Consider the following 57,671-nt stretch of genomic DNA (forward strand, 5'->3'; position numbering starts at 1 on the left):
GAACAACTGGAACTGAAACAGCCTGAAAATGCTGACAAAATACTCGTCTTGTTGCAACAAGGCGACGAAATTTTGGATTATCGTCAAGCACAACGCTATTATAGTGCTGCAACACCATCCTCATTGATTTTGACGGATGCTCATGGCAATCATGCCATGGAAGATTTTGAAGAAAAATTACCCTTAGTGATCGAATTCTTTGCGCACACCATCAAATAAGGAAAACGTACAACGTGACACAATATACGGCTCAATCGCTTGAAGTTCTTTCCGGTTTAGACCCTGTTCGTCGTCGTCCGGGGATGTATACCGATACGACTCGACCTAACCATTTAGCCCAAGAAGTTATTGATAATGCTGTTGATGAAGCATTAGCTGGTCATGCCGACAAAATCTGTGTCACGGTTTATAAAGATGGTTCATTGTCTGTTGAAGATAACGGCCGTGGTATGCCAGTCGATATACATCCTGAATATGGACAAAGTGGTATCGAAATTATTCTAACCAAGCTCCATGCTGGTGGTAAATTCAGCACCGATAACTATCAGTTTTCGGGTGGTTTACATGGTGTGGGCATTTCCGTTGTAAACGCTTTATCAACACGGGTTGAGGTCGAAGTTCAACGTCAGGGTAACCTATACCAAATGGCCTTTGAGCAGGGTGAACCAGTAGCACCTTTAGCTGTTCTTGAGGGTAAAGCACCAAAACGTGCGACAGGTACAACTGTACATTTTTGGCCAGAAGCTAAATATTTTGATAGTCCAAAATTTGCGTTAAAAGCACTGAAACACAATTTAAAAGCCAAAGCTGTTTTAGCGGCTGGCTTAAAAATTATTTATATCGATCAAATTAATGATGAAAAAATCGAGTGGCAATTTGAAAATGGCCTCGTCGATTATTTGATGGATGAATTACAAGACCGCGAAATCTTGCCAAATCCTGCATTTGTGAGCAGTGGTCAGGCAGACCGTGCGGCTTGTGAATTTGCGATTTGTTGGAATGTGGAAGGCGGTGAACAGGTTCAAGAAAGTTATGTCAACTTAATTCCGACCGCACAAGGCGGTACTCATGTGAACGGTTTACGCTCTGGGGTTACTGAGGCGTTACGTGAATTCTGTGAGTTACGTAACTTGTTACCGCGTAATCTTAAACTCTCGGCAGAAGATGTTTGGGATGGCGTGAACTATATCTTGTCGCTCAAGTTCCAAGAGCCGCAGTTTTCAGGTCAAACCAAAGAGCGTCTTTCGAGTCGTGAAGCATCAAATATTGTTTTAAATATTGCTAAAGATGCTTTTTCACTCTGGCTAAACCAACATGCTGAAATCGCGATGCAACTGGCTGAAATGGCGATTTCTAAAGCAGGTCGTCGTTTAAAAGCAGCAAAGAAAGTCGAACGTAAAAAAATTGTTTCCGGCCCTGCATTGCCGGGTAAGTTGGCAGACTGTGTTGGCCAAACACGTGAGGACAGTGAATTATTTATTGTCGAGGGTGACTCAGCAGGTGGTAGTGCCAAGCAAGCGCGCGATAAAAACTTTCAGGCGATCATGCCAATTCGTGGAAAAATCTTAAACACATGGGAAGTTTCTTCTGATGAAGTACTCGCTTCTCAAGAGGTTCACGACATTGCGATTGCCATCGGGGTAGACCCGGGCAGTGATGATTTATCTGAACTACGTTACGGCAAAATTTGTATTTTAGCCGATGCCGATTCTGACGGTTTACACATTGCGACCTTATTATGCGCCTTATTCGTTAAACACTTTCCAGCATTGGTTGAAGAAGGGCATTTGTATGTGGCGATGCCACCATTGTTCCGTATCGATATTGGTAAAGATGTCTATTACGCGCTTGATGATGATGAGCTTGAAGCTATTTTGAAAAATGTTAAAGGCAATCGAAATCCGCAAATTACCCGATTCAAAGGGTTGGGTGAGATGAACGCGATTCAATTACGTGAAACGACTATGGATCCGAACACGCGTCGTTTAGTTCAGCTTGACCTAGATGATGTTCACTTAACGGCAGGTTTACTCGACAAGTTGCTTGCGAAAAAGCGTTCGGCAGATCGTAAGCAGTGGCTTGAACAGAAGGGTAACTTAGCTGATATTACTGTTTAGAAAAATGAAAAAATCCCCGTTCAATTGACGGGGATTTTTTATATAAACCTAAGATTGTTAGAAATCACCACAACGATTCCTGCTATTAAGGTTTAGATCATTAAATTAGATAGATCTGTATATTTTAATTTAGGTCGTAATTTTTATAGCCTGTGGGAATTGAAAAATATCGCAATTCGCTCCACCTCCAATTCGATCTACTACTGCAAAATCACTTGGTGCTTCAAAGGTCAGCAAAGGATGATGCCATGTGCCTGCCCGATAATTTATGCTTTGTTTTCCATTTGAAACAAATGCACATAATTTTGAAATATCGGGAGTATTTTCATCCAAAGTAGGTGCCACAATAATTAAGAACTTTTGCTGTTGTAATGGAATAAATGCCTGAGAGCCTTTCGGATGGCGCTCTAGCATCGAAATTTCTAAAGGCAAAACACTGGCCTTAATATTACGAAAAATACTAATTCCTGCTTTTGCTTCACCTTCAATTTCTGTTTCAACGAGCGCGTGGTAGCGCTCGGTGTGTGCATCATTAATATGAAAAAAGTCATGCCCGTCACAACAAATAACTTCTCCGAAGGGCTGAAAGTTCTCAATGGTTAAGGGCTGAATATGGACATTATTCATGACTTGGCAATTTTTCCCCATAAACGAACACGGCTAATACCACCATCTGGAATCATGTTAATACGAATATGCGAGATTTTTTCATGTTGTAAAATCTCATTCACATATTCATGAATATGATCCATTTGCATAGGTTGGGCTTCTAGTAAGTAAGACCAAAACATACTTTGAGGAATTAACTGTGCATCGGTTGCATTTTCGAGGTAAACCGCCTGAATAGATACTTGAGCAGGAAAGTTCCCTTTAAAATGAGCTGTATCAATTTCAAGTTTTTCAATTTTTCCGCTTTTACCCAACGCAAGAATACACCAGTCATAACCCGGTGCACGGCGGCGTTTGGTTTCCCACCCATCGCCCATGTTGACGCCACGGCCTGGATTAATCAAATTACGCGGGTGTCCAAAATGAGCATCACTATAGGCAACTACGCGGCCACCATTTTCAAGAGCCAATAAATCGAGAGTTTGTTCGCTGTCAGTTACCTGAATATGAACATCACCATAGACACGTAAACGGGCAATACCGCCATCTGGGAAAATATTAAGGCGTATATGAGTGAAAAGTGCATCATTATTGACCATAAAAATATGATGCTGGCTTGGGCCTAGTTCAGTATTTCCTAAAACATTCTCCCATTTTGCCCCTGACAGGTCCCCATTTGGTGCATAACATGCTTCTAATGATGCAGATGCAGGATAATTTCCTGTAAAAAAGCTGGTATCAATATCAAGTGCAGTGATTTTTCCACTTACACCTAACTTCACGATACACCAATCATAGCCTGCGTGACGTTTACGGCGCGTTTCCCATCCGTCCATCCATTTGCCGTTGTCATCAAATTTATCTTCAACAAAAATAGGTGCATCAAATTGCAGCATACGCTTTGCTTCTGCAAAGAAATCATCTGAACACTCAATGACTTGTGCACCAATTCGGGCATCTGCCAAATTGGTTTTCGTATTCAAAATCTCAGGAAGTTCAAAAGCTGGAGCGTGCAATGTTGCCATAGTGGAGTATCCGTATTTCTTGTTAAAAACATGATTTTTCATTTAAAACTGCGCTAACACGGAGCGTGCCAAGTCGAGTTTTATACATAAATATATAAGCATGGTGCATGCCAGTTTTGTGGAAAAGCTAAATAAATTTTGAACGATGGCATGTTTTTAGCATAAGCACCCTATAGGTGAATATCTATAGGAGAGTGTTATGAATGTGGTGATTATTGGTGCAGGAATGGGAGGTCTAACCACAGGCATTGCATTAAAGAAATTTGGTCACCAAGTTCGCATTTTTGAGCAAACTGAAAAAATTCTTCCTGTCGGCGCGGCAATTTCGCTGTGGTCGAATGGTGTGAAATGTCTGAACTATCTGGGATTAACTGACAAAATCGCCAAACTTGGTGGACAAATGGATGATTTGGCCTATGTGGATGGTTTAACTGGAGATGTGATGACACAATTCAGTTTACTGCCATTAATTGAAGAAGTGGGCCAACGACCTTATCCGGTTGCACGTGCTGATTTACAAAATATGTTAATGGATGAATTTGGTCGTGATCAGATTTATTTAGGTAAAAAAATGGTCAGCCTTGAAGACAAAGCTGATTATGTCGAGGTTCATTTTGCAGATGGTAGCTCAACGCACGCTGATCTATTAATTGGGGCTGATGGGACTCACTCACTTACACGGACCTATGTGTTGGGGCAGCAAGTGCAGCGCCGTTACGCAGGTTATGTAAACTGGAATGGTTTGGTTGAGATCTCTGAAGATTTAGCTCCAGCCCAGCAATGGACGACTTATGTGGGGGAAGGCAAGCGAGCTTCTTTAATGCCAGTTGCAGATGGAAAGTTCTATTTCTTTTTAGATGTCCCTTTACCAGCAGGGTTGGATAATAATCGAGATGAATATAAAAAACTTTTAAAACAATATTTTGCTGATTGGTGTCAACCCGTACAGCAGCTTATTGAACGCTTAGACCCGCAAAAGACCAATCGAGTAGAAATACATGATATTGAACCGTTCACTCAATTTTATAAAGGTCGCGTGGTGATTTTGGGTGATGCTGCACATAGCACGACACCTGATATTGGGCAAGGCGGCTGCCAAGCTATGGAAGATGCGATTTATTTAGCGCGTTCTCTGCAAATTAATACTTTGGGGCAAGAAGATGCTTTGCGACGTTATCAAAACAAGCGCAATGAACGTGCCAATGAATTGGTGCTTCGCGCACGCAAACGTTGTGATGTGACACATATGAAAGATGAAGCGGTTACACAAGCATGGTATGAAGAATTACGTCGTGAACAAGGTGGGCATATTATGCAGGGGATTATTAGTAATATTGTGGGTAATCCACTTGATTAAAAACAAAAACAGCAAGGAACTTTCCTTGCTGTTTTATCTTCTAAATTTGGATTTTAGAAGTGGTATTTAACCAAGGCACTAACGTTATTTTCGTCGGCACCTTTAATACCAAATTTGTTATTCCACACTGAGTGCTCGATACCTAGGTATAGACGTGTATCGGGAGAAATGTGTTTACCTACATTCCATTTCCACTGAGTTGTCCAGTTTAACTCGCTCGCATGGTCGCCTTCAGCAGTTGACCAGTCAAGGAAACCATCTACCAAGAAATCTTCAGATCCTAATTTTAATGGAATACCATAAACGAATGTCATTTGATAATCGTCGTCAATGTTCTCATTATTTGCACGGTAGAAGTTTAAATTTGCATATTGGAAATATGGGATATCTAAATCAACTGCAAAACCATAAAGGAAGTTATCGAAGTTATTGCCGTCTTCACTATTGCCTTCCCAAGTAGTACTAATGAGTACATCTTTGATTGGGCCATACGACAGTTTTTTACCAGACACTTCGCCTAAACTTAAGCGTGGTGATAACTCGAAGTAAGTACTCTTGTGGTCATTTTCACCACGCATGCGGTCCATAAAGAAAAACACATCAGCGTATTTAACTTTTGCTGCATATTCCAAAGTAATCGTGGTTTCTTTGTCATCTACAACTTCATAGTTTTCGCCATAAAGTCCAGTCACACTAAAATCTTGCCAGATTGGTTTCGCCTGAACCATGGCAGTTACAGATAACAAGGCACAAGTCGCCGCAAGTTGCTTTAATTGCATTTAAATGATCTCCCCCCAAATAAAGCACGCTAAGGATACAGGGTCTTAAGCAAAAATGAAGCCAAATTTGATCAACGGTTAAAAAAAAGCCCACCGAAGTGGGGCGCTAAAAACTAAATCTTTAATGAGTATTTCTTGTGTTTATTGTTTGGCTTAAATGCGCAGTACGTGAGCTGCGAAATGAAGGTAAATGATTAAATAATAAATTCAATAAGATAGCAAAGATACAAGTTGAACTAATGCCTGAATGGAACAAAGTTTGTACCCAAACCGGGAAATGAGCATAAAACTCATGGTTAATAATTGGGATCATCCCTGCCGATAAAGCGGTTGCCACAATAATCAAATTTTTCTGATCGTTATAATCTATCTTTGCCAAAGTACGAATTCCACTGGCTGCAACCGACCCAAACAAGACCAAACCTGCACCACCAAGTACGGGCATTGGAATCGCTGCAATTAAACGACCCATAATAGGTAGTAGACCCAAAATAATCAGAATGACACCGCCTGCTGCTACGACAAATCGACTCTTGATACCTGTAATCGCAACCAGTCCAACATTTTGGGCAAAAGCGCTTTGCATGAATGAACCAAAGAGAGGGGCAAAAGCACTAGAAAACATATCCGCACGAACACCATTGGCGATACGTTTAGCATCTACCTCAGTTCCTACAATGTCTCCGACAGCAATAATATCGGCTGTGGTTTCAGTCATAATCACCAAAGTGACGATCAACATCGACAAGATAGCGCTGAGCTCGAAAGTCGGTAAACCAAATGCAAATAAGTGTGGAAATTGGAGCCATGCGCCTGAGCTCACCTGACTAAAATCACCAAAACCCATAAAGTAGGCGAGGATAGTACCGGTAACAATAGCCAACAAAATTGATATGCGTCGGATGCCTGCTTGCGGCAGCATATTTAGAACAATCACAATGCCTAAGGTCAGCAGTGCCAAAGAGATATTTTCTACGCTCCCCCAGTCGGGCGCTTTATTGTTCCCACCCATCATCCAGCGAATCGCAACGGGTAACAAAGATAGACCAATAATCGTGATGACACATCCTGTCACAACAGGTGGGAAAAAACGAATAATTTTAGAAAAATAAGGTGCAAGACACAGTCCAATTAGGGATGCAGCAATGACCGCGCCGTAGACAGCAGGTAAACCACCGCCTGTAGTGATAATGGCGACCATCGTTGCAACACCCGCGAAAGATACACCCTGTACCAGAGGTAATTTTGCGCCTAGATATTTGGTACCGATTGTTTGAATCAGTGTTGCCAATCCACCTACAAATAGCGCAGCCGCAATTAACATTCCGATTTGTGCTGAGCTTAAGCCAGCTGCCGTTCCAATAATCAAGGGCGGGGCTACAATGCCACCATACATGGTCAGCACATGCTGTAAGCCGTAAGCAAAACTTTTGGAAATTCCCAAATATTCATGCTCTGGAGAAATCGCATTTTTTTGCTGATGATTCATATTTTTCTCCTATTTATATCTGAGTTAGCTACCGCGATAAGTGGAGTAAGCAAATGGGCTGATCAATAAAGGAATGTGATAATGTTGATTGATGTCTTCTATGAAAAATTGGATACAAACACGCGGGAAAAAAGTTTTGACTTGCTGCGATGAAAAATAAGGAGCAATTTCAAATTCAAGTTGATAAGCACCTTCTGCAAAGTCTGTTATGCCAAAATCACTCACTCGACCATCTTGATTGGTGATTGCTGTCGCTATCAGTTCATGGGTTGCTGCATGAAACAACTTTACTTCTACGTCTGCAGCTGGTTTGCCTAAATTCGTATCTAAAATATGAGTGCTGATCATGCTTGTATTTCCTGAGATAGACGTAATAGAGCAATCGCTGCGAGTTGCTCATGTACAATTGTTTTTTCGATAGCTAAGTCGTTTTTTAGTCTTTCATGTAGCTTTTTTAAAATTTCATCACTACTGAGGCCTGCCGCTTTAATTAAAAAAATAAAGCCAAACTTTTGCTCATAATCAAGATTACCTTGCAGCAGAGCTTGTTGTGTTTGTTCATCTAAAGAAATGCCAGCTTGTTCTTTAGATGAAAAATCTTGCTCTTTTGCATTGAGTTGTTTTTTAGCTTCGCGTTCACCAATTTTTGGATGAGTTGCTAAAGCTGCTTGAATCTCTTGCCATGACCACATTTGACTTAATTGTTCTGCATATTCCAAAAGAGATGCTTTTGTTGAATAGGGGCGTTTTGAGATGATTTTTTCGGCCCATGCTTGAATGTGGACACAGTTTTTTAACAAAGTCTTGAGTTGTTCTGGTGGGGCTTGATTAAACTCGGCTAAAAACACTGTTATTCCTAAACTCGTTGTCTTGATATGGAGTTTTAGCAATAACAGTGCCAATAGCGAGTTTTAATTCGCTTATGAATTTTGAAAATTAAAAATCAATTATTTAGTTATGTGATTTTTATACCAATGTTCGGCAATCTCCTGTCGACGACATACCCATACTCGATCATGCATTTGAATATAGTCGAGAAATTTTTGTAATGCTTTAAAACGGCCTGGACGCCCCAAAATGCGGCAATGCATTCCAATCGACATCATTTTTGGTGCAGTTTCTCCCTCTGCATACAGCACATCGAAACTATCTTTCAAATATTGAAAAAACTGTTCTGAACTATTAAATCCGCCTGGTGAGCAGAACTTCATGTCATTACATTCCAAAGTATAAGGAATAATCAGATGAGAGCGTGATGCACCTGTAGTATCGGTAAGCGTTGTCCAAAAAGGTAGGTCATCGCCATAATAATCAGAGTCATATTGTATTTGTGGAAACTCTGCGAGTAACTGACGTGTATTAGGGCTGTCACGTCCGGTGTACCAACCTATAGTTTTATTTTCAAACAAGTTTTCTAAAACAGTTAAAGCTTGTTCCATATGCTTCTTTTCGACTTCAATATCAGTATCTTGATAGTGAAGCCAGCGGTAGCCATGTGAAACAACATCATAGTCAGCTTGCTTAATTGCTTCTACAATATAAGGATTGCGGGCAAGCGCCATTGCAACTCCGAAAATGGTCATTGGAAGTTTGCGCTTTTGGAATTCATTATGAATGCGCCAAAATCCAGCACGTGAACCATATTCGTACATAGAGTCCATTGACATATGTTTAGCTGGGTAACTTGCGGCACCAATAATCTCTGATAAAAATTGTTCTGAGCCCTCATCGCCGTGCTCAATATGTTTTTCGCCACCTTCTTCATAATTAAGCACAAATTGCACAGCAACCTTGGCATTGTTAGGCCATTTAACCTGTGGCGGTTGCCCGTGATAACCGATTAAATCACGTGAATAAGGAGACTTTTGAATCTGCTCAATAAGTTCTGCTCCAGATAGATAAGATTCGGACACAATTGCTCTCCTTTTGTTCAATTTTTCATAAAAATTTAAAAAATCAGCTTGCATATTTTTATAGATGGACTGATATTGAAGATATGAAGATCTTCAAAATAAATTAAAAGCAGTACGTTTAAGTCAGGAGATAACAAACCATTACACCATCAAAATGTACAATTGAAGTCAGTTCATGCATGCTTAAAACATGCCAACATAAAAAAGTTTTGCATAGAAAAGATCCACAGTAAGAAAGAGAGGATGGTATTTATGAATATTGAAATCCGCACAGATAAAAACATCCATAACAGTGAACGTTTAATTACTTATGTACGTGCAGAACTTACTCAAGAATTCCAACGTCATAGCGAACGTATTACGCATTTCTCGGTTCATTTTAGTGATGAAAATGGGGACAAAGGTGGTGATAAAGATATCCACTGTATGATTGAAGCACGTCCTTCAGGTTTGAAACCAGTTGCAGTACACCATAAAGCAGGAAATATTGATGCTTCAATTCATGGAGCGATTGAAAAATTAAAACGTAGCCTTGAACATACTTTTGAGAAAAAGGAACACCCGAGAGGTGGTCAACCAGAGTTCATTGATGATGAAGTTTAATTTAAAATCCTAAAAAGCCCTTCGGGGCTTTTTTTATATTTAATGAAAATAAAACTATTCACAACATTAGGTTTGCAATGCGATGCAATCAACCTCTAAAATCTTCAGAAGAGATTAGGCATAATAGCCCTAATATATTTTTGAGAGATGGTCATGTTAACCACCCAGCAGCAAGCTTTAATTAAAGCCATAGAAGAATTAGAACTCGCGCAAGTGCAAAAATTACTTGCTGAAGGACTTGATCCGAACTTTATTGATCCGGAACAAGGGCCACCTGTATCAATCATTTGTGATGGAATTTTTAAATGGTGGGAAGATGTATCAGAAGCTTATGAAGCTGGTACACCACTATCACAAGAAGAAAAGCAACAATCATTACAGGTTTACCTCGATATACTCGAAGCGTTGATTCAAGCCAAAGCGAATGTACACCTTTGGGATGCAGAAGAGTTTTATGGTCCGTTATGGGATGCGGCAAGCTCGGCATGTGCGCCAGCTGTCCAACGTTTATTAAATGAAAAAGTTGATCCAAACACACGCGATGAAGAGGGACTCACTATTTTATCTTCAATCAGTCAGTTGTTCTTTGATTGTGACTTTGATGAAATAGATTGGTCAGAAGCGCTTCAAGAAGAGCGTGAAACATTAGAATTATTGCGCCAACATGGGGCAAAAATGTCAAAAGAACTAACTACTTGATTGGATAATAGAATGAGAACATTTCAAATTTTAACTTTTGCTTTGACCACTGTTGCCGCAGGAAGTACTTTTGCTGCAGAGTTCTCTTTTGACCGCCCAGGTGCTGGCTTTGGAACAGGGATTACTCCAGTTGGTAAATTGGCTTGGGAACAAGGTTTGCCAAGTGCAACTTATACAGAGTCAACGGTTGATGGCGTCAAAGAAAAGACCGTAACTGTAAATGAAGATATGTTATTCCGTACCGGTTTAGCCGAGGGCTTGGAATTACAATTAGGTTGGCAAGGTCCAGCATGGACTCAAACTAAACGTGCTGGTAAAAAACATGATACGTCAGGCTTTGGTGATGTCAGTATCGGTTTGAAAAAAGCAATTGATCTAAAAGATGAAAACTTATCAATGGCTGTGTTAGCTGAAGCGATCATTGCCACTGGAAATGATGAATTTACTGCGCATGACGATATTTATAGTCTAAGTTCAGCAGTCGCTTATAAATATAATGACTTAGTCGGCACATCAATTACCATGCGCTACGAAGTACAAAATAGTAACTGGGCAGTAACTGCAATCCCGACGATTGATTATAAAATCGCAGGTAAGTTGTCTGGTTATTCTGAGTTTATTTACCGTAAAGCTGAAAGCCAAGACTACGAATATGGTTTAGGGACAGGTTTAGTCTACGCTGTAAATGATCGTACTCAGCTCGATGCAAGTATCGGGGTTGATTTAGAGGGTCAAGATAAGAGCTACAACGGTGGCTTAGGCGTGGCGTTCTTGTTCTAATCGAAGCAATTTAAATTTATGTTAATGAAAAAGCTTATTCATCAGGGAATTCTTTATTTCCTAGCCGTTGCTGTTTGTGTGTTTAGCCAGTTGGTTTCCGCACAAGACAAGCTACTCTCGCCCGAACAAGCTTTTTCATTTTCGGTTGAATCTTCTGAGCCGCATACTGCGAGTTTGTCTTGGCAGATTCAGCCAAATTATTATCTCTATCAGCATAAATTTTCTGTACAACAAGGTACTCAACCTTTAACTTTAAAGTTACCTAAAGCGATTGCTCAATATGATGAAAATTATGGGCAAAGTCAGGTTTACTACCATCAAGTTAATTTCCAAATTAAAACAAAGCCTTCAGAGCACTATAGTGTGACTTGGCAGGGCTGTGCCAAAGACCGTATTTGTTATCCGCCACAAACTATTGAATTTCAAACCGATGCAGATGGCTTGGTGGGTGTGCAAAACCAAGCAGGAACAGCGCCAAAACGATTACTAGATTTAGCGAATACACAATCCGACACTTCCTCGGGTTCAGAATCTTTAGAAAAAGAGCAGAGTACAGAGACAGCAGCTGATACAACTACACCTCAAATTGCGCAAGATCAGATCTGGTCTGCTAAGTTAATTGAACACTCGCTTTGGTATGGAGTTTTATTATTTTTAGGTTTAGGCATGTTGCTCGCATTTACGCCATGTTCTTTACCAATGCTTCCTATTTTAACTTCGCTGATTATTCGAGAACATAAAGGTTTAAAAGCTTGGACCATTGCGCTTACTTTTGTGTGTAGCATGGCATTAGTTTATGCAGGCTTGGGTTTAATTGCTTCTTCGGCAGGTTTAAATTTCCAACGCTGGTTACAACAGCCAGCAACTTTAATTGCTTTTAGTTTGCTGTTTATTGTTTTTGCTCTGAACTTATTTGGTTTGTTTGAGCTTCGTTTACCTCAGACATGGTTAAATCGACTTGACCGTATTCAGTCAATGCAACAAGGCGGCACTTTGGTCGGTGCTGGGGTTATGGGTGTCGTTTCTGCGCTCTTGGTGGGACCTTGTATGACTGCACCACTCGCCGGAACTTTGTTATTTATTTCTCAAACACAAAATCAATGGCAAGGTGCTTTGCTTTTATTCTGCCTAGGTTTTGGAATGGGAATTCCGCTACTGCTGGCAAGTATTTTAGGGGCAAAATTCTTGCCTAAAGCTGGTGACTGGATGCATCAGATTAAAGTAATTTTTGCTTTTCTGATGTTGGGTTTAAGTCTTTATTTTATTCGCCCTTTATTACCAGATTGGGGCATGCAAGTACTTAGTTTAGTATTAGGCCTCGCTTTTATAGCCTATGCTGTTTATCAGTTTTTCTGGAAAAAAGGGCAACTACAATGGCTCTACGCGATTTTATTATTAATCGTTACACCTTTTGTAGCCTATAACCAATATCAACATATTCAAAATCGAACCTTGCAAAGTTCTAATCATATGGCCGAGTGGCATATTGCGACTAGTGCAGCAGACTTTGAGAAAATTTTAGCGGCAGCACCTGCTGATCGAGCTATTGTGGTTGATGTCTATGCAGACTGGTGTGTTGCCTGCCAACCGATTGAACACCGTATTTTAAAAGCACCCGAGGTTCAATCTGCTCTTGCGCCATATTATTTAATTAAGCTTGATTTGAGCCATTATGACCAGTCGCATGAAGCGCTACTTAAACAATGGAATATTTTAGGACCACCGACCTATTTATTCTTAAGCCCAGAGCAAAAAGAGATTCGTGCTTTACGATTAACGGGTGCTTTTAGTCAGCAAGAACTTTTGCAACAACTCGCAAGTTTGGCAAAGCTCAAAGAATCATAAGGTATTGATAGTTTCGGTCTGATGAAATGTGCGTACCTGATTACGGCCTGAAGCTTTTACCGCATAGAGAGCTTGGTCAGCCTGTCGAATAACAAGATAAGGGTCCTCTGCAAAAGCTGAACTGCTTATTCCAAAACTTGCACTAATATGAATAGGATTATTTTGGGCGCTACAGACAGGTAATTCTTGTAAAGCACAGCGACAACGCTCAGCAATTTTTTCAGCTTGAATAATATCGGTGTGGGGGAGTAATAAAATAAATTCTTCTCCACCAAATCGACCAATAATGTCCTCACTGCGCAAATTATCAGAAAGGCACTGCGCAATTTCGATTAAGACCTGATCCCCTTGGTGATGTCCGTATATATCATTAATTTTTTTAAAATGATCGATATCAAGAAGTACTACTGCATAATCAAATTGTTGTTGGTGTAGCGACTCTAAATGTGTGTTTAAACTACGTCTATTTAATACATTGGTTAAAGGGTCGATTTGGCTTAGACGTTGAATATAAGTTTCTCGCTGACGCCATTGGGTGAGTAATATTTCAAATAAAATAAAACAGGCCAATAAAATAGGCATAATAAAAAAAGCCATACTTCCTAACCAAAACGGATTAGTTTGGGCTCGTTGCATAGCAATAAGATTGAATAATGGCGCATAAGGCAAAACACCTTTCATGCTTAGATACGTACATATTGTTAAAATAATCGTCGCAGGTATAAGGGCGCTATAAACAATTTTCCGCTCGAATAACACCAAACCCACACCGATGGTACCTACATAACCGACCATAGTGGCTGGACTGATACTGCCAATTAAATATCCATCGTGGCATAGCATAAGTGCAAAGAACTGTACACTAATCAAAGGAATAACTTTTTGAGCCCATTCATCATTTTTGTAGCGATAACAGGGGATTATCAAAGCGCCTAATAAAAATAAAGTAAATAAATTGAGCAAGATTTGTGATTCAACTAAAGGCAGATTTGCCCATTGCCAAACGCTTGGCGTAATTAAAATATAGCCTTTCCATAAAATCCAACTGAAGTTCATTGCACAAGCAAGTGTGAGCATCAGTGCACTTTTTTGTAGTGGCGTCCAGTTGATGATGTGATTATTGTAGATGAAATCGATTATCACCTGTTTTATTCTATTTACGGGATGAGTGATTAAACGATTTTTCATAGTAAGTAAGGGCTCCTAAATATAGATGCCTCTTTGTTGGACCATCCTAAAATTGGATTGTTTAAATAATTTATATTTTAAACATAACATGATTTTCATTTTATATATGATGACTTTTTATAAAGAAAATGATGTGAAAAGTTTTATTCACTGTTCACACCATTTATAGATAAATTAAGTTTTATCAAGTTCGTGAGCAAATTCAGCAATATCTGCCAATGCTTGTTTAGCCTCATCAAACCATGCATTAAACATCTGGAAGTTATGCCACATGCCTGTATAAAGTTTGAATTGAACTTTAACACCTGCATCTTCGGCTTTCTCTCTAAAACGTTTGGCATCGTCTAATAAGATTTCTTTAGAGCCCACTTGAACCAAAGTGGGCGGTAGACCATGCAAGTCATCGAAAATAGGCGAAACACGTGGGTCATCAGCTGCAATATGATTGCCTATATAGTATTGAGTTCCTGTTTGCAGCGCTTCAATAGAGAGTAAGGCATCATGTTTTTTATTAAATCTGAGTGACTCACTCGTGAGTGTTAAATCCAAAAATGGAGATAACAAAATCAGGCCACTTGGCATGAGCTCAGGTTGTTCTTTTAAACGTAAGCAAAGTGCTAGCGCTAAATTTGCTCCGCATGAATCACCTGACAAAATAATATCTTTAGGTTGGATGCCTTGGACCACTAAAGACTGATAGATGTCGTATAGAGCTTCGGTTGCCTCAGGGTAGGGATGCTCTGGTGCAAGAGGATAATCCACATGGATAATCTGCATTTGAGTACGGGCAGCTAAATCCGTCATAAAAGCATGATGTGTTTTGACACTACCAAGGAAAAAAGCACCGCCGTGAATGTGAAAAATTAGTTGAGTCGCAGAATCTTGCGGCTTGATTTCTTCACCTTTAATACCTGCTAGTCGAATCGGGCGCACAGAAACATTTTTTTGTCGTGGGAAAGCACGACACATCTGATCAAGCACAGGGCGTAAGGCAGTAGCCGGCAAATTTAGCTGGCTTGGCTTGCGAATTGTTGTTTTAAGAAAAGTTTCTGTAAAATAATATTTCCAAACATTTGATATATTCATATAGCATCCATTTTTATGCTAGTTTCTTGTTTTCTTGTAAATTTTATTTTGCAAGATTACAAGGTTACACGAAACAGTCACATTCAAAAATTGCAATATCTTTGCGACTTCTGAATACTAAAAATCTTGAAAGACCCAAGGATATTACAAAAATGAAAAAGATTGCTTTAGCTTTAGGACTCATTGGTATGGCTGCATTTGCCAATGCGGCTGATTCACTCAATGGAACGGTATGGAAAACGATTGATGATCAGACCAACAAGCCAAAAGCCGTAGTGAAATTTACGGAACAGAAGGACGGAACCTTAACTGCAACCATTCAGAGCATTTTGACACCAGGTGAAGAAAACGCTTGTACAAAATGTGAAGGTCCGTACAAAAACAAACCGCTTAAAGGTGTCACCATTGTACATAATTTAAAAAATGTAGGTGGTAACAGTTATGAAAACGGTACGATTTTAGACCCAAAATCAGGTAAAACTTACAAACTGAAAGGTGAGTTAACCGATGGCGGCAAAAAGCTTAAATTACGTGGTTATATTGGCGTTTCTGCACTTGGTCGTAACCAAACATGGATTCGCGCGAACTAAAAGTTTTAATAAAAAAACGAGCCAAATGGCTCGTTTTTTTATGCTTGAATATTTTGATAGGCGGTTTCATCGAAACCTACAATAAAGCCTTGTGGAGTTTTTAAAACAGGTCTTTTAATCAAACTTGGTTGAGCAATGAGTGCTTCAATGAGGTTTTCTTCACTGCTTAGAGCACGGTTTTGTTCTTCTTCTGAAAGCTTGCGCCAAGTCGTCCCTTTTTTGTTAAGAACGGTATCTTGCCCAATTTCTTTTAACCAAATTTTTAGGGTATCTGCATCGATCCCTTGTTTTTTATAATCATGAAAATCATAGTTAAGCCCTTTAGCTTGCAAGGCATCAAATGCTTTTTTCATTGAGTTACAGTTTTTAATTCCATAAATTTTTAACATTTTATCGGACCATGTCAAAAAGAGAGATCACACAGCCTAACCCAAAATGCTTTTAAGCACTACTTTATACCGATACTTTTAAAACAAATGAAAATTAATGATTAATCGAAAGAGAAATGTCATGTTATTGTCATAAGACAAGGTAATAATGAGCTTAATAAGAAGAAGTTAAAACTAAAAGAACTTAGCGCAAAATAAGAGACAGAAAAGAGAAAACCCGCATTTAATCATCCTGATCATGCGGGTCTCATTTCAACGTCCAATGTCACATCCTTGCAAATAAACTTATCATAAGTTTATTTTATCTTCCTACGGCGTCCTATCCTTTTGCGTCATCCTGACTGCTTCCCTGTGCCGTGGGGCTATAATGCCGTTAAAGCTGTGTAAGAAAAATACTCAAAAACGACATATGCTGTAAGCGAAAACGACAATGTAAGTGAACAAGTGTTCACTTATTCTTGAATTTTATAGTCGATAATAACGGGTGCGTGGTCGCTAAACCATTGATCTTTATAAACCCAAGCATTAATTGTACGTGCTTTCCAGTCTGGCGAGCATGCATGGTAATCAATACGCCAACCTACATTTTTTGCACGAGCTTGACCGCGATTTGACCACCATGAATAAAGTTCCGCTTCTGTGCGAACTACACGGAAGGTGTCAACATAACCAAGTTCATCATAGATATGATCAAGCCAAGCACGTTCATGTGGTAAACAACCAGATGATTTCTGGTTACCTGACCAGTTTTTGATATCAATTCGTTTATGAACAATGTTGTAGTCACCACAAATGATGACTGATTTGTTTTCATCACGCCATTGTTTCAAGATTTTTGCGTATTCACCTAAAAATAAATCTTTACGTGCTTGCGCTTCTTCACCACTTGAGCCCGAAGGTAAGTATAATGACGCAATATGTACCGGATGTGACAAACCTAAATCGAATTCCGCGGAAATAAAGCGGCCTTGACTGTCAGCCAACTCAAACCCTAAACCATCTTTAACAGAGACGAAGGGTAGGCGGCTATATATCGCAGTCCCCGCGTAACCTGCACGCTCTGCTGGAAAGAGATGGGTATGCCATCCTTCGGGTCTGAATTTTTCAGTCCATTGTTCATGGTTAATGCGGCTTTCCTGCATGCATACGACATCGGCATCTGATTGTTCTAACCATTCAAGTAAGCCTTTCGTTACTGAAGAACGTAAGCCATTTACGTTAATGGAAACGACTCGAAGAATTTTTACATCACTTGGATACTGATCCTTTGGTATCATGCGAAAATTTAACCTCAATTGTGAATTTGGAGCACCTCATGACAACGCCTGTGTCATTTCACCCGCAAGCATTTATCGAACTCGCATTATCACGCGGTGTGCTTAAATTTGGTGAGTTTACTTTAAAATCTGGACGCGTGAGTCCTTATTTTTTTAATGCAGGCCTACTCAACGATGGTGAAGCTTTATCTCTTTTAGCACAAGGCTATGCTGATAAATTAACACAATGTGAAAATGTTGATGTGATTTTTGGACCAGCTTACAAAGGTATTCCTTTTGTAGCAGCGACTGCTGTTGCTTTGTCTCAAGTCCATAACAAAAGTGTGCCATGGGGCTTTAACCGTAAAGAAGCGAAAGATCATGGTGAGGGCGGTGTTTTAGTCGGTGCTACGGTTGAAGGTAAAAAGGTCTGGATTATTGATGATGTAATTACTGCAGGTACAGCAATTCGTGAAGTCGTAACGATTTTGAAAAATGCTGGTGCAACTATTGCGGGTGTTTTGGTGGCATTAGATCGTCAAGAACGTGGTCAAGGTGAGCTTTCTGCAATTCAAGAAGTTCAAAAAGAGTTAGAAATTCCTGTACATGCACTGATTACCATGAAAGATTTAATGGATTATTTGGATGCAAAAGGCGAGAAAGAGTCTTTAGCAAACATGCAAGCTTATCGTGAGAAATACGGTATCTAAAAATAAAAGGGCATACCTCTAAATAGAGGGGTATGCCAGTTTAATATTTTATTTAAAATTGATAATTAAAACGAACTAAAACATTACGTGGTGTGCCTGGCATGCTGTCTGAGCGCCAGTATTCTTTATTGGTTAGGTTGTTCACTGCAAGTGTGACATTCCAAGGGTCAGCACTATAGCCAATTGCTGCATCGACACGGTTAAAGCCTTCCATTTTTACTTGATTATTAATATTTGGATAATAAGAGCCGACATAAGTCACGCCCACTTCGGTATACCACTGCTCGGTTGGTAAATAGCGAACAAATAAATTACCCGTATTTTTAGATGTGTTGGCTAAATAGTTACCTTCTTGTTCAGGCTTTTGTTTATCTTCTTTCACTTTTGCATCTGTATAGCCATAACCACCGCGGACAAAGAGATTATCAAGTACACGACCAATAAAACTAAATTCCAGACCACGAGATTGATGCTGACCAGCAGTTGCCCATACATCTGGTTGCTCATTAGGATTTGGTTTATAGCGGATATTATTTTTACGAATATCAAAGACAGAAAATTGAGTATTTAAACGATTATCTAACCATTCGCTTTTTACCCCAACTTCATATTGCTCGTTATATTGAGGCTCTTTATCCATCTTTGTGACATCGGTGTTTCCAGTAACTTGGTTAACACCCATTTGTCCGCCAAATGGAGCAAAGCTTTTAGAATAAGACGTATAAAAGCTATGTTCAGGAAGCGGTTGCCATACCAAACCAACATTTGGGCTAAAGCTGCCATCTTTTACATTACGGTGTTCTTTTGTCAGCTTGTTGGTGGTTGAAAAGTCAAAGTAATCGTAGCGCACACCCAGCATGAGTTTAAGTTGGTCATTTAGACCAATTAAATCTTGAATAAATACGCCGTAAGTTGTGCCTTCATTATAGTTGTGCTGACTAATCTTTAATGGTCCATTGCCACGACTGTACTCTCGTTCACCAGTGATTGGATTAACGTAACCATAAATGGTTGACCCATTTTGAGTTTTATTGGCTAGACGTGGCTCTCGTTGCTCATAGGTCCAGTCTGTACCCATCATGATTTGATGTTCAAGCTGACCAGTTTTGAACTTACCCTTAATATCAAATGTATTTGTCGTTGTTTTATTGCTGGTTTGTTGCCAGTAATAAATTTGGTCGATGTAACCTTTTTTAGTACAAGTCTCATTCTTTGAATTTTTACCATCTAAACCACAATAAGTTCCAAAATAAAAGTGGTCAAAGTTTTGTTCTGCTTGTCGGTAACTTGCTGCCCAGTGAAAGTTCCAATCAGGCGCATATTGATAATTCACATCGGTGCGGACCACTTGCAAAATATCATCAACATAATCGCCGTCTTGAGCAAATCCCATTTTGATCGAAGTTTCCGCAGGCAGAATGTCGCGTGATGGTCCGCGATCAGGCACACGACCTAATTTGTCATAGGTGTATTGTGTGGTCCAAGTGAGTGTTCCATCGTCATTTTTATAAGTGAAACTTGGTGAAAACATTTCAATCTTATTTTCAATACCAGAGCGGAAGCTGCCTGACTCGCCATATTCTCCAGTTAAACGTACTGCTAAATTGTCATTAAGTACTTGGTTGATGTCAGCCGTTGTTCCGTAGTTGTCGTAAGAACCTGCATATGCACCAACTGAACTTTTAGAGTCAAAATTGGCGAATTTACTCACCATATTCACAACTCCACCGCCAGCACTACGGCCATATAAAACAGAGGCTGGGCCTTTTAAAATTTCAATACGTTCGATATTTGCTGTACTACGACGTACTTGTCCGCTTTCACGTATGCCATCACGGTAAATATCACCTGTATCAGCACCAAAACCACGAATCGTGATCCCATCACCGCGCATATCATAACTGGTTGATACCCCCGGAGTGCCTTGTAGCATAACGCTTAAATCATTCGATCCATAAATTTTATATTTCTGAACATCAATAGTATCAACGGTTTGGGGAATATCTTTTTTGTCTAAACCATTACGTGTGACATTGGCTTTGTCATAGTCGATATAACTTTTAATTGGGTCGAGCTCACTCATGGCCTCAATTTTTATGGTGGGCATGGTGGCTGCCACTTTTGATGAGTCAGTCACATCTTCTGCATAGGCACCTTGAATATTCAAGATCATTAAACTGAGTAAGCTCAGTGGGAAAAGACGCTTAATTTGGGGAGATGGTGTAGAAATGCTTAACATAAAAATAAAATCAATTAACAAAAATAAAAGTATAAATGATAATTATAATCATTTAATTGTTTAGAATAAAAGAACTATTGTCTTAAAAAATGACATATTTATTTTTTAATAACTGATTTTTAGTAAGTTAATTAGCAAATTAAACGAATTGGATGAGTTGACTCATTAGTTTTTCTTGTTAATTGAGCTTTAAAGGGGACTTTTCATCGATTAAAAGCACCCTTCTGGAATTACGCGTTATTTTTGAGAACATCTAAAATATCCATTTCTGGATCATAATTTTCATCAATTGTTTTGCAAATTGCTTGTCCCACAATGACATGCGTGCCGTTAAAGGTCATAGTGGGTGCTTCATATAACTCCCAACCATGATTCAGAGCTTTAGTCACTCGTGCACAAAAAGCAGAGTCATCAGGGCCAGTTAAATAGCGATAAAGTTTCATGCTTAGCCTTTAAAAATAGTATTTTATAACCTTAGTTTAACTGAATTTACCTTAATTCAAGATAAAGAAATAACCGATAAGGTTTTACTGAAATTAAGAAAAACCAGTGAAAAATCTCAGTTATACTCATGCTAATTTAAATTTTAAGAAGAGCTTGAGTATGCGTGTACTTGTCGTCATGGATCCGATTGAAACCGTAAACCTTAAAAAGGATTCAACCATGGCAATGTTGTGGGCGGCGAGCCGTCGTGGACATGAATTAGGTTATGCATTACAACAAGATTTATATATCGATCAGGGCAAAGCTTACGGCCTCATTTCACCGTTAAAGGTGTTCGAAGATTACAACCATTACTATGAGTTAGGCGAAAAGAAAAAAGAATCTATCGCGGCTTACGATGTTGTGCTGATGCGTAAAGACCCGCCGTTTGACATGAACTTTGTCTACACGACTTACGTGCTTGAGCAAGCTGAGCGTGAAGGTTCATGGATTATTAATAAGCCTCAATCATTACGTGATTGCAACGAAAAACTCTTTGCAACGCAATTTCCAGAGCTACAAGTACCTACACTTGTGACATCACAGCAAAGTTTAATTCGTGAATTTATTAAAGAACATGGTGATGTGATTGTTAAGCCACTTGATGGTATGGGTGGCATGGGAATTTTCCGTTTATATCAAGATGGTGTAAATATTGGTTCTACCCTAGAAATGCTTACAGAGCTAGGTACTCGTCCAATTATGGCTCAGCGTTATATTCCTGAAATTGTAGAAGGGGATAAGCGTATTTTAATGGTGAATGGTGAACCTGTTCCTTACTGCCTAGCTCGTATTCCACAAAATGGTGAAGTACGCGGCAACTTAGCGGCAGGTGGTTTAGGCCAAGCGCGTCCGCTTACTGAAAACGATAAATTGATCGCAGCTAAAATTGGTCCTTTCTTACGCGAAAAAGGTTTAGTTTTTGTAGGTTTAGATGTGATTGGTAATTATGTCACTGAAATTAATGTCACTAGCCCGACCTGTATTCGTGAAATTGATGCTCAATTTGGTACATCAATTGCCGATGATTTATTTGATGTATTAGAAGCTGGCCGTACAGCTTAATTATTTATTTCAGGTGATTTTCAGCGGTATTTATTGGAAATCACCTGAAAATATATGAATTAATAAAATAACAATACTAAATACACCACAGCTTTGTAGGCATATTTTCAAAAAAGCACATCTTTCTGTTATAAACGAGTGAAATTAGCTTTTCGTTAATGAAGCTTTAGGATTAAAATAAACGGCTACAAAAATAGATGACAATTTCCATTGTTTTTTGAGTTGAAGAATTAGACCGTGACCGATTCACAGCAAAGCAAACCTAAACATGTCATGATGATGGCTGCCGGTACAGGTGGACATGTTTTTCCAGCCCTCGCCGTAGCCAAAAAACTTCAACAACAAGGTTGTCAGGTTTCATGGTTAGCCACGCCAACAGGTATGGAAAACCGATTATTAAAAGATCAAAATATTCCAATATATCAAATTGATATTCAAGGTGTTCGTGGCAACGGATTAGTCCGTAAAATTGCTGCACCTTTTAAAATTTTAAAAGCCACTTTAAGCGCAATGCGTTATATGAAACAGCTTAAAGTTGATGCAGTTGCAGGCTTTGGCGGTTATGTTGCGGGGCCGGGTGGTTTGGCCGCACGTTTGTTAGGTATTCCTGTACTTATTCACGAACAAAATGCAGTTGCTGGTTTTACCAATGCGCAGTTGTCTCGTGTTGCTAAAGTCGTATGTGAAGCATTTCCAAATACCTTTCCTGCTGGTGGAAAAGTCGTTACAACAGGAAATCCTGTACGTCATGAAATCACAGATATTTTAAGCCCAAAGTGGCGTTATGATGAGCGTGCGCAAGCAGGACAGCCTCTAAATATTCTAATTGTTGGTGGTTCTTTAGGTGCCAAAGCACTCAATGAACGCTTACCGCCAGCATTAAAACAATTACAAGTTCCACTCAATATTTTTCACCAGTGTGGTCAGCAACAAGTTGAGGCAACTCAAGCACTTTATGCAGATGCACCAGCTAATTTAACTGTACACGTTTTGCCGTTTATTGAAGATATGGCAAAAGCTTATAGTGAAGCGGATTTAATTATTTGCCGAGCTGGAGCACTCACAGTAACAGAAGTTGCAACAGCAGGTGTGGCCGCAGTTTTTGTACCACTCCCTATAGCAGTTGATGACCATCAAACTGCAAATGCCAAATTTCTGGCGGATGTCGGTGCTGCGAAAATTTGCCAGCAATCGACCATGACGCCAGATGTTTTAAATGAATTGTTCACTTCGCTGATGAACCGCCAATTACTTACTGAAATGGCAGTGAAAGCGCGTCAACATGCCCAACCAAATGCGACTCAGCATGTGGTTGATCTTATCCAAAAAATGTAATCGGATTTACTATGTCTCCATCAACAGCTGCGAACCAAGCAAAAAAACTGATTAAAGTGCCTGAAATGCGCCGTATCAAACACATTCATTTTGTGGGGATCGGCGGTGCTGGTATGTGTGGCATTGCAGAGGTATTGGGTAACCAAGGTTATAAAATTTCTGGTTCAGACATTAAGGCGTCTAAAACTACAGAACAATTAGAGAAAAATGGCATCAAAGTTTATATTGGCCATCAACCGGAAAATATTAAAAATGCCAATGTGCTTGTAGTTTCTACAGCAATTGATCCGGAAAATCCGGAAATTAAAGCTGCAATTGAACAGCGTGTTCCAATTGTACGTCGTGCAGAAATGCTAGGTGAGCTTATGCGTTACCGTCACGGTATTGCTGTGGCTGGTACACATGGTAAAACTACAACTACAAGTCTTTTGACGACGATGTTGGCGGAAGAAAACCTTGATCCAACTTATGTTATTGGTGGCTTACTTAACAGTACAGGCGTAAATGCGGCGTTAGGTGAAAGCCGTTTCATCGTGGCTGAAGCTGATGAATCAGATGCATCTTTCCTTTATTTGCAACCAATGGCAGCGATTGTAACTAATATCGATGCTGACCATATGCATACCTATGAAGGTAGCTTTGATAAATTAAAAGATACGTTTGTACAGTTCCTTCATAACTTACCATTTTATGGTTTGGCTGTAGTTTGTGGTGATGATGCGAACATTCGTGAAATTCTGCCGCGTGTCGGCCGTCCGGTCATTACTTATGGCTTTAATGAAGATAATGACATTCGTGCAGTTGATATTGAACAAGATGGTATGCAATCGCACTTCACTGTGTTACGTAAAGGTCGTGAACCATTGCGTTTAACAATTAATCAACCAGGCTTACATAATGTTTTAAATGCCTTGGCAGCAATTGGTGTTGCCACAGATGAAGGCGTTTCTGATGATGCAATTAGCCGTGCATTAGAAGGATTTAGTGGTGTTGGCCGCCGCTTCCAAGTGCAAGGTGAATTTGAACTTGCTGATGGCAATGTTAAGTTGGTTGATGACTACGGACATCATCCAAAAGAAGTAGAAGCAACTATTAAAGCTGCTCGCCAAAGTCATCCAGACCGTCGTTTGGTTATGTTGTTCCAACCACATCGTTATTCTCGTACCCGCGATTGTTTTGATGACTTCATTGAAGTGCTCTCTCAAGTCGATCAATTATTATTGTTGGAAGTTTATCCTGCTGGTGAAAAGCCTATTGTGGGTGCAGACAGCCGTACTTTAGCGCGTAGTATTCGTTTACGCGGACAAGTAGAACCAATTTTGGTTGATCCGGTGGAAGGTAATTTGCAAAACATCATGCAAAATGTGTTACAACCAAATGACTTGTTATTAACGCAAGGTGCGGGTAACGTGGGAGCAATTTCAGTAGAACTTGCGCAACACCATTTGTATGTGAAATAAACAAAAAGTATTGAATTATCGGGTTAAGGATTTAAACGTGTCAAATGCTACAAAATTCGGCAAAGTTGCCGTGTTATTTGGTGGGAAATCGGCTGAGCGTGCTGTGTCTTTGGATAGTGGTCAGGCAGTTTTGGACGCTTTGTTACGTTCAGGTGTTCAGGCTGAAGCATTTGATCCACAAGACCGCAGTGTGACTGAACTTGTAAATTATGATCGTGCATTTATTGTATTGCATGGTCGCGGGGGTGAAGATGGCCAGATTCAAGGTGTACTTGAATGGTTAAATCTGCCTTATACAGGAACAGGTGTGCAAGGTTCTGCTATTGGCATGGATAAAGTTAAAACCAAGCAAATCTGGCAAGGTAGCGATTTACCTACAGCGCCATATCGCATTATTACTAAAGAAACAGATTTAGATGCGGTGATTGCTGAGTTAGGCTTACCTGTCATTATCAAACCTGTACATGAAGGCTCAAGTGTCGGCATGAGTAAGGTTGAGAAAGCAGAAGACTTTGCTGCAGCAATTGAAAAGGCGACTCAGCACGATGCTGTGGTTATGGCAGAAAAATGGATCACCGGTCGTGAGTTCACAATTTCATTCCTAAATGGACAACCTTTGCCTGTCATTCGTTTGCAACCACCAGCAGATGTTGCTTTCTATGACTATGAAGCGAAATATCAACGTAATGATGTAGAGTATGGTATTCCTTGTGGTCTTAGTGAGACTGAAGAGAAAAACCTACAAGCATTGTGTTTACGTGCTTTTCAGGCTGTGGGTGCAGAAGGCTGGGGTCGTATTGATGCGATGCAGGATGAGCAAGGCAATTTCTGGCTTTTAGAGGTAAATACTGTGCCAGGTATGACCAGTCACTCTTTAGTTCCAAAAGCTGCTAAAGCTGTTGGTTATAGCTTTGATGAATTGTGCGTTGCAATTCTTGAGCAAACATTGGAAGGTACGGCTTAAATATGGCACAACTTCCGGCTTCCATGCGCCGTAAACGTGCGGCCATCACCTCTATTCATGATAAACCGCCTACGCGTAAGCAGAAGCTTGCGAATGCTGGTGGATGGGTGCTGTTGGTTATTGCTTTTGTAGTGCTGGCAGTCGGAATTTATGGGCTATATAAAGTTATTACAGATGCAACAGTTGCAAAACTAGAAGTTGTAGGTTCGGCGTCTTCGGTTGAAACGCAACAAGTGATGCAACATGTTGCTCCAATTATAAAAGCAAATTATTTCACATCTGATTTAGAACAGATTCGTGACAAAACATTAGAAATTTCATGGGTAGACCGAGTTGTCGTATCTCGTGCTTGGCCCAATGGTATTCGTGTCCGTGTCATGCCTCGCCATGCTATCGCTCGTTGGGGAACAGGTCGCTTATTAAGCGATGGTGGCGATGTATTTAGTGAGGCAGAGCCGACGAATCATCCTGAACTTCCGTTGCTTCATGGGCCGGTAAGTCAGTCAAAAATGATGATGCGACGCTATAATGAAATTAATCAATTATTCCATCCTGTTAATTTACGCTTAAAAGAGTTATATCTGACTGAGCGAATGACTTGGTTTATGCAATTTGATTCTGGTTTACGTATTATTGTTGACCAAGATCAAACAATGAATAAGTTGCAACGTTTAAGTCATCTGGCACAATCTGACTTAAAACCGGTGTGGTCGAAAATCTCAGCCATTGATTTGCGATATCGTAATGGATTATCTATTCAATGGAAGAACGCAACACCACCTAAAATTGTGAATGGTCAGTTTGTTGTAACGAGTGATGACACAAGCATTGCAGGTGGAACAAAAGCAAAGCCATAATACGTGGCTTTAAAATAGGCAATTTGCCTGGTATTAAACAACAAAGAAATGGTATGAGTGATGAGTGAAGCTGTTCCCTCAGTTGTTGCGATTGACATTGGGACGCATAAAGTTTCAGTTTTGATTGGAAAAATTCATGCGCCGGATAACATTCAAGTTATCGGTATGGCAACTGCTCGCAATCGAGGCATGAATAAAGGAAAAATTGTAAGCCTCGATAAAGTCATTGCTGCGATTAAAAATGCTGTTGCTGAAGCGGAAAATATGGCCGAATGTCGCATTCATAGCGCATGGGTATCTATTCCGAGTACCGAGTTGCAAAGTTTTTATGCCTCTGGTCGCACACCAGTATCTAATCCGGCACATGTGATTACAACAAATGAAGTCGTGCGCGCGTTAGAATTGGCAAAAGCAAGTCATGTGACTTCTGATTACTATTTAGCAAGTGCAGTGCCGTTAGGCTTTGAATTAGGTGATTCTGCTGAATGGGTGCAGAATCCAATTAATATGACTGCGCATAGTATGACTGGACATTATCAGTTAATGATGATGCCTATAGCGACTATGCAAAACCTTGATCGTGCCATGAAAGGTGCAAATATCGGGGTTGAAAAAATGGTGGTGTCTTGTCTGGCAACCGCTGAGGCAAGCTTACTGAAAGATGAAAAAGAGTATGGTGTTTGTCTAGTTGATATTGGTGCAGGCATTACCAATCTTGCTGTTTATCTAGATGGACGTTTGGCTCTAGCGCGTACGTTGCAGCGTGGTGGTGAACACGTTACACGTGATATTGCTGCTGTATTGCAAACCACGACAGAAGAAGCTGAACGAATTAAAATTCTGCATGGTTGTGTCGATTTAAGTGCTGTTAAGCCAGATCACATGATTCAGGTAGAAGGAATTGATGGCCCTCAAACAATTAGCCGAATTGAGTTGTCAGAAATTATTATTGCCCGTTATGAAGAGATCTTTAGCCAGATTCGCGATGAACTCGAACAAAGCGGTGCAATTCATGGTTTATACCATGGTGTAGTATTGACAGGGGATGCTTGTCAAATAGAAGGTATGGTGAGTTTAGCTCGTCGTATGTTGGGTGTATCTGCACATTTGGGTAATCCGCCGTTACAGGTTTATGCTGATGATCAACATCAAGCAGCCTTACGTCGTTCTATGTATGCAACAGCAGCTGGTTTGCTCATGTTTAGCCAAAGTGAGTTGCAAGATGCTGTTGAAGAGCCTGAAGAGGCAAATGACCGTTCGGTATGGGAACGAATGGTAAATGGCTGGAATGCGTTTAATAGCAAATTAAAAGCCATTTTTTAGGATGTATGTATTTATTGGTAGAATTGTTAGGAAGTTGTAAGAGAAAACCGCTGTACTTGACAAGGTTGGTATTGCACAGCATTCTTAAAATTAGTTATTTTTGAAAATCAAGGCAGTATACGGGCTGAAGTGACTGCCATAATGTATTAGGAACCCTAAAGGTCATGGCCTCATTTGAATTTATAGAAGATGAACTAAACGATGGCAACGGTCAAGCCCGTTTCACTGTATTTGGTGTAGGTGGTGGTGGCGGTAATGCCGTTCAACATATGGTGCAGTCTGATATTCAAGGTGTTAAATTCGTTTGTGCCAATACAGACAAACAAGCACTGGACTGTATGAATGCACCTTTCAAAATTCAGTTAGGCGAGCAAAGTACACGTGGTCTAGGTGCTGGTGCTAACCCTGAAGTAGGGCAAGTTGCAGCAGAAGAAAGCCGTGAAATCATTCGTCACCACCTTGAAGGTACCGATATGGTTTTCGTTACCGCTGGTATGGGTGGTGGTACGGGTACTGGCGCAGCGCCTGTTGTGGCTGAAGTTGCCAAAGAAATGGGTATTTTGACTGTTGGTGTAGTTACAACACCATTTAACTTTGAAGGCCGTCGCCGTTTAAAGTCTGCTGAGCGTGGTATTGAAGCACTTGAAGCACATGTTGATTCATTGATTATTATCCCTAACCAACGCTTATTAAGCGTATATGGTGATATTTCAATGAAGGATGCTTATAAAAAAGCTGATGATGTGTTGTTAAACGCTGTACGTAGTATCTTTGATTTGGTTGTTAACCGTGGTCACATTAACCTTGACTTCGCCGATTTGAAAACTGCAATGAGTACTCGCGGTTACGCAATGATGGGTGCTGGTTTAGGCCGTGGTGAAGATCGTGCGCGTCAAGCTGCTGAACAAGCGATCCGTAGTCCATTACTTGATAACGTAAATATTATTAATGCCAAAGGCGTGTTAATTAACATTACGGGTGGTGATGATATTACGTTACGTGAAACAGAAATCATTACTGATGTTGTGAACCAGATTGTTGACCTTGATGAAGGTGAAATCTTCTACGGTACAGTATTTGACCCAGATGCACGTGATGAATTACGCGTAACAGTGATTGCAACTGGTTTAACTCGTAATGCAGCAGATGCTGAACCGAGAAAACGTAATACGGTAAGCCATGCATCGTCTCAATCAGCTCAATCTGTTGATGAAGATGATGTTCCTGCAATCAATAAGCGTCAAAACGCTGATAATGAAGTCAGTAGCACAGCAAGTTCTACTCCGCGTTCTTCTCCAATGAGTATTCAAGATTACTTGAAAAATCAGCAACGTAAGTAAATAATCGTTAGATTTAATGAAAGGCAGTGTTTAAACACTGCCTTTTTTTATTTTTGATCAATGACTAAATATGCTAACGTATAGCGGTTTTAAAAAAGAAGTTACAAAGCATGGTGAAACAACGTACTCTCAATCGTGTGGTAAAAGCGAGTGGAATAGGTCTTCATAGCGGTCAAAAAGTGATGATCAATTTCATTCCACATACCGTGGATGGAGGTATTGTATTTCGCCGTATCGATTTGGATCCACCTGTCGATATCCCTGCCAATGCTTTATTGATTCAAGAAGCTTTTATGTGTTCCAACTTGGTAACGGGAGATATAAAAGTAGGAACAATTGAGCATGTAATGAGTGCAATTGCAGGTTTAGGAATTGATAACCTGATTGTTGAGGTGTCAGCTTCTGAAGTTCCAATTATGGATGGAAGTGCCGGTCCATTTATTTACCTTTTAATGCAAGGTGGATTACGTGAACTGGATGCACCGAAAAAATTCATTAGAATATTAAAACCAGTTGAAGCACTCATCGATGATAAGAAAGCAATTTTCAGCCCTCACAATGGTTTTCAATTAAATTTCACGATTGATTTTGACCATCCGGCATTTGCTAAAGAATATCAATCTGCCACGATCGACTTTTCGACCGAAACTTTTGTTTATGAAGTCAGTGAAGCACGTACTTTTGGTTTCATGAAAGATCTGGATTACCTGAAGGCAAATAATTTAGCACTAGGTGCAAGTTTAGATAATGCAATTGGTGTAGATGATACAGGTGTAGTCAATGAAGAAGGTTTACGTTTCGCTGATGAATTCGTTAGACATAAAATATTAGATGCAGTAGGTGATTTGTATTTGCTTGGTCATCAAATTATTGCCAAGTTCGATGGCTATAAATCAGGACATGCTTTAAATAATCAGTTGTTACGCAATGTTCAAAGTGATCCGAGTAATTATGAAATTGTAACATTTGATGACGAGAATCAATGTCCAATTCCATATGTGAGCGTGACATAAGTCATTGTCTTTACTTGGCTATGTTATAATGTAACATTAAAAAGTGTGATTATTATCACATAATAAGAACGATTCTAATTAAGAAATATAAAGCTCATCATTTTTTATTGCTTGCCAAACGTAGTAAAGCTTGGCTAAGCTTAGGGTCGCTCACAAAGTCGGCTGCACTACGTAACATTTCTTGTGTTTCCGGGGGGATGGGTTTAGATGGCTCAGATGAGGGTGTATTTGAAATAGTTTTATTTCTTAATCGAACCTGAATTCTTTGTAGGTCTTTTAGGCCTTCGAGCTGAGATAATTTAGATACATATTGGTTCTGTAAATAACTGAGTTGACTAATCATCGCTTGATTTTCACCAGTAATGATTAAAGAGCCATTTTGATAACACACAACCTGCCATTGTTCCGGTTGGGGCAATAAGGGTTGGATAATTTTCGTAAGTCTTTGCCATTGCGCGACTTGCGTTGTTAGAAACGTAAGGTTTCCTGTTTTTATGTGTTTTCCGGTTTGTTGAAAAACGTTATCGGGTTTGGACATGGTCATTCTCGGATAGATTCTTGTCTTAATCTTAAGCGTTCATTTCAATTGATATCAAGGAAGAGATCATAAGGAACTTGAGTAAGAACAGTTTCAAGAGGTTTTTATGCACACGCGTCGTATTTTATTAGCGTTTTCACTTGCCGCTTCGGCAGCATCAGTTGCTTTTGCAGATTATCAAACAATTAACCAGTCTACTGACTCAGATCGATTGGAACAGCTATCAAAAACATTATCTCAAGGTTCATATACTCATCCTGATGATTTAGATCTTCCGGCGAGTGCGAAAGTTTCAGTGACCTTACGCCAAAAAACAGTTGAACTCAATAATGAGTCGCTCGCAAAGAAGTACGGTAACACAACAGCAAAAAATTCTTTTAATGCCTCTTCTTCAAATTCTTACTCTTGGTTAGTTTCTCATCCTCTTCCTGATACTGTACGAGTTTCTTCAAACTTTGGTGGTCGCACCATGGGTGGTCGTGCAGAACATCATGGCGGTTTAGATCTGGCTGCTCCGAGTGGTACACCAATCTACGCTACAGGCCCAGGTATTGTAACTAAATCTGGCTGGGGCACTGGCTATGGTCAATATGTTGAAATTAACCATGGCAATGGTTATTTAACGCGTTATGCTCATGCTTCACGTTTAATGGTGCGTGTAGGCGACCAAGTATCTGCAGGTGAACATATTGCTAATGTAGGGTGTACAGGTCGCTGTACAGGTCCGCATTTGCATTATGAAGTTGTAAAAGATGGGCAACGTAAAAACCCAACTACTTACTTGGCGATGCTTCCATAAAAGCATAGTTAAAAAAAGCAAGGTTATTAAATTTATGAATCTAAAACTAAGCTAAACTTTTTTTAACGCAAAGATTGTATAAAAAAACGCCATTATTGGCGTTTTTTTGTTATTTTGTTTACTGCTCGGTCAATGACTATTCATTCAGAAAATAATAGGGCCCCCTCACATTCACCCGAGGCAATAACTTGAAAGGGGTAAAACATGGTAAAAATACAAAGTAGATTAGAGAACAAGGAACAGGTGAATTATGGCGTTTTACGGTGACTCCGACGCACAAGAAACCCAAGAATGGCAAGATGCATTCGATTCAGTTTTACAACATATGGGAACTGAACGAGCGGCATTCTTGTTGGAAAAACTTTACCAACAAGCAATTGCTAAGCATGTTCCAATTCAACGTCTCAATACACCTTACTTAAATACAATTTCTGTTGAAGAACAACCTGCAATGCCAGGCGACCAAGATATGGAACGCCGTATTCGTGCATTGATTCGTTGGAATGCCTTAGCAATGGTACTTCGTGCGAATAAAACAGGTGATGATTTAGGTGGACACTTGGCGAGTTTCGCATCAAGTGCAACATTATATGACGTAGGTTTTAACCATTTCTTCCGCGCAAACAGCAATAGCTTTGGCGGAGATATGATTTATTACCAAGGGCACTGTGCTCCTGGTATTTATGCACGTTCATTCCTTGAAGGACGTTTAACTGAAGAGCAGTTAAGTAATTTCCGTCGTGAAGTTGGCGGTAACGGTTTACCAAGCTATCCACATCCATATTTAATGCCTGACTATTGGCAATTCCCAACCGTATCAATGGGTCTTGGTCCAATCATGTCGATTTATCAAGCACATATTCAAAAATATTTGATGAACCGTGGCTTGATCAAAGAAGAAGATCGTAAAGTTTGGGCTTATCTTGGCGATGGTGAGATGGATGAGCCAGAAAGTACTGGTGCGATTTCACTTGCTGGTCGTGAAAAGCTTGATAACCTTATTTGGGTGGTTAACTGTAACTTACAGCGTTTAGATGGTCCGGTACGTGGTAACGGTAAAATCATTCAAGAGTTAGAATCTTTATTCCGTGGTGCGGGCTGGCGTGTCATTAAAGTGGTATGGGGTCGTCATTGGGACCCACTTCTTGCAAAAGACACCTCAGGCGCTTTGAAAGCGGTAATGGAAGAGACAGTTGATGGTGAGTACCAACGCTATCAAGTGAAAGGTGGTGCATACACGCGTGAGAAATTCTTTGGCAAGTACCCAGAAGCTGCGGAACTTGTAAAAGATTTAAGCGATGAAGACATCGATAATCTCAACCGTGGTGGTCATGACCCTTACAAAGTGTTTGCTGCATATGCAGAAGCAATGAAAGCAAAAGGTCAACCAACAGTTATTCTTGCGAAAACTGTTAAAGGTTACGGTTTGTCTGAAGAAATTGAAGCGGTGAACAAAACTCACCAAATCAAAAAAATGCAGATTGACTCTTTGAAATATGTACGTGACCGTTTCAATCTTCCATTTACAGACGATAAGTTAGAAGAGCTTCCATTCTACCGCCCAAGTGAAAACTCTCCAGAAATGAAGTATATGAAGGCGCGTCGTGAAGCGTTAGGTGGTTACCTACCTGCACGTCGTAAAGAGAGTGAAATCTTAGCGATTCCTGAATTATCTGTATTTGATGCTGTATTAAATGGTTCAGGTGGTAAAGAACAATCTACTACGATGGTGATGGTTCGTTTAATTGCTTCTTTACTCAAAGAAAAAGCAATTAAAGACCGCGTAGTACCAATTGTTCCAGATGAAGCACGTACTTTTGGTCTGGAAGGTATGTTCCGTCAGCTCGGTATCTATGCTGCTCACGGTCAAAAATATACCCCAGAAGACCAAGAACAATTAATGCATTACCGTGAAGCAAGTGACGGTCACATGCTACAAGAAGGGATTAACGAAGCTGGTGCGATGAGTGCATGGGCTGCGTTGGCAACAAGTTATTCAACGAATAACTTGCCAATGATTCCAATGTATATGTACTACTCAATGTTCGGTTTCCAACGTATTGGTGACATTGCGTGGGCAGCAGGTGATGCGCAAGCTCAAGGTTTCTTGTTGGGTGCAACTGCTGGTCGTACCACATTGAACGGTGAAGGTCTACAGCACCAAGATGGTCATTCGCATATCTTGGCGAACACGATTCCAAACTGTGTATCTTATGATCCATGTTTTGGTTATGAGTTAGCTGTAATCGTGCATGACGGTTTAAAACGTATGTATGTGAACCAAGAGCGTGTGTTCTACTACTTAACTGTAATGAACGAAAACTACGAGCATCCTGCAATGCCTGAAGGCGCTGAGGAAGGCATTAAACGTGGTATGTACTTGTTCGAAAAAGATGAAAAAGCAACTGTCCAATTACTTGGTTCAGGTGTGATTCTTCGTGAAGTGATCAAGGCTGCGAAAATCTTACGTGATGAATACCAAATCCATTCAAATGTTTGGAGTGTAACAAGCTTCAATGAGTTGTCACGTGATGGTATGGCATGTGAAGAATACAACCGTTTACACCCACTTTCTGAAGAAGTGAAAGAATCTTGGGTATCTAAACAGTTACGTGGTACAGAAGGTATCGTTGTTTCAGCAACAGACCATATGCGTGCTTATAGCGAACAAATCCGTGCGTATCTTCCAGATGGTCGCCCATTTGTTGCATTAGGTACAGATGGATACGGTCGTTCAGATACACGTGCTAACTTACGTAGTTTCTTTGGTGTTGATGCTGCACATATCGTTGTTGCTACTTTGAAAAAATTAGCTGACGAAGGTGAAGTGGACGCACGTTTAGTTAAAGACGCAATTTCTAACTTTGAGTTAGATACTGACCGTCCAGTGGCATGGGCTCCTCAAGCGCATCCAGAAGTTCAGGCAGTTGCTGAATATAATGAAACGCAAACAGGTGAGGGGAACTAAGCATGCAAATTAAGACCCCTGATATTGGTGTAGACAAAGCAGTTGTTGCTGAAATTTTAGTAAAAGTTGGCGACAGTATTGCAGAAAATGACAGCCTTGTTTTGCTTGAGTCAGATAAAGCCTCTGTTGAAGTGCCTAGCACTTCAGCAGGTGTGGTGAAAAGCATCTTAATCAAAGAAGGTGATAGCGTAACTGAAGGTACGGTATTGCTTGAACTTGAAGCTGAGGGTGCTGCACCAGTAGCTCAAGCAGAAGAAGCTCCAAAAGCTGCTCCAGCAGCTGAACAAACAGCAGCACCGGCAGCGGCTCAACAGCCCTCAACTGCTGCTCAACCAGCAACGGCAACAACTAGCCAAGTGGTTGAAGTTCAAGTTCCCGATATTGGTGTTGAAAAAGCACTAGTTGGTGAGATTTTAGTAAAAGTTGGCGAACAAATCGATGTTGAACAAAGCATCGTTGTGGTTGAGTCTGACAAAGCAACTGTAGAAGTACCAAGCAGTGTTGCAGGTACTGTAGAAAGCATTCAAGTTAAAGAAGGCGATACAGTTAAAGAAGGTGTTGTTCTTATTCAAGTAAAAACAACATCTGCATCTAGTGCGCCAGCTGAGGCACCTGCTTCTACAACAGCAGCTCCGGCAGCAGCAGCTACACCAGCTCAGCAAGAAACTGTAGCATCGACTGCTACTCAATCTGGACCAGTTGATATTAACGTTCCTGATTTGGGTGTAGATAAAGCAGTTGTTGCTGAAATTTTGGTACAAGTTGGCGATAAAGTTGATGTAGACCAAAGCCTTGTTGTGGTTGAGTCAGATAAAGCGACTGTTGAAGTTCCAAGTACTGTTGCTGGCGTTGTGAAAGCGATTCACTTGCAAGCAGGCCAACAGGTTTCACAAGGTATATTACTTGCAACAATTGAAGCTGAAGGCCAAGCACCTGCTGCGGCACCAGCGGCAAAAGCAGAAGTAGCTCCAGCTCCACAGGCAGCAGCACCTAAAGCGGCAGCTCCTACTCCGACTCAGGCTGTATCTGCTCCAGCGTCTGGTAGTGATAAGTTAACCAAAGAACAAGAAGCTGAAAATGCTAAAGTTTATGCAGGACCAGCTGTTCGTAAGCTTGCTCGTGAACTTGGTGTAGTTTTATCTCAAGTTAAAACTTCTGGTGAACATGGCCGTGTTGTTAAAGAAGATATCTTTGCGTATGTGAAGACTCGTTTAACTGCGCCACAAGCTGCACCGGTTGCTGCGGCTGCACCAGCTGTTTCAGGTTTGCCAAAGCTTCCTGACTTCACTGCGTTTGGTGGTGTAGAAGAAAAAGTACTGACGCGTTTGCAGCAAGTATCAATTCCGCAATTGTCGTTGAACAACTTTATTCCGCAAGTCACTCAGTTTGATTTGGCTGATATTACTGAGTTGGAAGATTGGCGCAATGAGCTAAAAGGCAACTTCAAAAAAGAAGGTATCAGCCTGACGATTATGGCGTTCATTATCAAAGCGGTTGCGTATTTGTTGAAAGAAGAGCGTGAATTCGCAGGTCATCTATCTGATGACGGTAAATCAGTGCTCTTGCGCAATGAAATCCATATGGGAATTGCGGTAGCAACACCTGATGGTTTAACTGTGCCAGTACTTCGTAACCCAGACCAAAAATCAATTAAGCAAATTGCAGTTGAATTGGGTGTGTTAGGTCAAAAAGCACGTGATAAGAAATTAACACCGAAAGACTTGCAAGGTGCGAATTTCACTATTTCAAGTTTGGGCGCAATAGGTGGTACAGCATTTACACCACTTGTGAACTGGCCGCAAGTTGCGATTTTGGGTATTTCACCTGCAACGATGCAACCGGTTTGGAATGGTAAAGACTTTGATCCACGCTTAATGTTGCCGTTGTCGTTGTCTTATGACCACCGTGTAATTAATGGTGCAGATGCGGCTCGCTTTACTAATAAGCTTACGAAACTTCTTAAAGATATTCGTACTTTATTAATCTAATATTTTTAAATGAATCATTAAAACCTCGCTTCGGCGGGGTTTTATTTTGATATTTAATTTAATTGGTTTTAAGTTAATCTAAAGACAAAAAATGAAGTGTCGAGAGAGGAGAAATTTCTCGTTATTAGGTAAAGGAGAAAGAATAAATGGTAGGATTTTTAAAAATCATGGTGCCGATCCTATTAATTGTATTTTTATTAATGGGGCTGTGGGTGAGTGTTTTACACTTTCCTTGGGAATGGATGACCTACGTTGCAATGGGCTTGGAAGTATTTGTAGCAATGCTTATTTTGCCATTTGAGTTTCAATCTCAGCACGTAACTGGCATTAATAATTTTGGATTTGTCAACTTAAGTATTTGTTTAGCTTTACTATTGGGTCTAGGACGATTGTTGGTTTGGGTATGGATAAAATTTTTTGCCTGAATGTTTGAAAAATAGAACTACTCGAATATAATAAACGCATACTTCATTGGGGAGTAGCCGCTATTCATTTCTAAATGAATAGGTGATGATCAACATAATTGTTCAACAGAACATGGTCATCATAGCTTAAACGTCTCATCGTTTCTGAGTTGGCAAGACCTTTGATTTACCACTCTGCAGATATTTGGCTAGCAGGAGGGGTAGGTCATGGGCATTTATGCTAGCCAGAGAAACGACATGCAAGAATTTCTGATTTCTACTTCGATTGTTGCCCTTGCTGAAATGGGCGATAAAACTCAATTATTGGCCCTTTTACTGTCTGCACGTTTCCGTAAGCCAATCCCTATTCTTATTGCGATTCTTTTAGCTACTCTAATTAATCATGGTATTTCTGCTGTACTTGGACAGTGGATTACGACCGTGTTGAGCCCCGAAATTTTAGTCTGGGTTCTTGCAGCTGGCTTCATTGGTATGGCTTTCTGGATGCTTATTCCAGATAAGTTAGACGATGAAACGGATAGTATTAACAGATGGCAAAAATTTGGTGTTTTTGGTGCTACCTTCATCTTATTTTTCTTAGCTGAAATTGGTGACAAAACCCAAATTGCAACAGTCGCTTTAGCTGCACGTTATGACAGCATTTTTTGGGTGATGTTAGGTACAACCTTAGGGATGATGATTGCCAATGCGCCAGCTGTATTTATTGGTAATAAATTGGCTGAACGTTTATCTATCTCGCTCATTCATAAAATTGGTGCTGCTATTTTCTTAATTGTAGGTATCTCTACTTTAGTACAGCATTATTTCTTCTAACGCATTTGAAACTACCCAAAAAACGCACTCGAATCGAGTGCGTTTTTTTATAGGTAATTTTAATAGTTAAATTTCACAGTAAAGTTAATTTGACGTGGATTACCTAAAGTCACCAAATTTTCATTTAAGGCACCTGCATAGTAATCTTTATCGAATAGATTACGGATCGCAAGTTGAGCACCCCAATGTCCTGCATCATAGCCAGCTTCTGTATCAAATACGGTATAGCCTGGAATATGGACATCTAGCTTATCCATAGTTTTATAGGTTTCACCACGGAATCCACCGCCGACATACCAACCAAGTTTTGAGGCAGGATCAAATTTATAACGAGCCGACAGACTGTAAGCATGTTCAGGAATATTATCGAGTGCTTTTCCTACATTGCTCACATTTGCATCTTTGCTAATTTCAGCATCAATTGTGTAGGTATAGGCAGCCGTTAATTTTAAACCTTCTAAAATTTCTGCGCTTAGCTCAGTCTCGATACCACGAGTTAATTGTTCGCCACGCTGAACTTTCTCACTCGTATTAATTGGATCATTAACTACAACATTCTGACGTTTTAGGTCATACCAAGCGATAGCACCTTGAACTCGTTGATCCGGGCTTTGTAATTTCATTCCGACTTCAACCTGTTTCCCTTCTTCAGGTTTGAACGGATTGTTATTTACATCAGTACCGCTATTTGGGGTAAACGAGGTGGCATAGCTGACATAAGGAGCCACAATGTCATTAATGGTATACATCATAGAGGCGCTGCCCGTAAATGCTTCATCAGACTGTTTACTCGTGTTGCTGTTAACCAGACTTGTAGTTTGAGTTTGCGCCCAGTCTTGACGACCAGATAAGCTTAAAAGTAATTGGTCATTAAGCTGAATACGGTCACGAATATATAATCCTGTGTATTTTAAGCGGTTAATATCGTGGTTGCTGATAGGATTGGAACAGGTAACAGTTTGCCCATATACAGGAGCATATATGTTTAAATCCCCGACATTACAACGGTTGTTGGTGTAATCACTTTTTTCCTGAAAGGCATCAACACCTACATTAAGATCGTGCTGCATACCATATAAATCAAACTGTTTATTTAAACGGTTATCGATGGCAAAGCTTAAATTATCAATAATTTGGTGGCGGCTGTTATTTTTACGACTAATGGTGGTGTAGTTTTTATCTGCCCAAAAGTTGTTGCCCGTGCGAGCAAAGACAGCAGTACCATCCATTTCAGTTTTTTGTACGGCAAAGTTCTGATTAAAGTTCCAACCATTATCAAAAGCGTGTTTAAAGGTATAACCTGTGCGGTAAACATCTGCTTCATATTTACCAAAGTTAGGATCGCCAATATATAAACTTCGGTCTATAGCCCCGTTGGGATTGTCTTTTAATGTACCAATGACAGGTAAACCTTGTTGACGGATGTATTCGCGATGCTGATAGCTTGCGATGACAGAGAGATCAGTGTTATCCCCTAAGTCAAAGTTATAAGAGGGAGAGATGTAGTAATTTTTAAAATATACATAATCTGTTGGGTCATCTTGGTCTGAGATACGACCATTTAAACGGAAAGCACCTTTTTCACTATTATTAGGACTATAGTTTAAATCGAACGTACCTTCTTTAAGGCTGTAGCTGCCATAAGTCATAGTGGCCCGAGCAAAGCTTTCAGCTTGAGGGCGTTTAGTCACTAAGTTGACCATACCTCCTGGAGCAACCAAACCAAAATTAATAGATGCAGGCCCTTTTAAAACTTGTACCTGATCCATGCCTGATATTTCAGCTGCTACAGATGGAGTTGGAGAGCTTTGACCAATTCTTAAACCATCTACATAAACTGAATCAGAAGAAGTTTGTCCTCGAATAATGAAATCATCCCAACCACGACGACCAAGTTTCCCAGCTCCAACACCTGCAACGCCTTCAAGTGCATCTGTAAGTGTCTTTGCTTGTTTTTGGTCAAGTTGCTCACGGGTCACCACTGAAACCGACTGAGCAATTTTAAATAAAGGTGCGTCTGATTTTAAGGCAGAGTTTGCTTTCGTTGCGACGTAAGGTGAAGAGCTTTCTTTTTGCGCTTGAACAGAAATAGTGGGGAGAACACTGGTTGAGTTTTGTTGTTCTGTCATTTCTTCAGCGTGACTTGCTGTCATCGAAGTAAAAATAGCAACTGCTAACAATGTTTTTGATGTTGAAAAACGGAAGGGTTGATTCATGGGAGGCCTAAGCAGCACAAAAAGTAAATTTGATAATGAGAATTATTTTAATTTATTGTGGGTTAATTTTAAATAACATTATGATTCAGTTATAAAATAAGAAAACCAAAATCAATTTTAAAATATTATGAGAAAGATAAAGTAATTCATTGCATGAGTTGTTGAATCCCATTATTTTATTATGGATATAAAAATATCTAATATTTAAAGTTTTTTGGGGAATTGTATGGGGTTTGAAAAAACAACATCGCAGATATTATTTGATAATGGCGTACATAAATGTATTAGTTTTACCAGCTTGGTTAAAGGGGAAGGCATTCAAGCCAATCAATTTTTAATTATTGATCATGAACGCGCTGCTGTAATCGACCCAGGTGGCGATTTGACCTATGTTCCATTAACGATGGAGTTGAATAAATATACACGTTTGAAAAATCTGGACTATGTGATGGCCTCGCATCAAGATCCGGACATTATTACTTCAATGCCACGCTGGCTGGTTTATACCGATGCTAAAGTCGTTGCATCAAAATTATGGGCACGTTTTTTACCACACCTAAATTCCTCATTTATGAGTGAGCGTATGAAAGGGAATTGGGAAGACCGTCTTATTGAATTACCCGACCGCGGCCAAGTGATTACTCTAGGAGAATCCAAGCTTGTGGTAGTTCCAGCTCACTTCTTACATTCGGTGGGTAATTTTCAGTTTTATGATCCAGTTGCCAAAATTTTATTTTCTGGCGATATGGGTGCCTCGATTGTTGAGGATGCTAATCAGCCTTTAAAAGATTTCGATACCCACGTTATGAAAATGAAGGCTTTTCACCAACGCTATATGTGTTCCAATAAGGTTATCCGTTTGTGGGTTAACATGGTGCGGCAAATGGATATTGAAATGATCGTTCCTCAGCATGGAAGTCCATTTATTGGTAAAGAAATGGTCAATCAGTTTTTAGACTGGATTGAGACCTTGCCATGCGGCGTAGATTTAATGAATGAGCAAATTTTTAGCTGTCCAACTTAAAAAATGAGGTCCATTATCTTGAGTCGGAATTGAAATTTTTTTAGTATTTTTCGTCGCAGAAAAACCTTTGATGACGAGAATTTGAATAAAATGTTATCTCAAGTTGCGACTCCAGATGAGTGCCTACGCTGTGGGGCATGTTGTGCACATTTTCGGGTTTCATTTTACTGGGCTGAGGCCGAGTTAATGGATGAACATCTCGTTGAACCTTTAACACCTGTTTATTCTTGTATGCGTGGAACTAATCGGGCTCAGCCACGTTGTCAGGCTTTGACAGGTGAAATTGGTAAAGAGGTGGGGTGTTCTATTTATGCTGTACGTAGTTCTACCTGTAGAGAAGTGCAGGTGGGAGATGAGCAGTGTAATAAAGCTCGTTTGGCGCACCAGCTTATTCCTCTTATTCGTATTAACCCAGCCGATTCTGAAAATGATCATGACTATGATCAGGTGAGTTAAATATGAGCTAACACAATAATAAGTGAGAAATATTTAGAGTAGGCGAATATCTATTGCTGAAAAAGGCAAAGATAATATGAAAATTGCATTGAAATTTGTTTATAATAGCTCACGGAATTTACCAGTGAGATTGTTATGCTGACCATCGTTCAAGAAGCGCTAACCTTCGATGATGTCTTATTACTTCCTGCCTACTCTACTGTTCTCCCAAAAGATGTCTCTTTAAAGACACGTTTAACTCGCGGCATTCATTTAAATATCCCATTAGTTTCAGCTGCAATGGATACAGTGACTGAGTCACGTATGGCGATTGCGATGTCACAAAATGGTGGTATCGGGATTTTGCACAAAAACATGGATATTGCTGCTCAAGCTGCAGAAGTACGCCGTGTGAAAAAATTCGAAGCGGGTATGGTGAAAGATCCTATCACTGTAACGCCTGAAACTACAGTGCGTGAACTGATTGCAATTACCTCTGCTAATAACATTAGCGGTGTACCTGTTGTTAAAGATGGCAAGGTTGTTGGTATTGTGACAGGCCGGGATACGCGTTTTGAAACCAATTTAGAACAACCTGTTAGCAACATTATGACAGGCCAAGATCGTTTAGTAACTGTACGTGAAGGCGAGTCTAAAGAAAATATTCAAGCATTATTGCAAAAACACCGTATTGAAAAAGTCTTGGTCGTTGGTGAGAGCAATGAACTTAAAGGCTTAATTACAGTAACTGACTTCCGCAAAGCCGAGAGCTATCCAAACAGTTGTAAAGATGATCTTGGTCGTTTACGTGTTGGTGCTGCGGTAGGTACAGGTGCTGATACACCAAGTCGTGTGGAAGCATTGGTTGAAGCTGGTGTTGACGTAATTGTTGTTGATACAGCACATGGTCACTCTGCTGGTGTAATTGAACGTGTACGTTGGGTGAAACAAAACTTCCCTCAAGTACAAGTGATTGGTGGCAACATTGCAACTGGTGATGCTGCATTAGCATTATTAGATGCAGGTGCAGATGCTGTAAAAGTAGGTATTGGCCCTGGTTCTATCTGTACAACACGTATTGTGGCAGGTATTGGTATGCCACAAATTTCTGCGATTGACAGCGTTGCTAGCGCACTAAAAGATCAAATTCCTTTAATTGCAGATGGTGGTATCCGCTTCTCTGGCGATATGGCTAAAGCGATCGGTGCGGGTGCAAGCACAATCATGGTTGGTTCACTTCTAGCTGGTACTGAAGAAGCGCCGGGCGAAGTTGAGTTTTTCCAAGGTCGTTACTACAAAGCATATCGTGGTATGGGTTCATTAGGTGCAATGGCGGGAGCAACTGGTTCTGCTGACCGTTATTTCCAAGATTCAAAAGCGGGTGCTGAGAAGTTAGTACCAGAAGGCATTGAAGGCCGTGTTCCATATAAAGGCCCAATGGGTAATATCGTTCATCAAATGATGGGTGGTTTACGTTCATCGATGGGTTATACAGGTTCAGCTGTGATTGAAGATCTTCGCCAAAATGCAAAATTTGTGAAAATTACTTCAGCTGGTATGTCTGAGTCACATGTCCATGATGTAACGATTACTAAAGAAGCTCCAAACTATCGTGTTGGTTAGATTTTCGTAACCAAAACAATGAAGAAAGCCGTCATTACACTGACGGCTTTTTGTTTTTGGTGTAAAGTAAATCTGACGAAAAGAAATATGGCGGAATGGCCATATATGAAGTAAGCCACGGCTGAAGTGGCGTAAAAATGAGATAAGCTATGAGTTATTTTGGAACGGATGGTATTCGTGGAAAATTTGGGCAAATGCCTATTACTCCAGAGTTTGCTTTAAAACTCGGTTTTGCTGCAGGGAAGGTATTAAAACGAACGAGTCCAAAAAATAAGCCACTTGTTGTATTAGGAAAAGACACTCGTTTATCTGGTTATATTTTAGAGTCTGCTTTGCAGGCGGGGTTAAACGCTGCTGGCGTATATGTTCATTTACTTGGCCCATTACCAACCCCAGCAATTGCGCACCTTACTCGTGCTTTACATGCGCATGCAGGTATCGTGATTTCTGCATCGCACAACCCATATTTTGATAATGGGATTAAATTTTTCTCAAGCGAAGGAAAAAAATTACCAGATGCTCTACAAGAAGAAATTAACCTCGAATTAGAAAAAGATTTGTTTATTGAGGACACCGCAAACTTAGGTAAAAGTGTTCGTGTAAATGATGCGAATGGTCGCTATATCGAATTTTGTAAATCTACTTTCCCTTACCACTTTGACTTAAATAATTTAAAGATCGTATTAGACTGTGCTCATGGTGCAGCATATAGTGTTGGTCCTTCGGTTTTCCGTGAGTTAGGGGCAAAAGTTGTTGCTTTATATAATGAGCCAGATGGTTTAAATATTAATGAAGGTTGTGGTTCAACACATCCTGAAAACCTACAAAAAGCTGTCGTTGAGCACCAAGCAGATTTAGGGATTGCCTTTGATGGTGATGCTGACCGTGTCGTAATGGTTGATAAGTTTGGTAACTTAATTGATGGCGACCATATTTTATATATTTTAGCGACTCAGGCTCAAAATAAGCCAGCAGGCGTAGTCGGTACTGTCATGAGTAACATGGCACTCGAAGTTGCACTTGAAAAAGCGAATGTTGGTTTTGTTCGTGCTAAGGTTGGCGACCGATATGTATTACAAGCTTTAGAAGAAAATGGTTGGGTTACTGGTGGGGAACCATCTGGCCATATTCTAACTTTAGATAAGAGTACGACAGGTGATGCGATTATTGCAGCCCTTCAAGTTTTAACCGTGATGGTCGAGCAAAATAAAGCTCTTCATGAATTGGTTCAAGATTTTAAATTATTCCCACAAATTCTTGTGAATTTACGTTTAGAACAAATGCTTGATCCGTATTCTATTCCTGCATTGGTTGCCGAGTTTGATAAAGCAGAAGCACAGCTCAAAGGCCGTGGACGTATCTTGATTCGTAAGTCAGGAACAGAACCTGTTATTCGAGTTATGGTCGAAGGTGATGATGAGCAAGAAGTGAATGCTTTAGCTCAGCATTTAGCAGATTCAGTTCGTTCACAAGCACAAGTCGCATAAGGTGCATGACATGAGTGATGTCATTAAAGATTTAAGTGAATTACGCTTAAGCTACGAGCAAGGAGAATTGCATGAGGGGCAAGTTGAATCTAATCCTCATCAGCAGTTTCTTGGTTGGTTTAACCATGCTCTAGCAGCCAATTTGCATGAACCCTATGCAATGTCATTAGCGACAGCAAGCGCGAATGGCAGACCTCATGTTCGAACAGTTTTGTTACGTGGGGCTACAGAAGCTGGGTATGATTTTTATACTAACTACGACAGTCAGAAAGGTATTGATTTGGCAGAAAATCCATATGCCGAATTATTATTTTACTGGCCAAGTCTAGAGCGTCAGGTACGAGTTGGTGGTCATGTAGTCAAAATTGCTGAGCAAGAATCTACAGATTACTATCGTAAACGACCACGTGATAGCCAGATTGCAGCGCATATCAGTACTCCGCAAAGTGGTAAGATTGAAAGTCGCGAGCTGTTACAGAAACGTTTTCAAGAGTTACAACAGCAAGTTACAAATTGTGAAGTACTTGATAAGCCAGAGTTCTGGGGAGGCTATCGTTTGCAGCCAGATTATTATGAATTCTGGCAAGGGCGACCAAATCGTTTACATGACCGCTTGAGTTATGAAAAAATCGACGGTCAATGGATGCTGCACCGACTGATGCCTTAAATGACAAAAATACAAATCAAACAAAGACCTTTATTGACACGCCCTGAACAATTTCAGGGCGTGCCTTCGTTTATTGCCGAAATTTTGGCAAGGCGTGGGGTACAATCTGAACAGGAATTAGAGTTAAAGCTTAAGAATTTGTTAGCTCCACAGCTCAAGGGATTAGAGATAGCTGTGGCCTTAATAGATCAAGCCATTGATGAGCAAAAAAAAATTGTTATTGTTGGCGACTACGATGCCGATGGCGCAACCAGCACAGCTTTAATGGTATTGGTGCTTCGCGATATGGGAGCACAAGTCGACTATTTGGTTCCAGACCGATTTAAATACGGTTATGGACTTACCCCTGCAATTGCAGAGCTTGCACATCAAACTTATCAACCCGATTTATTAATTACTGTCGATAATGGGATTTCCAGCCATGCTGGTGTTGATGCGGCACATGCACTGGGCATGCAAGTGGTTATTACAGATCACCATTTAACCACTAAAGAAACACCACTTGCAGAAGCAGTTGTAAACCCAAATCAGTTAGGTTGTGAGTTCCCAAGTAAGGCGCTTGCAGGTGTTGGCGTTGCATTTTATGTACTGGCCAATTTAGCAAGTTTACGTAACAAGCAAAACAAAAGTACAAGTAAAGTCACTCAATATCTAGACTTGGTTGCTTTAGGAACATATGCGGATGTTGCTGTCCTAGATTATAACAACCGTATTTTGGTCGACGCAGGCGTAAAACGTATTCAACAACATCAATGCCGAGTCGGAATATTGGCGTTGCTAGATATTGCTGGCCGTGAAGCTTCGTCTTTGCGTGCACAAGATTTAGGTTTTGTTTTAGGTCCGCGTATTAACGCTGCTGGACGCATGGAGAGCATGCGTATAGGCATTGAATGTTTATTAGCTGACACAATGGAATCTGCCTATCCAATCGCGAGACAGTTAAATCAATTAAATATAGAGCGTCGTCAAATCGAAGGGGAAATGAAGCAACAAGCCTTATCTGCTTTAGATGGCTTGCAGCTCTCAAAAGAAGACGTTCCTCCGGCTCTTGTACTTTTTGAAGAAAACTGGCATCAAGGCGTGATCGGGATTGTGGCAGGGCGTTTAAAAGAACAGTTTCATCGCCCCACTATTGTGTTTGCACCTGATGAAGATGGTATTCATATAAAAGGATCAGCACGTTCAATTGATGGCGTGCATATTCGAGATACGATTGAACAGGTTGCTGAACAACATCCAGAATTGGTGAGCCATTTTGGTGGGCATGCAGCAGCAGCAGGTTTAACCATACGTAAAGAAAACTTCGAAGCTTTTAAAACAGCATTTACCAATTGCATTGCAGCAATGGAAGAATCTTTGTTTCAAGCAACGCTATGGACGGATGGGGAATTACCAGCTTCGGCTTTGCAACTAAATACATTAGATTGGATAGAACAGCTTGGTCCATGGGGACAAAAATTCCCTTTTCCTCAGTTTGAGGGGCATTTTAAAGTTATTGATTATCGCTGGCTTAAAGAAACGCATTTGAAGCTTAAATTAGCACTGGACCAATACAGTTTTGATGCCATTGCTTTTAATGCAGTGGGCCGTTTTGAATTTGACCCAATGCGCGATTATGTACATTTGGTCTATGAAATAGATCGTAATGCATTTAATGGTAATGTGAATTTACAATTACGCATCGTACATTTAAACCAATAAAAAAATCCGCTCAATTGAGCAGATTTTTTATGACTTTAGGTTTGATTAGAAGCGGTATGCTGCACGAACACCATAAGTGTTGTCGTTATCACCAAATCCAACACGGCCTTCAACACTTACTTGCTGATTTAAGAATTTTTTAGCATTGATACCAAATTCATCTTTATCAGTTAAGTCGTTGTTGTAGTAATCAGCACCAACGCTTAAAGTTTTGTCGATGTAGTAGTCACCACGAACTTTATATTCGTCTAGATCACCAAATGCACCGAATGCTTCAAGGTTTACATCATGTTGACCTACTTGAGTTACGTATTTAGCACGAACTGTTGGATCAGCGCCGTCTTTACCGTCTTTTTCGTCGTAGCCTTTAACACCTAGAGCAAGTAATAAACCTGGAGCTGGTAAATAACCTACTTCAGCTGCATAAGTAGTTACTTTGCTGTCAATATTGGTGTTGTCGACTTCACGCTCGTTTCGACCTACATCACCGCTAAGGTAGAAATCTGAGTTAGGAACGTAATATTCAACACCTACGCCATATTGAGTATCTTTTGTACCGCTGTTATCGCCATAGTTGATAAGGGCGTTAACGTTACTTGCACGGCTTAAGAAAGCTGCTTCAGCAAGTGGAGCGTTACGAGTTTGAACAGGATTAAAGTAATAAGTCCCGTCAACACCGAATTTACTTACGCTGCTACCGTTGTCTGGATCAAGATAATTGTAAGAACCACCAACTTCAGCTTGGTAAGCGTTTGCTGCGCCACTCACTGCGAGAGCAGATAAAAGAGCTGATGCAATTGCTAGTTTTTTCATGGAATCTCTCCCCTCTAAAAAACGATTTTATAAATGTTTTGTTACAACTTTTAGTCTAGACGAAAAAGCTTGGTCGTCAATCTTGCGCAAGTAACCGTAGTGTAACCGTGTGCTATTTATGTAAAGATATTTAATTTAACAAATTGATTTTAAAGCATAAAAATATAATGTTTTATTTTATTAAAATTGAGGATATTTTGTGTAGATCATAAGAAATGCTGTAAAAGTACCCAGTTTTGTATGAGGATGTTACCAATTAAGCTTAAAATGAACTAAAGGAAGTTTGGTAATTAAATGTGTGAAATATGAGGAGAAATACAAAGCAGGTTCGTAGATAACTGCAGCTATGCTAAAATAATTGACTGTTTATCTGCTCTTATGGGAACACTCGCGTGGAAATTAATCCTTATCTAAACCAATTGAAAGACTTAACTGATCGTAGCCAAACACTACGGGGGTATCTTTGACTACGATCTGAAAAAAGAACGTTTAGAAGAAGTTTTACGTGAGTTAGAAGATCCTGCGATCTGGAATGATCAAAGCCGTGCTCAGGCGATGGCGAAAGAAAAGGGTGAGCTAGAAAACGTTATTAATGTATTGGACGGTTTGTCTACACAGCTTGAAGATGCAAAAGCGATGTTAGATTTGGCTGTAGAAGCCGACGATGAAAGCCTACTTGAAGATGTTCAGTCTGAGCTTGGGGCTGCCGAAGATGAACTGGCTAAACTTGAATTCCGTCGTATGTTTAGTAACCCAATGGACCCGAATCCTTGCTATGTAGAGATTCAATCAGGTTCAGGTGGTACAGAAGCACAAGATTGGGCGTCTATGCTTTTACGTATGTATATGCGCTGGATTGAACGTCATGGCTTTAAAGCAGAACTTATGGAAGTGTCTGACGGTGACGTAGCAGGTATTAAATCAGCAACGATTCGTGTTGAAGGTGAATATGCCTACGGTTGGTTACGCACAGAGTCAGGTGTACACCGTTTAGTTCGTAAATCACCATTTGACAGTGGCAACCGCCGTCACACTTCATTCTCTGCGGTATTTATTTCACCAGAGGTTGATGACAATATTGAAATTGATATTAACCCTTCTGATGTTCGTACTGATACTTACCGTGCATCTGGTGCTGGTGGTCAGCATATTAACAAGACCGACTCGGCTGTGCGTTTGACTCACATCCCAACAGGTATTGTAGTAGCGTGTCAGAACCAGCGTTCGCAACATGCTAACCGTGACCACGCATGGAAACAGTTACGTGCACGTTTGTACGAATTGGAAATGCAAAAACGTAATGAAGCAGCGCAAGCTCTAGAAGACTCTAAGTCTGATATTGGTTGGGGAAGCCAAATTCGTTCATATGTATTAGATGATTCGCGTATTAAAGACTTACGTACGGGTGTTGAAAACTCTAATACAGGTGCTGTTCTTGATGGTGACCTTGATCGTTTTATCGAAGCGAGTTTAAAACAAGGTTTATAAGAGTCTGCTGAACTTTTAGTTTAAATACAGTTCATCTATGAATATGTAGAACTCTTGGATTTTTAGCGATTAAAACGGCAAAGCAGTTCAGCCTTCGAATGTTAATCGAAAAAATGCGATATGAATATCGAAAAAAATAGATATGAATATCGAAAAAATGCGATATTATGTTTTCGAAATGCTGAACAAAGCTTTGTTCGTTTAAAAGACGTGTTGAGCCTATGGATATTGATGCAATTAGCAAAGCCCTTTCCAACCCTCTACGTCGGCAAATTTTGCAATGGTTAAAAGAACCTGCACGTTATTTACCGGTGGAAGAGTGTGGTGGTAGTTTTGAGAAGGGTGTTTGTGCAGGTCATATTGAACGTTTGGGTAAAGTAGCTCAGTCTACGATGTCTAATCATTTGTCTGTGTTACAACAGGCGGGGCTTATTCAGGTCCAAAAATATGGTCAATGGTCTTATTTTTCACGTAACGAAGCTTTGATTCAGCAATATATCGAACATTTAAAACAAACACTTTAAATTATTAAAAGTGTAAGTCGAGGCGATTATGGCTGAACTCAATACTCCTTTAACGGTTGGTGATTTTGAAATCAAAAATCGATTGGTAATGGCTCCATTAACGCGTGCGCGTAGTGGTGAAAGCCGAGTGCCTAATGATTTAATGGTTGAATACTATCAACAACGTGCAAATGCCGGTCTAATTTTGACTGAAGCAACAGTAATTGGTTCAAAAACTGTGGGTTATGCAGACACCCCAGGGTTATGGTCACAAGAGCAGGCACAAGCTTGGAATAAAATTATTGAGGCAGTTCATGCTCAAGGTTCAAAAATTGTAGCTCAACTTTGGCATGTAGGCCGTATTTCGCATCCTGAACTTTTAGACGGTGATATTCCTGTTGCACCAAGTGCAATTCAACCTGCGGGTGAAGTGAGTTTATTACGTCCTAAACGTCCTTATGTAACACCGCGTGCACTTTCAATTGAAGAGATTCAAGAAGTTATTGCTCAATACAAACATTCAGCAGAACTGGCTAAAGCAGCAGGTTTTGATGGTGTTGAATTACACGCAGCGAATGGTTACTTGATTGACCAGTTCCTTCAAAGTAATACCAACCAACGTGATGACGAATACGGTGGTCCGGTTGAAAACCGTGCACGTTTATTATTAGAAGTCGTTGATGCATTTATTGAAGTGTGGGGCGCTGGCCGAGTAGGTGTTCATATTGCACCGCGTGGTGATTCACACGATATGGGAGATGAAAACCCATTAGCAACTTTTGGTTATGTAGTTGAACAACTTAACCAACGTAATGTTGCTTTCATTTTCTCTCGTGAATATGAAGCTGCTGACAGCATCAGTCCTAAACTTCGCGAAAAATTTAATGGTGTATGGATTGCCAATGAGAACCTAACACCAGAATCAGCAAAACGTATCTTGCGTGAAGGTCAGGCAGATGCCGTATCTTTTGGTAAAGCATATATTGCTAACCCAGATCTTTTACAGCGCTTAGAACAAGACTTGCCATTAAATGAACTTCAACCAACGACTTTATACGCTAAAGGTGCTGAAGGTTATACAGACTATCCAACGCTGGAAGTGTCATAATATCTTTGAGATTTCGATTTACTGACCTATTTCATTTCTTAAGTCAGTAAATCGCTTTTCTTGTAATGGTAGAGTTTAGGTATCGAAACTCTGCCATTTTTTCTATCTATGTTATATTTTCCCCAGTTTTAAATTTTGACTATTTGAGGCAAACCGCTTGGCGACCCCTTTTTGGTATAACACCGCACTCCATTTATTAAAACCTTTTTACCAATGGCGGATAAAAAAACGTGCAGAAAGCCAGGAATTATATAATCAGGAATGTCTGGAAAGATTTGGGCCGTTTGAATCTCCGAAAAATTTGAGAGCAATTTGGTTTCATGCTGTTTCGGTCGGAGAAACTAATGCAGCGCAGCCCTTAATTGAACATTATCTTAAACTTGGTCAAGCCGTATTAGTTACCAATACAACGAAGACTGGGCAGGCGCGTGCTAAATCGTTATTTTTAAAATCACCTTATTTAGATTTATTTCAAGCAGTTTATTTGCCGGTTGATCAAAAGCACCTCTTAAAGCAATTCTTTGAGTTGTACCAGCCAAAGCTTTTAGCATTGGTTGAAACTGAGCTTTGGCCAAATCTAATTGATCAAGCCAAGCTACAGCATGTACCTTGTTTATTATTAAATGCGCGGTTATCAGAAAAATCAGCGAAAGGTTATCGCCGCGTTTCAGGTCTAACAGCGGGAATGCTGAAACAAATTGACTGGGTGCTGGCACAAGATAATGCGACTCGACAACGTTATATCGAACTTGGCTTAGATCAACAAAAAAGTCAGGTGGTTGGAAATATTAAATTTGATATTCACGCACCAGAAGTATTTATAAATCAAGCTGAAAAGTTACACCAGCTATGGTATTTGGGGCAACGTAAAATCTTAACAATTGCCAGTACACATGCACCTGAAGAACAACAAATTTTGCAAGCGCTCGGACCATATCTAAAGTCAGATCCAAATTTAGTTTGTATTGTTGTACCTCGGCATCCTGAACGTTTCGATGAAGTATTTGAAATTTGCCAAGACCTAGATTTAATTACTCATCGTAGAAGTTTGAATCAAAGTATTCATACGAGTACACAAGTTTATCTGGCTGATAGTATGGGTGAGCTTTGGCTATGGTATGCCTTAAGTCAGGTCTGTTTTGTTGGTGGATCACTTAACGAACCAGGCGGGGGACATAATATTTTAGAACCTATGGTTCTGAATGTACCGACCGTAATTGGACCGCGTTATTTTAATTTCCAAACGATTGTTGATGAATTTATTGATGAAAATGGTGTACTGATTGCCCAAGACGCCGAGCAGGTTGTAGCAATCTGGATGGCTTGTTTAGCCGAGCCGGAAGAAGCGAAGCAGGTGGTTGAGCAGGCGCATAAAGTTTTGCAGCGAAACCAAGGTTCATTGCAGAAACATATTGGAGTAATTAACCGGTATTTGGCCGAAAAACCATGAATATCGTTTTACTAGAATCTGAAGATGTTCAGTCAGAGTTATGGTCAATCCGTTCAAAGCGCCAATTACAGCATTTGCGTGAACACCTTGATATTACGGTTGGCCAAAATCTAAAAGTTGGTATTCGTAATGGTGCACGTTATACCACTGAAATCGTTTCGATGAATGAGCAAGAAGTTTGTATAAGGCCTATTCGTGATGAAGCAGTACCTGCAAAGCTTCCAGTACATTTAATCGTAGCGTTACCAAGGCCCAAAGTTTTACGCCGTTTAATTATGGACAGTGTGACTTTAGGTGTTGAAAGAATTAGTTTGATTCATAGCTATCGCGTAGATAAAAGCTATTGGCAAACTCCATTTTTGCAACAACTTGATAACTATGTGACTTTGGGTCTCGAGCAAGCAGGTGACACCATTGTCCCCGAAATTCAATTATATAAACGCTTTAAACCTTTTGTTGAGGATATCCTACCAAGCTTAATCTCAGAGGAAAGCCCTGCTTATGTGGCTCATCCTTATGCCGGGCAGAGCATGCCAGTTAATATTCCACATGCTTGTAGTGTAGTCGTTGGACCCGAAGGTGGCTTTATTCCGTATGAAGTTGATTTGCTCACAAAAAACGGCTGCCAAGCTGTGAGCTTAGGCAACCGTATTTTAAGAACTGAAACGTCTATTTCTTATATTTTAGGTCGTCTCTTTACTTGATACTTCAGGGTTTAACGGTGGCTGATTTGCAGCCATTTTTAATTCCTGAATAGGGTAAGGAATATTAATGCCATTTGCATTGAACGCTTGTTTGACTTGAGCTTGTATGGTGCTCGTAGATGACGAAATGTCAGTTTCAGTGGTATCCACCCACCAACGGACAGTCAGGTTAACCGAGAAATCTGCTAAAGCTGTAACGTTAACCGAGAAGGCTGGCTGACTCAGTACATTTCGGTCATTATTAAGAATATCTAAAATAATCTGTTTGGCTTTTTGTTCGTCGTCATCATAACCAATTCCGACTACAAACTCACAACGTCGTTGTTGATAAGCCGTATTTACGGTTAATGCACTTGTATAAACAGTTGCATTTGGAATAACGATACGGCGACCATCTGGTGAGCGTAAGAATGTTGCACGAATCTGAATATCTTCAACAGTTCCTTCAAGTGAATTGACCACGATTGAATCGCCAATACGGAATGGTTCGCTCAATAAAATCAAAATACCTGAAAGCAAGTTTTGGAAAATATCTTTAAATGCGAAACCAATTGCAACCGAACCGATTCCAAGTGCACTCATGAGTTGTCCTGGTGTAAAACCTGGGATCATGATGACGAGTGCAATTAAGAATCCAAAAAATAAAATGGTCGTACTTCCTACACGGTTTAGAACCAACACTAGGTTTTGGCGCGTATAAGAGCGATTTTCTAAGGTTTTACGAACAAAGAACTTAAATAATTTGGTGAGTAGCCAAAAAATAATAAAAACGATAATCGCAATACAAATATAAGGCACACGTTCCCAGAAGCTATCCACGATTTTATCAATAGTGGTATAGGCATCATGATACTTTTCGGTATGAGCTAAAACCGTTTGAGTGGTTTTAGTACCTGCTTCTTGCAAAAGTTCGCCTGTATTTTTTGCAACATCCGTTAAGGATTTTTGTTCATCAGCCACGACAAGTCTCTATTTAAAAAATGATGAAAGCGATGATCGGCTTTCATTATAGTAGGAGATAAAATGTGCGCCTACTATAATGAGTTCATCTAAATAATAAAGTGTTTTTTAATTAAAAGTATTCCGTTCCTTTTTGTAAGATTTGTGTCGGCGTTTCTATAGTATCGGTACCAGAGAAATAGTAAAAAAAGCCTGCGGTAGAAATAAGGCTAATTAAAATAGCGAATAAGATAAACCAAGCCATTAACTTTTCGATGAACGTTGATGGTCGAGAAGGACCATATTGATTTGGACCTGCTGTACCTGAGGCAAGCAGTAAATAAATCATAAAAAAGAATTGAACAATAGGAATGAATAACAGCAACCCCATCCAGCCACTTTTATTTAGATCGTGCAAACGTCGTACTACGAGAACAACATTTAAATAAATCAGGAACAGCCAAAAAGCCCATACCACCAAAGCACTGAGGCCAGAAAGAGAGCTATAAAACTCAAAATTAAATAAATTACTTGAAAGTTGAAAACTTCCAAGAAGTGAGGACAAAATAAAATAGCCCACAATTGTGACTAAATAAATCAGTCCATACCCACCTAAATAACTCATACGGTTAAAACGGCCATGAATTGAAAAAGGGCTGTCTTTTAAAGGGAGTTGTGGTGGACGTGAGGAAGTCGTTTGGGCAAACATATTATTTTATTCCTAGGTTGCATATGAGAGACAAAATAATCTTTGTTGATGATCAAAACCATCAAATATTGAAAAAATTATAAAAGTAAAAGCTATAGACAAATGTTTTAAATCAACTTAATTTTATAAAAATGTTCATAATTTCGTATGCTTGAGTAAGTGGTTAATATATGACCAAAGTCGCATTGTCTAGGCTTTGAAATAGTCATCATACTGAAAAGGCATACAAATAAGATCCAGTAAAAATAATAGCCACAGTCTCGAGATGGGATGCACAAGATCAAGGAAGTTGCGTATGAATGAGATCTATCCAGTACCAGAGGAATTTAAAAAGACAGCTCGTACTGTTGAAGCAGACTACTTTAAACGTTATCAACACTCTATCGAGAACCCAGATGAATTCTGGGCAGAGCAAGCTAAAATTGTCGATTGGATAAAGCCATTTACCCAAGTTAAAAATACCAGTTTTGACAAAGACAATTTCAAAATTGAATGGTTTGCTGATGGTGAGTTGAATGTATCAGCAAATTGCTTAGACAGGCATCTTAAAGAACATCCACATAAACCTGCAATTATTTGGGAGGGTGACCATCCTTCTCGTCATAAAATTGTCTCTTATAAAGAGTTACACGATGAAGTCTGCCGTTTTGCTAACGTTTTAAAGAAATATGGCATTGGTAAGGGTGACCGCGTTGTGCTGTATATGCCGATGGTGACTGAGGCTGCAATTGCCATGTTGGCCTGTGCACGTATTGGTGCTGTTCACTGTGTAGTGTTTGGTGGGTTCTCGCCAGATTCTTTGGCAAGTCGTATTGAAGACAGCCAAGCGAAACTGGTGATTACCGCAGACTCAAGTCTACGTGCCGGAAAACTATTACCACTCAAAGAAAACGTTGATTTGGCTTTAGCATTGCCAGGTACTGAGTGTGTTGAGAATGTGATTGTGGTTTACCGTAATGCAAACCCAATTGAAATGAAGCCGGGCCGTGATTTGTGGTATCACCTCATTATTATGGAAGTTGATGCAGACTGTCCTCCAGAACCAATGAAGGCAGAAGATCCATTATTTATTCTCTATACCTCAGGCTCAACAGGTAAACCGAAAGGTGTGTTGCATACTACAGGTGGTTATTTAGTCTATGTTACAAGTACCTTTAAAGAGGTCTTTGATTTAAAACAAGATGATGTGTATTGGTGTACAGCCGATATTGGCTGGATTACAGGGCATAGTTATCTAATTTATGGGCCGCTGGCAAATGGTACGACGACCTTAATGTTTGAAGGGGTACCTCAATATCCAACATGGGCTCGTCTTGGTCATGTGGTCGATAAGCATAAAGTTTCTATTTTATATACAGCGCCAACTGCAATTCGCGCCATGATGCGAGAAGGCGATTCGTATGTACGCGAAAGTAACCGTAGCAGTTTGCGTTTACTTGGTTCGGTTGGTGAACCAATTAACCCTGAGGCTTGGAACTGGTACTACAATGTCGTGGGTGAAGGCCGCTGTCCAATTGTTGATACATGGTGGCAAACCGAAACAGGTGGTATTTTGATTGCTCCATTGCCGGGGGCAACAGCCTTAAAACCGGGTTCAGCAACACGTCCGTTATTTGGCGTCCAACCTGCCATTGTAGATGGTGAAGGTAATGAGCTAGAAGGTGCAGTTGAAGGTAATCTTGTGATAAAAGATTCATGGCCGGGCCAGATGCGTACTATTTGGGGTGATCCAGACCGCTTTATTGAGGCGTATTTCTCGACCTTTAAAAATACTTATTTTACGGGTGATGGTGCTCGCCGTGATGAAGATGGGTATTACTGGATCACAGGCCGTGTTGATGATGTCTTAAACGTTTCAGGCCACCGTTTAGGTACTGCTGAAATTGAAAGTGCTCTTGTTTCGCATGAATCAGTAGCAGAAGCAGCAGTGGTGGGCATGCCGCATGACATTAAAGGGCAGGGTATTTGTACTTTTGTGACATTGCAAGCGGGTGTTCCAGAGTCGGAAGAACTGCGTAAAGAATTAATTAATTGGGTACGTAAAGTGCTTGGACCTGTGGCTTCACCAGATGCATTACACTGGGCACCAGCGTTACCTAAAACGCGTTCTGGTAAAATCATGCGCCGTATTTTAAGAAAAATTGCAGCGAATGAGCTAGATAGTTTAGGTGATACCTCAACCTTGGCTGAGCCTGCAGTGGTAGATCAGTTAATTACAACGGTTTATCCTGATAAGCAGAACTAATTTTAAGAAAGCCCCATCAGGGGCTTTCTTATTGTTTTCTATTAAGAGCTTGCTAAAAAGTCAGCAGTATTTTCTACATTTGCAAATGTACTCAGCGCAGTTAAAAAAGCAGTTTGTACGTCTTCAGCTTTTACAGTTTTTCCAGCATGGCTTAAATCGCGAGTTGCGGTTGCATCTGCAATTAAGATAGGTTGATAGCCAAGTTCTTTGGCTGCACGTGTACCTGAATCAATACACATATGCGTCATCATGCCTGTAATAATAAGTTGCTCAATTTGATGTGCTTTTAAAAGTTCATCTAAATTGGTTTCTAAAAAACTATTTGGATAATGCTTTGTCACGATTAATGAATTACTGCCAGCACTAAGTTCAGGATGAAGTAAAACCCCATCTGTATTTTCTTGAAAGAAACTCGCTTGTGGTGGATTAATATGTTGTACATAAATAATGGGTAAGTTTTCCGCGTTAAAATATTGTTCAAGCTGCTTTATTTTTTCTAGCGCTTGCTCTGGTC

53 protein-coding genes and 1 riboswitch (2 of these 54 running past the window's edge) are annotated in these 57,671 nt (G+C 40.1%); of the genes, 34 read left to right on the plus strand and 19 right to left on the minus strand.

All coding sequences use genetic code 11. The annotated features are described in order from the left end of the window. Nucleotides 1-219: the final stretch of a YqiA/YcfP family alpha/beta fold hydrolase gene (locus HJG58_RS03905; protein ID WP_170247998.1), read on the plus strand. 363 nt of this gene lie to the left of the window's left edge; only the last 219 of its 582 coding nucleotides appear in the window; the start codon falls outside the window, past its left edge; the stop codon is at nucleotides 217-219. A 14-nt stretch (nucleotides 220-233) separates the two neighbouring features. Further along, nucleotides 234-2,117 carry a DNA topoisomerase IV subunit B gene (parE, locus tag HJG58_RS03910; RefSeq protein WP_086266283.1) on the plus strand — a complete coding sequence of 628 codons (1,884 nt, stop codon included), beginning with the start codon at nucleotides 234-236 and terminating at the stop codon, nucleotides 2,115-2,117. A gap of 129 nt (nucleotides 2,118-2,246) precedes the next feature. Here parE and HJG58_RS03915 read toward each other — a convergent pair whose 3' ends face one another. Continuing rightward, complete coding sequence (locus HJG58_RS03915) at nucleotides 2,247-2,765, minus strand: ureidoglycolate lyase (RefSeq protein WP_170247999.1); 519 nt, start codon at nucleotides 2,763-2,765, stop codon at nucleotides 2,247-2,249. Next, nucleotides 2,741-3,751: an allantoicase gene (gene alc, locus HJG58_RS03920; protein WP_170248000.1), complete on the minus strand. Its 1,011-nt coding sequence runs from the start codon at nucleotides 3,749-3,751 to the stop codon at nucleotides 2,741-2,743. The genes HJG58_RS03915 and alc overlap by 25 nt, the downstream gene beginning before the upstream one ends. 199 nt (nucleotides 3,752-3,950) lie before the next feature. Here alc and hpxO point away from each other — a divergent pair, with 199 nt between their 5' ends. Next, nucleotides 3,951-5,108, plus strand: coding sequence for an FAD-dependent urate hydroxylase HpxO (hpxO, locus tag HJG58_RS03925; protein WP_170248001.1), 1,158 nt, complete (start codon nucleotides 3,951-3,953; stop codon nucleotides 5,106-5,108). Nucleotides 5,109-5,161: 53 nt separating this feature from the next. On the opposite strand, the gene HJG58_RS03930 is transcribed toward hpxO, so the two are convergent. From HJG58_RS03930 to puuE, 5 genes are all read right to left on the minus strand, one after another. Next, on the minus strand, nucleotides 5,162-5,887 hold the full coding sequence (locus HJG58_RS03930) for an outer membrane protein OmpK (protein ID WP_086266279.1): 726 nt from the start codon (nucleotides 5,885-5,887) through the stop codon (nucleotides 5,162-5,164). A 121-nt stretch (nucleotides 5,888-6,008) separates the two neighbouring features. Then, nucleotides 6,009-7,376, minus strand: coding sequence for a nucleobase:cation symporter-2 family protein (locus HJG58_RS03935; RefSeq protein ID WP_170248002.1), 1,368 nt, complete (start codon nucleotides 7,374-7,376; stop codon nucleotides 6,009-6,011). A 24-nt stretch (nucleotides 7,377-7,400) separates the two neighbouring features. Next, a complete protein-coding gene (gene uraH, locus HJG58_RS03940; RefSeq protein WP_130173110.1) occupies nucleotides 7,401-7,724 on the minus strand; it encodes a hydroxyisourate hydrolase in 324 nt (107 codons plus the stop codon). Continuing rightward, nucleotides 7,721-8,224: a 2-oxo-4-hydroxy-4-carboxy-5-ureidoimidazoline decarboxylase gene (gene uraD / locus HJG58_RS03945; RefSeq protein WP_002121920.1), complete on the minus strand. Its 504-nt coding sequence runs from the start codon at nucleotides 8,222-8,224 to the stop codon at nucleotides 7,721-7,723. The genes uraH and uraD overlap by 4 nt, the downstream gene beginning before the upstream one ends. A 99-nt stretch (nucleotides 8,225-8,323) precedes the next feature. Then, nucleotides 8,324-9,289 carry an allantoinase PuuE gene (puuE, locus tag HJG58_RS03950; protein WP_199964051.1) on the minus strand — a complete coding sequence of 322 codons (966 nt, stop codon included), beginning with the start codon at nucleotides 9,287-9,289 and terminating at the stop codon, nucleotides 8,324-8,326. 252 nt (nucleotides 9,290-9,541) lie between these two features. Here puuE and HJG58_RS03955 point away from each other — a divergent pair, with 252 nt between their 5' ends. From HJG58_RS03955 to dsbD, 4 genes are all read left to right on the plus strand, one after another. Then, complete coding sequence (locus HJG58_RS03955; RefSeq protein WP_001019316.1) at nucleotides 9,542-9,892, plus strand: HPF/RaiA family ribosome-associated protein; 351 nt, start codon at nucleotides 9,542-9,544, stop codon at nucleotides 9,890-9,892. A 153-nt stretch (nucleotides 9,893-10,045) separates the two neighbouring features. Next, a complete protein-coding gene (locus HJG58_RS03960) occupies nucleotides 10,046-10,591 on the plus strand; it encodes an ankyrin repeat domain-containing protein (protein WP_032062527.1) in 546 nt (181 codons plus the stop codon). Nucleotides 10,592-10,603: 12 nt separating this feature from the next. Then, entirely contained in the window at nucleotides 10,604-11,371 is a 768-nt protein-coding gene (locus tag HJG58_RS03965) for a transporter (RefSeq protein ID WP_086266276.1), read from the plus strand. 18 nt (nucleotides 11,372-11,389) lie between these two features. Then, nucleotides 11,390-13,216: a protein-disulfide reductase DsbD gene (gene dsbD / locus HJG58_RS03970; RefSeq protein WP_170248003.1), complete on the plus strand. Its 1,827-nt coding sequence runs from the start codon at nucleotides 11,390-11,392 to the stop codon at nucleotides 13,214-13,216. Here the strand turns inward: dsbD and HJG58_RS03975 are convergent. Together HJG58_RS03975 and HJG58_RS03980 are read right to left on the minus strand one after the other, a co-directional pair. Further along, nucleotides 13,211-14,404: a GGDEF domain-containing protein gene (locus HJG58_RS03975; protein WP_216076501.1), complete on the minus strand. Its 1,194-nt coding sequence runs from the start codon at nucleotides 14,402-14,404 to the stop codon at nucleotides 13,211-13,213. The two genes, dsbD and HJG58_RS03975, sit on opposite strands and share 6 nt — an antisense overlap. Before the next feature lie 174 nt (nucleotides 14,405-14,578). Next, nucleotides 14,579-15,490 carry an alpha/beta hydrolase gene (locus tag HJG58_RS03980; protein WP_004790086.1) on the minus strand — a complete coding sequence of 304 codons (912 nt, stop codon included), beginning with the start codon at nucleotides 15,488-15,490 and terminating at the stop codon, nucleotides 14,579-14,581. Between the two features lie 152 nt (nucleotides 15,491-15,642). Here HJG58_RS03980 and HJG58_RS03985 point away from each other — a divergent pair, with 152 nt between their 5' ends. Then, on the plus strand, nucleotides 15,643-16,080 hold the full coding sequence (locus tag HJG58_RS03985) for a DUF2147 domain-containing protein (protein ID WP_005066784.1): 438 nt from the start codon (nucleotides 15,643-15,645) through the stop codon (nucleotides 16,078-16,080). Between the two features lie 38 nt (nucleotides 16,081-16,118). Here HJG58_RS03985 and HJG58_RS03990 read toward each other — a convergent pair whose 3' ends face one another. Both HJG58_RS03990 and HJG58_RS03995 read right to left on the minus strand, forming a co-directional pair. Further along, nucleotides 16,119-16,469, minus strand: coding sequence for an arsenate reductase (locus HJG58_RS03990; protein ID WP_068564562.1), 351 nt, complete (start codon nucleotides 16,467-16,469; stop codon nucleotides 16,119-16,121). A gap of 452 nt (nucleotides 16,470-16,921) precedes the next feature. After that, nucleotides 16,922-17,746, minus strand: coding sequence for an exodeoxyribonuclease III (locus HJG58_RS03995; RefSeq protein ID WP_170248004.1), 825 nt, complete (start codon nucleotides 17,744-17,746; stop codon nucleotides 16,922-16,924). A 38-nt stretch (nucleotides 17,747-17,784) separates the two neighbouring features. Between HJG58_RS03995 and pyrE the strand changes: the two genes are divergently transcribed. After that, entirely contained in the window at nucleotides 17,785-18,435 is a 651-nt protein-coding gene (pyrE, locus tag HJG58_RS04000) for an orotate phosphoribosyltransferase (protein WP_170248005.1), read from the plus strand. 52 nt (nucleotides 18,436-18,487) lie between these two features. Here the strand turns inward: pyrE and HJG58_RS04005 are convergent, their stop codons facing one another. Together HJG58_RS04005 and HJG58_RS04010 are read right to left on the minus strand one after the other, a co-directional pair. Further along, nucleotides 18,488-20,674, minus strand: a complete 2,187-nt coding sequence (locus HJG58_RS04005) for a TonB-dependent receptor (RefSeq protein WP_171545208.1) — start codon at nucleotides 20,672-20,674, stop codon at nucleotides 18,488-18,490. Nucleotides 20,675-20,904: 230 nt separating this feature from the next. Next, on the minus strand, nucleotides 20,905-21,117 hold the full coding sequence (locus HJG58_RS04010; protein ID WP_002122004.1) for a DUF1737 domain-containing protein: 213 nt from the start codon (nucleotides 21,115-21,117) through the stop codon (nucleotides 20,905-20,907). Between the two features lie 160 nt (nucleotides 21,118-21,277). On the opposite strand from HJG58_RS04010, the gene gshB reads away from it, so the two are divergent. The 8 genes from gshB (at nucleotide 21,278) to lpxC (ending at nucleotide 30,514) form a co-directional block, all read left to right on the plus strand. Beyond that, entirely contained in the window at nucleotides 21,278-22,222 is a 945-nt protein-coding gene (gene gshB, locus HJG58_RS04015) for a glutathione synthase (protein WP_063097684.1), read from the plus strand. Between the two features lie 237 nt (nucleotides 22,223-22,459). Beyond that, entirely contained in the window at nucleotides 22,460-23,557 is a 1,098-nt protein-coding gene (murG, locus tag HJG58_RS04020) for an undecaprenyldiphospho-muramoylpentapeptide beta-N-acetylglucosaminyltransferase (RefSeq protein ID WP_032036138.1), read from the plus strand. 11 nt (nucleotides 23,558-23,568) lie between these two features. Beyond that, entirely contained in the window at nucleotides 23,569-25,017 is a 1,449-nt protein-coding gene (murC, locus tag HJG58_RS04025; protein ID WP_170248006.1) for a UDP-N-acetylmuramate--L-alanine ligase, read from the plus strand. A 37-nt stretch (nucleotides 25,018-25,054) separates the two neighbouring features. After that, nucleotides 25,055-25,981 (plus strand): D-alanine--D-alanine ligase, encoded by a 927-nt coding sequence (locus HJG58_RS04030; protein WP_002121862.1) that lies wholly within the window; start codon nucleotides 25,055-25,057, stop codon nucleotides 25,979-25,981. Between the two features lie 2 nt (nucleotides 25,982-25,983). Continuing rightward, on the plus strand, nucleotides 25,984-26,838 hold the full coding sequence (locus HJG58_RS04035; RefSeq protein WP_002122049.1) for a cell division protein FtsQ/DivIB: 855 nt from the start codon (nucleotides 25,984-25,986) through the stop codon (nucleotides 26,836-26,838). Between the two features lie 60 nt (nucleotides 26,839-26,898). Beyond that, nucleotides 26,899-28,161, plus strand: coding sequence for a cell division protein FtsA (gene ftsA, locus HJG58_RS04040; RefSeq protein ID WP_002122057.1), 1,263 nt, complete (start codon nucleotides 26,899-26,901; stop codon nucleotides 28,159-28,161). A 164-nt stretch (nucleotides 28,162-28,325) separates the two neighbouring features. Beyond that, on the plus strand, nucleotides 28,326-29,501 hold the full coding sequence (ftsZ, locus tag HJG58_RS04045; RefSeq protein ID WP_002121912.1) for a cell division protein FtsZ: 1,176 nt from the start codon (nucleotides 28,326-28,328) through the stop codon (nucleotides 29,499-29,501). Between the two features lie 110 nt (nucleotides 29,502-29,611). Then, nucleotides 29,612-30,514 carry a UDP-3-O-acyl-N-acetylglucosamine deacetylase gene (gene lpxC, locus HJG58_RS04050; RefSeq protein WP_017399846.1) on the plus strand — a complete coding sequence of 301 codons (903 nt, stop codon included), beginning with the start codon at nucleotides 29,612-29,614 and terminating at the stop codon, nucleotides 30,512-30,514. A gap of 97 nt (nucleotides 30,515-30,611) precedes the next feature. Here lpxC and HJG58_RS04055 read toward each other — a convergent pair whose 3' ends face one another. Beyond that, nucleotides 30,612-31,058 carry a DciA family protein gene (locus tag HJG58_RS04055; protein WP_170248007.1) on the minus strand — a complete coding sequence of 149 codons (447 nt, stop codon included), beginning with the start codon at nucleotides 31,056-31,058 and terminating at the stop codon, nucleotides 30,612-30,614. Nucleotides 31,059-31,158: 100 nt separating this feature from the next. Between HJG58_RS04055 and HJG58_RS04060 the strand changes: the two genes are divergently transcribed. The 5 genes from HJG58_RS04060 (at nucleotide 31,159) to HJG58_RS04080 (ending at nucleotide 38,045) form a co-directional block, all read left to right on the plus strand. Next, nucleotides 31,159-31,851 (plus strand): M23 family metallopeptidase, encoded by a 693-nt coding sequence (locus HJG58_RS04060; RefSeq protein ID WP_046811806.1) that lies wholly within the window; start codon nucleotides 31,159-31,161, stop codon nucleotides 31,849-31,851. A gap of 250 nt (nucleotides 31,852-32,101) precedes the next feature. Beyond that, entirely contained in the window at nucleotides 32,102-34,819 is a 2,718-nt protein-coding gene (aceE, locus tag HJG58_RS04065) for a pyruvate dehydrogenase (acetyl-transferring), homodimeric type (RefSeq protein ID WP_014207931.1), read from the plus strand. 2 nt (nucleotides 34,820-34,821) lie between these two features. After that, entirely contained in the window at nucleotides 34,822-36,807 is a 1,986-nt protein-coding gene (locus HJG58_RS04070) for a 2-oxo acid dehydrogenase subunit E2 (RefSeq protein ID WP_170248008.1), read from the plus strand. A gap of 146 nt (nucleotides 36,808-36,953) precedes the next feature. Next, the gene (locus tag HJG58_RS04075; RefSeq protein ID WP_170248009.1) at nucleotides 36,954-37,232 is read left to right on the plus strand and encodes a hypothetical protein; all 279 of its coding nucleotides are present in this window, start codon (nucleotides 36,954-36,956) and stop codon (nucleotides 37,230-37,232) included. Nucleotides 37,233-37,268: 36 nt separating this feature from the next. Next, nucleotides 37,269-37,454, plus strand: a riboswitch (yybP-ykoY riboswitch). Nucleotides 37,455-37,469: 15 nt separating this feature from the next. Continuing rightward, nucleotides 37,470-38,045, plus strand: a complete 576-nt coding sequence (locus HJG58_RS04080; RefSeq protein WP_005804434.1) for a TMEM165/GDT1 family protein — start codon at nucleotides 37,470-37,472, stop codon at nucleotides 38,043-38,045. A 59-nt stretch (nucleotides 38,046-38,104) separates the two neighbouring features. Here the strand turns inward: HJG58_RS04080 and HJG58_RS04085 are convergent, their stop codons facing one another. After that, a complete protein-coding gene (locus HJG58_RS04085) occupies nucleotides 38,105-40,261 on the minus strand; it encodes a TonB-dependent siderophore receptor (RefSeq protein WP_170248010.1) in 2,157 nt (718 codons plus the stop codon). Between the two features lie 226 nt (nucleotides 40,262-40,487). Between HJG58_RS04085 and HJG58_RS04090 the strand changes: the two genes are divergently transcribed. The 6 genes from HJG58_RS04090 to recJ all read left to right on the plus strand — a co-directional run bounded on the left by HJG58_RS04090 (nucleotide 40,488) and on the right by recJ (nucleotide 47,198). Beyond that, the gene (locus HJG58_RS04090) at nucleotides 40,488-41,285 is read left to right on the plus strand and encodes an oxygen-binding di-iron domain-containing protein (RefSeq protein ID WP_170248011.1); all 798 of its coding nucleotides are present in this window, start codon (nucleotides 40,488-40,490) and stop codon (nucleotides 41,283-41,285) included. Nucleotides 41,286-41,375: 90 nt separating this feature from the next. Then, the gene (locus HJG58_RS04095) at nucleotides 41,376-41,741 is read left to right on the plus strand and encodes a YkgJ family cysteine cluster protein (RefSeq protein ID WP_170248012.1); all 366 of its coding nucleotides are present in this window, start codon (nucleotides 41,376-41,378) and stop codon (nucleotides 41,739-41,741) included. Nucleotides 41,742-41,876: 135 nt separating this feature from the next. After that, nucleotides 41,877-43,343 carry an IMP dehydrogenase gene (gene guaB, locus HJG58_RS04100; RefSeq protein ID WP_002121951.1) on the plus strand — a complete coding sequence of 489 codons (1,467 nt, stop codon included), beginning with the start codon at nucleotides 41,877-41,879 and terminating at the stop codon, nucleotides 43,341-43,343. A 149-nt stretch (nucleotides 43,344-43,492) separates the two neighbouring features. Further along, entirely contained in the window at nucleotides 43,493-44,830 is a 1,338-nt protein-coding gene (gene glmM / locus HJG58_RS04105; protein ID WP_170248013.1) for a phosphoglucosamine mutase, read from the plus strand. A 10-nt stretch (nucleotides 44,831-44,840) separates the two neighbouring features. Then, on the plus strand, nucleotides 44,841-45,497 hold the full coding sequence (gene pdxH, locus HJG58_RS04110) for a pyridoxamine 5'-phosphate oxidase (protein WP_171545210.1): 657 nt from the start codon (nucleotides 44,841-44,843) through the stop codon (nucleotides 45,495-45,497). After that, nucleotides 45,498-47,198, plus strand: coding sequence for a single-stranded-DNA-specific exonuclease RecJ (gene recJ / locus HJG58_RS04115; protein ID WP_170248015.1), 1,701 nt, complete (start codon nucleotides 45,498-45,500; stop codon nucleotides 47,196-47,198). Between the two features lie 45 nt (nucleotides 47,199-47,243). Here the strand turns inward: recJ and HJG58_RS04120 are convergent, their stop codons facing one another. After that, the gene (locus HJG58_RS04120; protein WP_005078653.1) at nucleotides 47,244-48,011 is read right to left on the minus strand and encodes a putative porin; all 768 of its coding nucleotides are present in this window, start codon (nucleotides 48,009-48,011) and stop codon (nucleotides 47,244-47,246) included. 392 nt (nucleotides 48,012-48,403) lie between these two features. On the opposite strand from HJG58_RS04120, the gene prfB reads away from it, so the two are divergent. From prfB to HJG58_RS04145, 5 genes are all read left to right on the plus strand, one after another. Next, nucleotides 48,404-49,499 (plus strand): peptide chain release factor 2 gene (gene prfB / locus HJG58_RS04125; RefSeq protein WP_099475557.1). Its coding sequence is split into 2 segments (ribosomal slippage): nucleotides 48,404-48,475 and nucleotides 48,477-49,499, totalling 1,095 coding nucleotides; the frame shifts between segments, so codons are not numbered across the junction. Nucleotides 49,500-49,720: 221 nt separating this feature from the next. Next, on the plus strand, nucleotides 49,721-50,023 hold the full coding sequence (locus HJG58_RS04130; RefSeq protein WP_170248016.1) for an ArsR/SmtB family transcription factor: 303 nt from the start codon (nucleotides 49,721-49,723) through the stop codon (nucleotides 50,021-50,023). 28 nt (nucleotides 50,024-50,051) lie between these two features. Beyond that, a complete protein-coding gene (locus HJG58_RS04135; RefSeq protein ID WP_170248017.1) occupies nucleotides 50,052-51,110 on the plus strand; it encodes an alkene reductase in 1,059 nt (352 codons plus the stop codon). A gap of 157 nt (nucleotides 51,111-51,267) precedes the next feature. Then, a complete protein-coding gene (locus HJG58_RS04140) occupies nucleotides 51,268-52,560 on the plus strand; it encodes a 3-deoxy-D-manno-octulosonic acid transferase (RefSeq protein ID WP_170248018.1) in 1,293 nt (430 codons plus the stop codon). Then, nucleotides 52,557-53,264 (plus strand): 16S rRNA (uracil(1498)-N(3))-methyltransferase, encoded by a 708-nt coding sequence (locus HJG58_RS04145; RefSeq protein WP_170248019.1) that lies wholly within the window; start codon nucleotides 52,557-52,559, stop codon nucleotides 53,262-53,264. Before HJG58_RS04140 ends, HJG58_RS04145 begins: the two co-directional genes overlap by 4 nt. On the opposite strand, the gene HJG58_RS04150 is transcribed toward HJG58_RS04145, so the two are convergent. Further along, a complete protein-coding gene (locus tag HJG58_RS04150; RefSeq protein ID WP_170248020.1) occupies nucleotides 53,244-54,224 on the minus strand; it encodes a mechanosensitive ion channel family protein in 981 nt (326 codons plus the stop codon). The genes HJG58_RS04145 and HJG58_RS04150 overlap by 21 nt on opposite strands. Before the next feature lie 112 nt (nucleotides 54,225-54,336). Further along, the gene (locus HJG58_RS04155) at nucleotides 54,337-54,912 is read right to left on the minus strand and encodes a DUF805 domain-containing protein (protein WP_170248021.1); all 576 of its coding nucleotides are present in this window, start codon (nucleotides 54,910-54,912) and stop codon (nucleotides 54,337-54,339) included. A gap of 295 nt (nucleotides 54,913-55,207) precedes the next feature. Between HJG58_RS04155 and acs the strand changes: the two genes are divergently transcribed. Beyond that, nucleotides 55,208-57,157, plus strand: coding sequence for an acetate--CoA ligase (gene acs, locus HJG58_RS04160; RefSeq protein WP_170248022.1), 1,950 nt, complete (start codon nucleotides 55,208-55,210; stop codon nucleotides 57,155-57,157). 41 nt (nucleotides 57,158-57,198) lie between these two features. On the opposite strand, the gene HJG58_RS04165 is transcribed toward acs, so the two are convergent. Beyond that, nucleotides 57,199-57,671, minus strand: partial view of a cysteine hydrolase family protein gene (locus tag HJG58_RS04165; RefSeq protein WP_170248023.1) — the 3' portion only. It continues 70 nt past the right edge of the window; only the last 473 of its 543 coding nucleotides appear in the window; its start codon lies off the right edge, out of view; its stop codon occupies nucleotides 57,199-57,201.

Source organism: Acinetobacter geminorum, from assembly GCF_013009345.1.
Classification (GTDB): domain Bacteria; phylum Pseudomonadota; class Gammaproteobacteria; order Pseudomonadales; family Moraxellaceae; genus Acinetobacter; species Acinetobacter geminorum.

Excerpts from the sequence above, each read along its gene's own strand:
- HJG58_RS03915 (WP_170247999.1), bottom strand. The coding sequence starts at position 2,765 with ATGGGGAAAAATTGCCAAGTCATGAATAATGTCCATATTCAGCCCTTA.
- alc (WP_170248000.1), bottom strand. The coding sequence starts at position 3,751 with ATGGCAACATTGCACGCTCCAGCTTTTGAACTTCCTGAGATTTTGAAT.
- hpxO (WP_170248001.1), top strand. The coding sequence starts at position 3,951 with ATGAATGTGGTGATTATTGGTGCAGGAATGGGAGGTCTAACCACAGGC.
- HJG58_RS03930 (WP_086266279.1), bottom strand. The coding sequence starts at position 5,887 with ATGCAATTAAAGCAACTTGCGGCGACTTGTGCCTTGTTATCTGTAACT.
- HJG58_RS03935 (WP_170248002.1), bottom strand. The coding sequence starts at position 7,376 with ATGAATCATCAGCAAAAAAATGCGATTTCTCCAGAGCATGAATATTTG.
- uraH (WP_130173110.1), bottom strand. The coding sequence starts at position 7,724 with ATGATCAGCACTCATATTTTAGATACGAATTTAGGCAAACCAGCTGCA.
- HJG58_RS03955 (WP_001019316.1), top strand. The coding sequence starts at position 9,542 with ATGAATATTGAAATCCGCACAGATAAAAACATCCATAACAGTGAACGT.
- HJG58_RS03960 (WP_032062527.1), top strand. The coding sequence starts at position 10,046 with ATGTTAACCACCCAGCAGCAAGCTTTAATTAAAGCCATAGAAGAATTA.
- HJG58_RS03965 (WP_086266276.1), top strand. The coding sequence starts at position 10,604 with ATGAGAACATTTCAAATTTTAACTTTTGCTTTGACCACTGTTGCCGCA.
- dsbD (WP_170248003.1), top strand. The coding sequence starts at position 11,390 with ATGTTAATGAAAAAGCTTATTCATCAGGGAATTCTTTATTTCCTAGCC.
- HJG58_RS03975 (WP_216076501.1), bottom strand. The coding sequence starts at position 14,404 with ATGAAAAATCGTTTAATCACTCATCCCGTAAATAGAATAAAACAGGTG.
- HJG58_RS03980 (WP_004790086.1), bottom strand. The coding sequence starts at position 15,490 with ATGAATATATCAAATGTTTGGAAATATTATTTTACAGAAACTTTTCTT.
- HJG58_RS03985 (WP_005066784.1), top strand. The coding sequence starts at position 15,643 with ATGAAAAAGATTGCTTTAGCTTTAGGACTCATTGGTATGGCTGCATTT.
- HJG58_RS03990 (WP_068564562.1), bottom strand. The coding sequence starts at position 16,469 with ATGTTAAAAATTTATGGAATTAAAAACTGTAACTCAATGAAAAAAGCA.
- HJG58_RS03995 (WP_170248004.1), bottom strand. The coding sequence starts at position 17,746 with ATGATACCAAAGGATCAGTATCCAAGTGATGTAAAAATTCTTCGAGTC.
- pyrE (WP_170248005.1), top strand. The coding sequence starts at position 17,785 with ATGACAACGCCTGTGTCATTTCACCCGCAAGCATTTATCGAACTCGCA.
- HJG58_RS04005 (WP_171545208.1), bottom strand. The coding sequence starts at position 20,674 with ATGTTAAGCATTTCTACACCATCTCCCCAAATTAAGCGTCTTTTCCCA.
- HJG58_RS04010 (WP_002122004.1), bottom strand. The coding sequence starts at position 21,117 with ATGAAACTTTATCGCTATTTAACTGGCCCTGATGACTCTGCTTTTTGT.
- gshB (WP_063097684.1), top strand. The coding sequence starts at position 21,278 with ATGCGTGTACTTGTCGTCATGGATCCGATTGAAACCGTAAACCTTAAA.
- murC (WP_170248006.1), top strand. The coding sequence starts at position 23,569 with ATGTCTCCATCAACAGCTGCGAACCAAGCAAAAAAACTGATTAAAGTG.
- HJG58_RS04035 (WP_002122049.1), top strand. The coding sequence starts at position 25,984 with ATGGCACAACTTCCGGCTTCCATGCGCCGTAAACGTGCGGCCATCACC.
- ftsA (WP_002122057.1), top strand. The coding sequence starts at position 26,899 with ATGAGTGAAGCTGTTCCCTCAGTTGTTGCGATTGACATTGGGACGCAT.
- ftsZ (WP_002121912.1), top strand. The coding sequence starts at position 28,326 with ATGGCCTCATTTGAATTTATAGAAGATGAACTAAACGATGGCAACGGT.
- lpxC (WP_017399846.1), top strand. The coding sequence starts at position 29,612 with ATGGTGAAACAACGTACTCTCAATCGTGTGGTAAAAGCGAGTGGAATA.
- HJG58_RS04055 (WP_170248007.1), bottom strand. The coding sequence starts at position 31,058 with ATGACCATGTCCAAACCCGATAACGTTTTTCAACAAACCGGAAAACAC.
- HJG58_RS04060 (WP_046811806.1), top strand. The coding sequence starts at position 31,159 with ATGCACACGCGTCGTATTTTATTAGCGTTTTCACTTGCCGCTTCGGCA.
- aceE (WP_014207931.1), top strand. The coding sequence starts at position 32,102 with ATGGCGTTTTACGGTGACTCCGACGCACAAGAAACCCAAGAATGGCAA.
- HJG58_RS04070 (WP_170248008.1), top strand. The coding sequence starts at position 34,822 with ATGCAAATTAAGACCCCTGATATTGGTGTAGACAAAGCAGTTGTTGCT.
- HJG58_RS04075 (WP_170248009.1), top strand. The coding sequence starts at position 36,954 with ATGGTAGGATTTTTAAAAATCATGGTGCCGATCCTATTAATTGTATTT.
- HJG58_RS04080 (WP_005804434.1), top strand. The coding sequence starts at position 37,470 with ATGCAAGAATTTCTGATTTCTACTTCGATTGTTGCCCTTGCTGAAATG.
- HJG58_RS04085 (WP_170248010.1), bottom strand. The coding sequence starts at position 40,261 with ATGAATCAACCCTTCCGTTTTTCAACATCAAAAACATTGTTAGCAGTT.
- HJG58_RS04090 (WP_170248011.1), top strand. The coding sequence starts at position 40,488 with ATGGGGTTTGAAAAAACAACATCGCAGATATTATTTGATAATGGCGTA.
- HJG58_RS04095 (WP_170248012.1), top strand. The coding sequence starts at position 41,376 with ATGTTATCTCAAGTTGCGACTCCAGATGAGTGCCTACGCTGTGGGGCA.
- guaB (WP_002121951.1), top strand. The coding sequence starts at position 41,877 with ATGCTGACCATCGTTCAAGAAGCGCTAACCTTCGATGATGTCTTATTA.
- glmM (WP_170248013.1), top strand. The coding sequence starts at position 43,493 with ATGAGTTATTTTGGAACGGATGGTATTCGTGGAAAATTTGGGCAAATG.
- pdxH (WP_171545210.1), top strand. The coding sequence starts at position 44,841 with ATGAGTGATGTCATTAAAGATTTAAGTGAATTACGCTTAAGCTACGAG.
- recJ (WP_170248015.1), top strand. The coding sequence starts at position 45,498 with ATGACAAAAATACAAATCAAACAAAGACCTTTATTGACACGCCCTGAA.
- HJG58_RS04120 (WP_005078653.1), bottom strand. The coding sequence starts at position 48,011 with ATGAAAAAACTAGCAATTGCATCAGCTCTTTTATCTGCTCTCGCAGTG.
- HJG58_RS04130 (WP_170248016.1), top strand. The coding sequence starts at position 49,721 with ATGGATATTGATGCAATTAGCAAAGCCCTTTCCAACCCTCTACGTCGG.
- HJG58_RS04135 (WP_170248017.1), top strand. The coding sequence starts at position 50,052 with ATGGCTGAACTCAATACTCCTTTAACGGTTGGTGATTTTGAAATCAAA.
- HJG58_RS04145 (WP_170248019.1), top strand. The coding sequence starts at position 52,557 with ATGAATATCGTTTTACTAGAATCTGAAGATGTTCAGTCAGAGTTATGG.
- HJG58_RS04155 (WP_170248021.1), bottom strand. The coding sequence starts at position 54,912 with ATGTTTGCCCAAACGACTTCCTCACGTCCACCACAACTCCCTTTAAAA.
- acs (WP_170248022.1), top strand. The coding sequence starts at position 55,208 with ATGAATGAGATCTATCCAGTACCAGAGGAATTTAAAAAGACAGCTCGT.